A 57,671-nucleotide genomic window follows, 5' to 3' on the forward strand; every position below is an offset into this window, starting at 1 on the left:
CCTTAAAGTTACCCGACTGGTCAGTCGTATATTTAAAGATTTTGGTGTTAAGCTGGCGTTGAAGGAATTGTTTGCAAACGCGATACTGGAAGAACAGGCTACATTGGTTGATCATTCGCAGAAGGGTACCTATACGGCCATTGCTCCATTAACCGAACGGCCAAACTATGTTTTATCGTCCTCTCAGCGGCGCCTTTGGGTTTTAAGCCAGTTTGAGGAAAGTAATACGGCTTACAACATGCCTGGTGTATATGTCATTAAAGGAAGGTTGCAACCTGCATTGCTAGGAGCAGCATTTAATGCGGTAATAGTCCGGCACGAAATACTGCGCACCGTATTTAACAGTGATGAAGAGGGAGAAGTAAGGCAGTATGTACAGCTGGCGTCGGAGGATTTTAAAGTGTTGTTTAAAGATGTCCGGGGCCAGGTAGCCAGTTTACCTGCCATCATCGATAACTTTTGTAATGCCGGTTTTGAATTGGCAACGGGTCCGCTGATGCGTGTCGGTGTATTTGAGGTGTCGGACCAGGAGTGGGTACTGGCGTTTGTGATGCATCATATTATCAGCGATGGCTGGTCATTGGGTGTGTTGATACGCGAGCTATTGCAGGTATATAATCAGCCTGCTACTGCTGGTGATCTGCCACCATTAGCGATACAGTATAAAGATTATGCCGTATGGCAGCAGGAACAGTTATCCAGCGGTATACTGGCGCAGCAACGGGCTTACTGGTTATCGCAGTTAGCCGGGGAGCTGCCGGTACTGGCGCTTGCCGGTGACCGTCCGAGGCCAGCGGTAAAAACATATAAAGGCGCCCAGGTGCACCGGCAGCTGGATGCGGATCTGAGCCTACAGCTGGCATTGCTGGTGCAGGCGGCCAACAGCACACTGTTTATGGGTATTACTGCTGCGGTGAATGCGCTGTTATACCGGTATACAAAACAGGAAGATATCATTGTTGGTACGCCGGTAGCCGGACGTGAACACAGTGACCTGGAAAATCAGATTGGTTTTTATGTGAACACACTGACATTGCGTACGCGCTTATCAGGAGACAACAGTTACCGTGAGCTGCTGGATATAATACGTGATGTTACATTACAGGCTTATGAGCACCAGGCCTATCCTTTTGACGAATTGGTGGATGACCTGCAACTGCAGCGCGATATGAGCCGCAACCCGCTTTTTGACGTTATGGTGCAGCTACAGGATGGAGAGCTTACACCGAAACTGAACAATACGAGTATAAACGGTATCACGATACAGGGGTACAACGGCAAACGCACTACCATCAGTAAGTTTGATCTGAGTTTCATATTTGAGCCGACCAATGTCGGCATGAACATGGTAGTTGATTACTGCACAGATATTTTCAATGCAGCTACTATTGAGCGGCTTGCCTCGCATTTTGTACAGCTGTTGGCGGCTATGCTGGAGTCGCCAACTATGCCGGTAAAGAAGATCAATTATTTAACAAAACAGGAAGAGCAGGTATTACTGCGGCAATTTAACGACACCAGGGTTGATTATCCGGCAGACAAAACATTGCCTGCTTTGTTTGCAGAACAGGTAATCATTCAACCACAAAGAATTGCTTTGGTCTTTGGAGCTACTGCTTATAGTTATAAAGAGCTGGATGAACTGTCGAACCGCTTTGCCAATTTCTTACAGGAGCAGCACCAGGTACAACCTGGTGATCTTATCGGCATTAAGCAGGAGCGTAGTGAATGGCTCATCATCACTATATTAGGTATATTGAAGGCAGGTGGGGCTTATGTACCCATTGATCCGGTATATCCTGAAGACCGCATTGCTTTTATGTTGTCTGATACCAATTGCAGGGTGATGATCACTGCTGATGAGCTGACGCAGTTCCAGGCCACTATTGGTTGCTACAGTACTTTCAGTCCTGTGTGCATGCAGACACCTGACAGTCTTGCCTATATCATGTATACATCCGGTTCTACGGGAACACCCAAAGGTGTAATGGTGAGCCACCGCAATATTGTAAGGCTTGTCAGGTCCTGTGGGTATGTAGCGCTTACCGGGCAGGAAGCGCTTCTCTCCACCGGCGCTGTTTCTTTTGACGCTACTACTTTTGAATACTGGGGCATGCTGCTCAACGGTGGCAAGCTGGTATTGTGCAGTCAGGATTCCCTGCTGGATGAGCAACTGATGACACAGGTCATTGCAGGAAATAAGGTAGACATCATGTGGTTTACTGCCGGCTGGTTACATCAGTTAATTGACAAAGACATCAACATATTTGCAGGACTAAAAACTATCATTGCCGGGGGAGATAAGCTGTCGGCACTGCATATTAATCGCCTGCGCAGGCATTATCCCGGTATGCAGGTAATAAATGGTTACGGTCCTACGGAGAATACGACTTTCTCTCTTACGTATAACATACAATCTTCCATGTCAGATATTCCTCTGGGATATCCTATTAATAACAGTACCGTCTATATTATGGACGAGCTGTTGCAATTATGTCCAGTAGGCGTGACAGGTGAAATTATAGTAGGAGGTGATGGATTGGCGCTGGGATACCTGAACCGGACGGAGCTCACCGCCGAAAAATTTATAGATCATCCTTATGTTTCGGGTGAGCGTGTGTATCGCACCGGCGACCTTGGTCGCTGGTTGCCTGATGGTAGCATCGCGTTTATTGGCCGCCGGGATGACCAGGTGAAAATCAGGGGTTACCGCATTGAACCGGGAGAGATAGAACATGTATTGCAGGCATATCCTGGTATATCATCAGCGTTGTTAGTGGTGTTTAGTACGGCTTCCGGCGAAAAGGAACTGGCGGCATATTTTACCGGCGAACCTGGTCTGGATGCAATAGAAATCCGGGCTTACCTGGGTAAACACTTACCCGCTTATATGCTGCCGGATTATTATGTACAGCTGGACAGTTTCCCTTTAACACCTAATGGTAAGGTTGACAAAAAGAAATTGCCTTCACCCCAAAGTGGTGGCAGGGCCAGTGACCGTGAATACGTAGCTCCACGCAATGCTACGGAAGAGCAACTGTTAGTTATATGGAAAGAAATACTGGGTCGCAGTGATATCAGTGTAAAAGACAACTTCTTTGAAATGGGCGGACACAGTTTGCGGGCTACCCGTCTGGCAAGCCAGCTATACAAGGTGTTTGAAGTAAAGATACCGCTCAAAGAATTGTTTGGAGCGCCTGTATTAGAAGATCAGGCGGTGCTGATCACCAGCGCACGTAAAACAACCTATAGCAGCATTTTGCCGGCCATATTGCAAAGCAGTTATCCGTTGTCGTCATCACAACGCAGGTTGTGGTTACTAAGCCAGCTTGAAAATGGTAACGTTGCTTATAATATACCAGGTGTATATGTATTTATAGGTGAGCTGCACCTGGCTTCATTAAACTTTGCATTTAATGAGTTGATACAACGGCATGAAATATTACGCACTGTATTCCGGGAAAATGAGAAAGGCGAATTGCGCCAGTATATTGTGCCGGCAGCGCAGCAGCTGTTCAGTATTCAATATACAGATCTGCGCACTGCCAAAGACCAGGACCAACGGGTAGAAGCGCTGGTAAAAGCCGGAGCAACGCAACCATTTAACCTTGCTGAAGGACCCTTATTGAGGGCCGGTTTATACCAGGTGGGCGATAGCCGTTGGGTATTTGCTTACACTGTACACCATATCATCAGCGATGGCTGGTCAATGGAAATACTCATACGCGAGCTGTTGCTGATATATAATCATCATGTACAGGGCATACCACACAGTCTTTTACCACTTGCTATCCAGTATAAGGATTATGCATGCTGGCAACAGGCGCAGCTGGAGGATGGAATTCTGGCTGCTGACCAGGTTTACTGGCTGCTGCAACTTGAAGGAGAATTACCGGTTCTGGAGTTGCCTACCGATCATGTTCGTTCTGCTGTACGCACCTATAAGAGTGGTGTAGTTACCCATCAGTTCCCTGAACATGCAGTGGAGCAACTGCGTACATTGTGCCAACAGCAGGGTGCTACCATGTTTATGGGCTTGCAGGGTTTGGTAAATGTGCTGCTGCATCGTTATACGCAGCAGGAAGATATTATAACCGGTACACCGGTTGCGGGCAGGGGGCATGCTGACCTGCTGGACCAGATTGGTTTCTATGTAAACACGCTTGCCCTTAGGATCCGGTTCTCAGGAGGAGATTCTTATACAACATTGTTGGATCATGTGCGGGAAGTGACACTGGCTGCATTTGAGCACCAGGCCTATCCTTTTGATGAGCTGGTGGATCAATTGGATCTGCAGCGGGATGTAAGCCGCAATGTACTGTTTGATGTAATGGTCATGTTGCAGCATGATCAATCCTCTCTGCGTCACATTCCGTCAATGCATGGCCTGGATATACAGGGCTACGAAAGTAATAGCCTTGAGGTTAGTAAGTTCGATATAACCTTTGCATTTATTGAAAGCGGTGCCTCGCTTACTGTAAACATAAAATATAATACAGACCTGTTCGATCCATCCACGATTGAACGCATGGCCACTCACCTGGAACAATTGCTGCATACAGTAACCAGCCGCCCGGATAGTCCCATTAATATGCTGCCATATCTGACTGAAGCTGAAGAAGACAGGTTGCTCAATACATTTAGCAGCAGTCATGTATCCTTCGACCGGCGTGCGACAGTGGTATCCATGTTTGAGGCACAGATCCGGAAAATGCCTGATCAGATAGCGCTGGTGCATGAAGGACAAACCCTTACTTATGCAGCGCTGAACAAAAGGGCCAATCAACTGGCACATTATTTACAAGAGCATCACCAGGCAGGTGCCGGCATGCTTACCGGTATACTGGCAGACCGTTCTATTGATATGATGGTGGCTATACTTGGTATCCTGAAAGCCGGTAGTGCCTATGTGCCCATTGATCCTGAATTTCCAGAAGCACGTATTCAATACCTCTTGCAGGATAGTGGTGTGCAGGTGATTGTGACCCAAAGCAGGTACCGTACGATGGTTGATACTTTTAACGTGGCGGCGGTATACCTGGATGATAGTGCAGCAGTCATGGAAATGCCGGACGAAGATCCTGTAATGGCAGCAATGCCAGCAGACCTGGCTTATGTGATTTATACTTCAGGTTCTACCGGACAACCCAAGGGAGTAATGATTACCCACGGAGCATTGGCAGATTACGCTTACGGCATACTGGCACGCACCAACATCGCTGAATGCCGTACATTTGGCCTTGTCTCTACCATTGCGGCAGACCTGGGTAATACGGTTATTTATACATCATTGCTGATAGGAGGTACACTGTATATATATTCGACACAAACATTGATGAGTGGAGAAGAGTTGTTTGCAACACCGGTAGATTGTATTAAGATTGTACCGTCTCACTGGAAAGCACTACAACCTGCCGGCGGTCCCTTGTTTGCGCCACAGAAATGCCTTGTTTTCGGCGGCGAGCAGTTGACTGGGGATGTGCTAACCCTTTTATACAACAATCATGCAGGCTGCCAGGTATATAACCACTATGGTCCATCTGAAACTACTATTGGTAAGTTAATCAACCGGGTATCATTAACGGAAAATGATGGTGTGATTCCACTGGGGACTCCTTTCTGCAATTCATTTTTCTGCATCATAGACCCACAGTTCCAGTTAACCGGCATTGGTATTACCGGGGAAATATGTATTGGCGGCGACGGTCTTTCACCGGGCTACCTGCACCGTGAGGCATTGACTGCAGAGCGATTTGTAGCTAATCCTTTCTGTCCAGGCGAGCGGATGTACCGTACCGGTGATCTCGGTCGCTGGCTGCCGGATGGCAACATTGTATTTATGGGCCGCAGTGATGATCAGGTGAAGATACGAGGTTACCGCATTGAGCTTGGAGAAATAGCCAGTGTGATGCAAAGCCATGAAGATATTGATGCGGCAGTAGTGATAGCTCGGAGTAATGCTGTGGGAGAGAAGGAGCTGGTGAGCTACTTCACAGGTAACAGTGCGGTATCCAAAACTTCGTTACGTACCTTCCTGGCACAGCGGCTGCCTTCTTACTCGTTGCCCGCTCATTATGTACAGCTTGAAAGTCTGCCGTTAACTGCGAATGGTAAGATTGATCGCAGGCAATTGCCGGTGCCTGAAGGGTTAGGATTAACAGGAACAACGCAGTACATAACGGCCGGAACGCCAACTGAAAAATTGCTCACCTCAATATGGGAAGAATTGTTACACCGCACATCCATCGGTATTGATGATAACTTCTTTGAAATGGGCGGCCATAGTCTCATGGCAGTAAAGCTGGTCAATCGTATCAACAGGGAATTGTCTGCTTCCATTAAGGTGGCAGATGTGTTTCATCATACCAGCATCCGTGAATTGGCGCAGTTGATAGATAGCTGTCCTCAGCAGGCTGATGAAAGTGTGATACCGGTAGCACCGCTGGCAGCAGGTTATGTATTGTCAACTAACCAGCGTCGCCTTTGGCTTACCTGCCAGCAGGCGGATAATACTGTGGCCTACAATATTCCTGGTGCGTTGCTGTTGGAAGGCCCTCTGAATACAGCCTTGCTTAAAGATGCCTATCTGTTGCTCACCGCTCGTCATGAAAGTCTGAGAACAGTGCTGGTAAACGATGAGGTGCTGCCTGAGCAAAAGATACTGCCTGCAGGTTATCCTGATTTCGAAATACAGGAAGTAGCCTATATGCCTGCCCGCGAAGAGATTGATCAGCTGGTAAGGATTGAAAGCAGTATACCTTTTCCAATGGATGATCAGCTGTTGGTAAGGGTGAAGATTTTGGTATTCCCCGATAACCGGTACCTGTTGATGGTAGTTATGCATCATATTATCAGCGATGGCTGGTCAATGGAGATATTTATCAAAGAATGGATAGCATTGTATGCTGGTCTGCAGCAGGGAAAACTGCCAGCACTACCACCAATGGTTATACAATATAAAGATTATGCCGTATGGCAACAGCATTATATCAGCAGTCCGGCGTTTCAAAAAGAGATCAGTTACTGGCAACAACGGCTGGCGGGTGAACTGCCAGTATTAAACCTGCCTTTTGCGCAGGCACGTTCTGCCGCTATGGGTATAGATGGGGATGTGTTTAGCTTCATGGTAGACGACAGTTTATACACCGGTCTTCAGCAGCTGGCACTTAACCGTCAATGCACCTTGTATTCCCTGATGTTTACAGCTTTTAATGTTTTACTATATCATATCAGCCATCAGCAGGAGGTGATATTGGGTACTTCTGTTGCCGGTCGACGTCATGAAAGCCTGGAATCCATAATCGGCTTTTTTGTGAACACTCTGGCCATTAAAACCAGCATCAATACCGGTGAAACATTTGTACAGCTCTTACAAAGAACCAGTACGCAACTGCTCAGGGATTTTGAGCACCAGGATATGCCATTTGAAGAACTGGTGACACACCTGGATTATGAACGCATACCGGGAGTGAACCCTGTTTTCCAGGCAAGGTTTGTGCTGAACAGTGAGCGGGAGAATGACCTGGCGGGTTTAGAGGAACTGAATATTAAAGCTAGCCCGATTGGCATACGTGAGGTCAATGCTAAGTTCGACCTGAGTCTGATTATCCGTCCTGGCAGAAATTTGTCTGGTATGATCGAATACAGGTCACAACTGTTCAGGAAAGAAATTATAACGCTGATTGCAGAGGGATATTTACAGTTATTGGCAGCAGTAATAGCGGATCCTGAAGTGGCTGTCGCACAGTTGGATACTTTCAATAGCGGGTATAAGCATTACCTGAGTACATCTAAAAAAGCAGTCAAAGACAACTTGTTAAAGAAACTGCAAAGCCTTCAGAAAAAATAAAAAATTATTGTCCATGACGATTGCAAAGAACAGCCTGCAGGGGCTTTTAAATACTGTTCCGAAAACAGTTACTGCTAATTCAATGCAGAAAGTTGAAAAGAACCAGACAGGTAATGAGTTTACCCGTTTAACTATATTTCAATCGGCAGATCCTGACCTGGACCTGGGTAAATGGATCAGTGCGAATATAGATAAAGTGAACGCTGCTTATGAGGAAAACAGGAACCTGTTGTTCCGTGGGTTTAAGCCGCTGGATGGAAAGTCTGTTTTCCCGGAGATCGTGAAGCAGGTGTCGGGCAGCGAACTGCTGGATTACACAGAGCCTTCTACACCGAGAACCCAGGTGGGGCAAAAAGTATATACTTCTACAGAATTTCCTGAAGAAGAATATATAGTGCAGCATAATGAGCATTCCTACTCGAACCATTGGCCATTACGGATCTTTTTCTATTGCGATATACCGGCAGCGGAAGGTGGTCAGACACCTATCTGTGATAGCCGTGCTGTATACAAGCTGCTCAGTGAACGGACCCGCAGGGAATTTGAAGAGAAACGGGTGATGTATGTACGCAACTTCAGTAAAGAACTGGATATCAGCTGGGAGCATTTTTTCCAGACATCAGACAAAGAAAAGGTAGCGGCATATGCTAAACAGAAACAGATAGAACTGGAATGGAAAGAGGCTGGTGGCTTGAGAACAAAACAGCGTTCCCAGTCAGTTTTAAAACATCCTTCATCCGGCGAAATGGTTTGGTTCAACCAGGCCCATCTCTTTCATGTCAGTAACCTGCGACCAGAGATTACAGATTTTCTCCTGGAGAATTACGGAGAAGAGCACCTGCCACGTAATGCTTACTACGGTGATGGCAGCAGTATTCAGACAGAAACCCTGGCTGAAATTAAGGCGGCTTACAGCAGGGCCCAGTTATCATTTGAGTGGCAGGCCGGTGACCTTATAATGCTGGACAATGTGCTGTATTCCCACGGTCGTAATCCATATAAAGGCAAGCGCAGCATCCTGGTCGCGATGACAGATGAATATCCGTCCCGGCAGGACACTGCCACTATTGTGGACAAGAAACAGATTAGTAATTCAAGAAAACAAACTGCTGCCCATTACCTGAAAAAATTAGTGAGTGAAACTGATGAAGCAACCTTGAAATATAAGCTGGCCATTGCCAATCGGATGATGGCTGTTCTTAATCTTGAAGAAGGAGGCATCAGCGGGCATATCAGCCTGAAGGTACCGGGGCGTGAGAATGCATTTTGGGTAAACCCATTTGGTATGCTGGCAGAAGAAGTAACCCCTGACAATTTAATTATGGTTAATGAGGAAGGTGCTGTACTGGAAGGTGACCATCCGGTGAATGTGGCGGGTTTTTGTATTCATGCTACCATTCATAAAATGTATCCGCACATACACTGTATTGTGCATACCCATTCACCGTGGAACACTGTCTTCGCTGCACTTGATGCACCTATTCTGCCACTGGACCAGAATTGCTGTATGTTCTTCGATAACCATGCCCTGTACCGGGAATATAATGGTCCTGTAAATGAAGCCGAAGATGCACAAAAGCTGGCGCAGGCATTAGGTGGCAAAAGTGCTGTTATACTGGCGAACCATGGTGCGCTTACCTGCGGGCAGAATGTAGAAACAGCCATCATGTATATGGTCGCATTGGAACGTGCCTGCCGTCTGAACATTATTGCGCGGCAAACGGGTGATTACAAATTAATTGAAGATGAAGTAGCCCGTCTCACCAAAGAGTGGATTGCCAACCCGATCGGATTCGGGATCGAATTCGACGCCTTGCAGCGCAGGGTAGAACGTGTATACCCGGAGTTACGGAACTTTAAAAAAGAAGAATAATAGCTGTATTTATTTCCAATGTTACGATTAACCCGTCTGGCCGCTTTATGCTTTATATTATTACTGGCTGTCTGCTCCTGTTTTACCTGCCATAGTTTAATGCCGCCTGCTGTGGTGCCGGCCAGTGCTGGCTCACATGTATTTGGGCAATTCACTGCAGGTAAAACAAACTATTAACCTGTAAAACATAAACAGGGCACACAGCCCATGAATTCCAATAAGATGTTCAAGATTACAGCAAAGCAGGTATTTTTATTGTTGATCTTCTATATTCCGAATACTATTTTTTCGATGAGTATTCTGGTCATTATGAATGGCGTAGTGTCTGGCAGGCAGGTTGTTAATACTTCGGACCCGGGCCTTATTTTTTTTGCGATAGTAGTGGTGTCTTTTTTGATGAACGTGTATTTTCATAAGAAGATCATTCTATTTGCCAACCATCTTATTTATGAAAATGAGCTGCGGATAATGGAGCGATTTCAGTCCATCAGCCTGCAGCAGCTAGAGCAGATAGGTTCACCCCGGATTTATGGTGCTGTTGAGGATATGCGTATGCTGGTGTTCCTGCCGGGTCTTGTTACTACGGGTATTTCCATCTTTTTTACATTGCTTATATGCGTGGTGTATTTCTTTTGGGTGTCCATCCCTTCTATGATCTTCGTTGTATTGCTGATAGCAGTTATGATTTCAGTGTTTTTAATGGTAAACAGGAAAGTTGCCCGGAGTGCGCATCAATTGCGTAAAGAGAACGACGCGTATTTTAAGTTACTGGAAGATTTTATCAAAGGGTTTAAAGAGTTTAAACTGAGCCTGGTAAGACGCACTAATTTTAATGAGAAGTTTTTCTTTCCCAACCGTGCCTCGGTAAGAGATACAGAATCCTTTGTATCTGGGTATCTGACATTTATTAACCTGGTGAGCCAGTATGGTTTCTACCTGGTAATTGGCTGTGTGATATTTGTATTGCCTTACCTGAAAATGTTGAACCGGCAGGAAGTAAGTGCTTTTGTAATTATTCTGTTATTCCTGAGAGGGCCTATTAATTCCTTAATGAGCATGCAAACATTTTTTACCAAGGCTGTGACAGCCAACAAACGTATCAACAAATTTATGGAAGAGCTGGAGGCATTGTCAGCAACTGTGCCATCATTGGGAGCAATGGAAGGACATGGGCAGGTAAAATCGCTTTCATTCAAAAATATTAGTTACAAATATGATACTGTCGAAGGTGGCGACCGGTATGCATTGCAGCACCTCAACTTTTCTCTGGAAGGGGGAGAGGTGGTTTTTATTATAGGTGGCAATGGTAGTGGTAAAAGTACATTTATAAACATACTCACGGGTATTTACACACCTGCCAGCGGTAAAATATTTCTTAACGGGAGGGAGGTGCAGAATACTTCCCAATACTACAGAAATCATATATCCGCTATTTATTCAGATCATCATCTTTTTTCGGAGAATTATGAGAATTATTCCCTGGTTGGTAATGACATCTATAAGCAACTACTAGCTGTAATGGAGCTGGATAGTGTGGTCGATGATACGTTGGACGCTGCGGCCCGCCGCCGGTTCTCTAAGGGCCAGGCCAAGCGGATGGCGTTGATATTTGCCATGCTGGAAGACCGGCAGGTACTGGTCCTGGATGAATGGGCTGCAGACCAGGATCCGCATTTCAGAAAGTTTTTTTATGAGCAGCTGGTGCCAAGATTCAGAGAAAAAGGTAAAACAGTGATTGCCGTAACACATGATGATGCTTATTTCAAACACGCAGACAGGGTCATCAGGTTCGAGTATGGAAATATTGTAAATGAGGCTATCGTTTCATAGCTATGGCCGGAGGTCCGCTTTTGGGGTGGTTAAATAGTTCATTGCATAATATTTTGCTGAATTTAACAGCTCCCTGGTTATTTAAATGGTCGTTGTCTGAAAAGTCCTGCAGGTTAAAACGTTTGTCGTGGGTAAAGTTCCCATATTCCAGTGCATACTGTTGTTGTACTTCATGAATGAACTCCTCCTGTAGATTTACAAGCCGGGGATCCAGGTTACTGGCGTAAAAGTCAGTAACCGGCGTAGAGAACAATATTACCCGTATATGGCGGTTATGAAGCATGGCCAGGGTTTCCCTGAATATTTGCAGGTTTTGATCATAAAAGGCTTTTGAATAAAGTTTTGAGTGTGCTGCAGCTCTTTTTTTTCCGGTCCTCTCATTAATGTTTTTTGAAAAAGTGCGTTGTGAATATCCCCATGTATTCATTGGCATGATAAATTCCGTACGCTGGTGCATCATTTTAAGCAGGATGCCCTGCAGGGTATATTGTACCACGCCAGGTTCCAGCAGATGTAAAGATGCGCGCAGCTGGTTGTAAGAGGTTGTATAATCCAGGTTCATGAAGTAATTATAGTAATAGTCCCGCCATTTATTCTCCCGGTCTGTCATGCTATAGAAAGTGGTCAGGTAATCAATATCAAAAGCTACGGTATGCAGATTTTTCATATCGTTGAGGTATCTTTTCACTATACGGATATCAGTGCCAAGGTCCTGGCTGAGATTACCCATGTTAAAGGCGCCGGATGGCAGGTATTCAGGATTTACGCCATGTAGTACATGGGATGAACCCATTACCAGGCAATTGACCTGGCTGATGTGTTTTTCAAGGAGTTGCTCCTTTCGCAGGTAAATATTTCCCGAGCGGCTGATAAGCCAGAAGTAGAGTGGTACAAAGGCAAGACAGGGGAGTAAGAACCAGGTTGTCTTCTGTAATAATGACATTCTCATATGTGACGGAATATTAAAATTGGAAATAAATAAATTGGTATGCATTCCAATTACCCAGGAAATAAATGCCCAGCATCAACGTGTAATAGTAATATTTGCGCTGTTCCGGCAGTTTGGTATTGACGAAAGCCACGAAACCTGTATTTCGTATTTTGTATTCGAAGAGCAAAAAGCCTGTGACAAGTGCAATCCACCATGCATATGCCGGGGTAATTATAATGGCCGGCGAAAGGAGGTTGGTAAATGTAACTGCAGCTATGTGCAGATCCGGAGCGCGGAATAATACGAAGGTCAATGATATCAGTATAAACGTGGTAATGGTGGTAAGCCTGGTATGTCTGTTACGCAGATGCAGTTTGTCTTCAATAATAAGCAATAAGCCATGAATGCCTCCCCATAGAACAAATGTCCATTGTGCACCATGCCATAATCCTGATATACAGAACACAATGAAACGATTCAGGTTTTTCCGGAACCCGGATACTTCGCTGCCTCCCATTGGGATATATACATAGTCGCGGAACCAGGTGGTAAGAGAGATGTGCCAGTTCCGCCAGAACGATGACATGGAGCCAGCAAACAGGGGAAAGTTGAAGTTCTTCATTATGTCAATACCGAGGCATCTGGAAGAGCCGATGGCAATGTCGGAATATCCTGAGAAATCGCAGTAGATCTGGATAGTAAAAAGGAAAATAGCTATTGCTGAGTTGTAATGGTCAGTTGCTACGCCATAATACTCATCCACGATACGCGAAATATTATCTGCAATCACTACCTTTTTGAAAAGACCATACATTACCAGTTTTAGGCCATCAACGATATTTTGACGGTTGTAGGGGTGGTCGGTGCGTAGTTGCCCGATCAGATGTTGTGGTCTTTCAATAGGCCCTGCAACCATCTGGGGAAAGTACATGACATATAGTGCATAATAGCCCAGATGACGTTCAGGTTTGAAGTGACCACGATACACTTCAATCGTGTAACTCATGGCCTGAAAGGTGTGAAAGGAGAGGCCCAGGGGCAGCAGTATCTCCATGAAAGAGTAGGGCTTCCAGCCGGCTGTTTGGCGGACAAGATTTATATTTTCGATGATGAAGTTGAAGTATTTAAAATACATCAGTATTCCTATGTTGGAAAGAATACTGATTACCAGGTACAGCTTTCGCCTGTGCCCCGTGGACCGGTCTATCATGATAGCAGCGCGATAGTCAACCAGTATGATAAAGAAAATAATAAGGATGAACACTGGTTTATATACCATATAAAAATAGCAGGAGGCCCCCAACAGTAGTACCCAGCGGTAAGCGGCTGGCAACAGGTAATACATAACAATTACCAGTGGCAGAAACAGCAGGTACTCAAAGGAATTGAATAACATCGCATGAACGGTTAAAATGTAATAGACTAATTATGACAGGTCACTACCCGGTTTTTGGGATTTAACGAAGGGGAAAAAGAATTGGGAGGACCAGGATTCGTCATGATCTTCCAGGCCGTATTCCTGGGGGAATTTGCGGGTTATTTTGGCAGTGCCGAATATCACATCCCAGATGAGCAGCATATTGCCATAATTGCCGTTATAATGACCAATTCCATCGCGATCATGTGCAGCATGGTGAGCATGATGTGTGGCAGGCAGTGATATGGTGCGTTCAAGTACCCAAGTGAAAGGATGCAGTATACGATAGCGATACAGGGGCATATCCCAGCGAATGCTGGAATGCGCAAGATATGTGATAACACCGCGTATGGTGCCCACAATCAGCGAGGCGGGGCCCATGCCCAGGAAGGTAAGTGTAGCTGTGATATACAGGTTAGGAAATAGCAGGCTTTGCACCAGGTTATTGCGGTTAGCCATGGCCATGCCCATATAGGAGGCAGAGTGATGTGCACGATGAAACTTCCACAGCCAGGGGATTTCATGATGCAACCGGTGAAACCAGTACTGTGTAAAATCATCTGCAATGATGATGATCAGTACTGCCCAGCCGAGGGATACCCATGAAAAAGCGCTTTTATATTGGGGTATCACGAGCGGTAATAAAAATAGCAGGAAGAAATTGATTTTTAGAAATCTTAGCAGATAGCCAATTATAAAGGATGAAAGGTCCAGGTAGCGGTCGTTTTTTTTCCACCGTCCTGTATACAGGCCAAGTGCAAACTCGAGGATGCCAAGGCTCAGGTAAATTGCCATAAGTCCCCAGCTGGCAAGATTCCGGATGACAAGGTTGAATATGTCCATTGGTTTATTTTTAAGAATAGATCAAAGTGAGTGGTATTTACTCTTTTGATAAAATTGTTTGTGTTGTAGACAGAGGGGTGTTTTTTGTTACCCCCGGTAGAAAATATTTTATAGCAATGAGGATAGCCGAAAAAATAATTACCGGTACCAGGTAAAGAAACAGGGTCACTAAAAATTTCTTAAATATGAGGTTAAGATCTGAACATTTCATAAATAACGGACTGAGTTGATTAATGAGGGTGGCTGGGTAGATTAACTGCATTGCTGTACGCTCAAATGTACAATGAGTAAATAATTATTACTATTCTAATTGGACTAAATTATCTTAAACAGAATAGTGAAAAGTCTGTTATGTTTATTTATCTGCCGGATTATATGCTGAATGGATTAATTTATTCCATATGGAATTTTTCTGCTTAATAATCTTTATTAATTTGCCGCCATGCAATTAGTATGAATAGTCATAGTATACAAATGAAAATTCTTGTAACCACTAAGAGTTAACTCCTTATCCACTAAAGAAGTATTCAAACGGAAATATTATGGACGTCTTTTCTGGTTATCGCTTGTCTCCTCAGCAGCAGCAAGTATTTCAGTCACAGCAGTACCGGCCTTTACCTCATGCCCAGTTAGCTTTGCGTATAGCAGGCAGTTTCAACAGACAAAGGCTGAAAATGGCCGTACAAAAAGTTATTGAGCAGGATACTGTGTTCCGCACTGTTTATGTCAAATTGCCGGGCACGGAATGGCCTGTGCAGATTGTAAATGATACTGCCGGGTTTATTTATGAAGAGCATAATACAGATGGTACTCCTAACGCGCAGCAGTTATTGCTGACAACTGCATCGCAGCAGGTGTTTGATCTTGAACAGGGACCACTGATACGAATTGATGTTGCGGCGGCATCGCAGAATACTACTATTATTGCGGTAACCATCCCTGCAATTTGTGCAGACTATTGCAGCGTTTCAATATTAGCCGATCAACTAATTTTGGGTTACCTGACTGTCGGCCAGGAACATTTATCAGCTGATACAGATGTGCTTCCTTATCTTCAGTTCTCCGAATGGCAGCATCAGTTGCAGGACGCAGAAGAGAAAGTTGAAGGATTGGCCTATTGGAATAATAAAGCGGCGGAAAAGCAATTGCCGTTATTACCTTTTGACAGGGATCCACAGCAACAGGAGGGATATGTACAGGCTACATATCAAGTAACCATACCGCTTAGAACGCAGTTGGCAGCTTTTGACCAGGAGCGGCTGGAAGCTGCCATGGGACTTTGCTGGCACTGGATGTTGTGGCGCTTTAGCGGCTGCCAGGAAGCCGTAACAGGGCATATAAATACTGGTCGTGATTTTGCAGAGCTGAATCAAACGTTGGGGCTGCTTTCCAGGTGCCTGCCAGTGGCTATTTCATTAACACCTGTAACGCCTTTCCATGCATCGCTGAATGCTTATATCAGCATATTACAGGCAAACGATGAGCATAAGGTTTATTATATGCCGCATGGGAATCCTTCTCCACTACCATATATTTTTGAATACCAGGACATGCCGCTGCGTTTCAGGGGAATGAGTGTGGCTGATGCGGATACTATTGAAATACTTCAGCGCCAGGCATCACCGGAAGCCACAAAAATACAATTGCGTTGTGTGCGGGAAGCGGATGAATGGCGGCTGGTTTTCTGTTATAATCAGCGTGCATTCAGCGAAAAAAGTATACAGTTGCTGGCTAGTATGTATATCTGCATACTGGAACAGTGCCTCGGTAACCCGGCTGTTACACCTTCATCCATGCAGTTGCTGGGGGATGATGAATTGCAGCTGATCATGCAGCAGTTCAATGATGTCCAAACCATTTTTGAAGATGGAGACCTTACTATAGATGAACTTTTTGATAAACAGGCGGGTCTGTATGGGCAGGCTCCTGTTGTGACAGCTGGTAGTACAACTCTTACCTATGCCGATTTGCAGGCGAAGGTAAATGCATTGGCTGCCTATCTTGTAAATGAAAAGAAAATAATGCCTGGTAGCCTGGTGGCATTGATGTGTGAAGAGCGCGAACATATGGTTATTGGTATATTGGCTATTCTTAAAGCAGGAGCGGCCTATGTACCGCTAGATCCTGCCAATCCTGAAAAGCGCCTGCGGTTTGTGCTGGAAGACAGTAATGCCGCATTGCTGCTTACTCAGCGGTCGCTGGTGCATCATGCTGCTGGTTACACCGGTGATATGCTTTACCTGGAAGATGCTTCATGGCAACAATCCGGGCTTACTGTTTTAAATGGGAAGCGTACACCGGAATCTATAGCCTATGTGATATATACCTCTGGTACTACAGGTAAACCCAAAGGTGTGCAGATAACAGACCGTTCCCTGGTGAACTATGTGTGCTGGTTAAAAAGCACCTTCGGCCTGGAGGAACAAGATAGTGGCGTGTTGCTATCTTCATTTGCGTTTGACCTGGGCTATACCAGTATATGGGGCACGCTGCTGACCGGCGGTCATCTGCATCTGGTACCTGAAAGCATGGTAAAACAGCCGGATGCGCTGGTGCAGTACATAGCAGCACAAGGGATTACTTTTATCAAAACAACCCCTTCACTGTTTCATGTTATTACACATGCTTCCAATGCGCAGTTACTCGCCGGCAGTAAATTGAGGCTGGTATTGACAGGTGGTGAACCTATCCGGGTACGCGATCTGGAAGAAATTGTGCGGATTAAGCCCGATATAGCGCTGGCAAATCATTACGGTCCTACAGAAACTACCATAGGCACCGTTGCTACGTTAATAGATACCAGGCAGTTGCAGGCATATGCCGTTCAGCCGGTGATCGGTCGCCCTGTTGCAAATAGTTATATTTATATACTCGATGAGCAAGGTCACAGTGTGCCACCGGGTATTGCGGGTGAGTTGTGTGTGGCAGGTGTGGGCCTTGCAAAAGGATACCTGAACCGCGATGTGCTGACGGCTGAAAAGTTTGCCGTACATCCATCTACCGGCCAGCGCATATACCGTACAGGTGACCAGGCCTACTGGACGGCAGAAGGTAATATTCTTTTCACCGGTCGTATAGATGACCAGGTGAAAATTCGCGGTTACCGTGTAGAGCTGAATGAGGTGCAGTCTGCGCTGGCACTATACCCTGCAGTAAGACGGGTGGCGGTGATAGCAATAGACAATGAAGCATTTGGAAAAGAGCTGGCGGCATATTATGAAAGTAATGGATCACCAGCCGCGCAGGATCTGCGCAGTTTCCTGTCTGCTTCGTTACCAGAGGCTTTTATACCCAGTTATTTTATACAGGTGAAAGAGTTGCCGCTTACAGCCAATGGTAAGCTTAATAAGGCTGTTTTGCCGCCGGTGCAACTTATTGATGATAGCGCCTATGTAGCGCCCCGGAATGAGACAGAAGCTCAAATGGCTGTCCTTTGGCAAACATTGCTGGGGAATCCCAGGATAGGTGTGGATGATGACTTTTTTGATATGGGCGGACATAGTCTGAAAGCCATACAACTGGCTACGCATATCCACAAACAATTCAATGTTAAAATTGAGATAAGCAGGATATTTGCCCACCCTACTATCGCGCAGCTGGCAGTGTTGGTGCAAAATGCCATTACCCAGCAATTCCAGCATATTATACCGCTGGAAGCCAGGGGGCTATATGAGTTGTCCCACGCACAAAAGCGGCTATGGATAATGAGCCAGTTCGAAGATGGTGCTGCCGCTTATAATGTACCAAGTGCCACATTACTTGAAGGGCCGGTCGATACAGTTGCTTTTCGCTGTGCGCTGGAAACGCTGGTTGAAAGACATGAGAACCTGCGGACGGTATTCGTAACGAAAGACGGTCACCCTATGCAGCTTATATTGCCAGCTGATGCCAGTGGTTTTGTCATGCAGGAAAAAGATCTGCGGAGTATTAACAATGCGGCAGAACTGGTAAAAGAATGGATGGCAACAGATACGTGCACACCTTTTGACCTCGAAAAGGGCCCTTTGCTGAGGGCCATGCTTTTGCGCCTGGAGGAAGAGCAGTATCTGTTTATGTTCAATATACATCATATAGTAAGTGATGGATGGTCGAGAGGATTGCTGGCCCGCGAACTATTATATTTCTATCGTTTATATGAAGCCGGTGAAGGGCAGCCCCTGCCTCCTTTACGCCTGCAGTATAAAGATTACGCAGCCTGGCATAATGGGATATATGAAATGCATGCAGCATACTGGCAGCAGCTATATAAACATCATATACCGTCATTGGATTTTCCGGCGGATTTTGAGCGGCCTGCAGTTTTATCCTTCAGTGGTGCTTACATACAGCGTACGCTTTCTGCAGATAGCACCATGCACCTGAAAAAGATGGCACAGGCACATAATACGACGCTCAACAACCTGCTGTTTGCATTATATGGTATGTTGCTGGCACATTATACAGGCAAGGAGGAAGTGGTACTGGGATCGCTTGTATCAGGCCGCAGCCATGTAGATCTGGAAAATATGTTGGGTGTGTTCATCAATTTCCTGCCTATTCGTCTGAAAACTGATATGGGAACCCGTCTGGAAGATTATGTGCGCGAGACACATGCAGTACTCATGCAGGCTTACCAGCACCAGGATTATCCGTTTGACCTGATGGTAGAACATTGTATACACGAGCGTGATATGTCGCATAACCCGTTTTTCGATACAATGGTGAACTTTCATTCAGAGAGTGGAATGTCGGGGCAGGGCGTTACTGCTGGCGGCACACTTGATGGTACGCAGGTTCGCATCCGTCCATATTTGCCAGGCAGACAGGATGAAGTACATGCCGTGCTGGATTTTAAGCTGGATATACATCCTGTTGCAGATACCCTGGAGTTATATTTTTCCTACAATAGTAAATTGTTTACACCGGCCCGCATGGAAACTTTCCTGGACCGCTACGTGGTGCTGCTGGAAAGTGTGCTTGCCGACCCTGCAAAACTGCTGGCAGATTATTTCTCTTGGAATGTTTCAACTGCTGTGGCGCCTGTTAATATCTGTTCAACATTTGTGGCAGAACCGCTGGAGGAGTATATGCAATACTGGAGCCAGGAGCTTGAAATGGGATTGCAGATCAATTTTGCACCCTATAACCAGGTTTTTCAGCAGCTATATAATACAGACAGTTTGCTTTATAATGCCGATGGCATCAATGTGCTGCTTTTGCGTGTGGAAGACTGGATCCGGGATGTGCGTGATTGGTCAGCGGAAGAGCAGGTTACCCTGTTGGAACAGGCAGCTGAAGAATTAAAGAAAGCGTTTAATTATAGCCGGGAGCATATGTTTGTGACCTGCCTGGTAGGACTGGCACCCCTATCACCTGCAGCAGGATATGCGCCGGAAGTAGCGGCAGCACTGGAGTTGGCGAACAACACGTTATTAACCTTTTTCGCAAATAAAACCGGTTGTTACCTGGTTGATATGGAGGAAGCGGCCAGCCTGTATGCCGTAGAGGAAGTGTTTGATACCAGGTCGGACGAAGTTGGACACATACCTTTCTCTACAGAATACTATGCTGCATTGGGTACCCTACTGGCCAGGAAGGTACGAGCCTGCAAGGCTACGCCATACAAGGTGATAGTATTTGACTGTGATAATACTTTATGGAAAGGTATATGCGGAGAGACTGACGCACGCGGGGTAGAGATAGATGAAAATTTTAAAGAATTGCAGCGGTTCTTGCTGAAAAAATATGAAGAGGGTTTCCTGCTTGCCATTGCAAGCAAAAATAATGAGGCGGATGTATGGGAGGTTTTTGATACCCATCCTGATATGGTATTGAACCGCTCACATATAGCTGCACACCGCATCAACTGGGAGCATAAAGCCTTGAATATCGGCAGCCTTGCCAGGGAGCTTAACCTGTCAGCAGACAGTTTTATTTTCCTGGATGACAGCATGTTTGAGATAGAACAGGTATCAGCTGCATATCCCGATCTGTTGGCGCTGCCATTGCCCGGAGATGCTGCTGGAATACCGGGTTTCCTGTATCATAACTGGGCTTTTGACCGCCTGCATATAACTGCTGAAGACCGTGAGCGTAATAATATGTACAAGGCAGAAAAAGAGCGGAAATCAGCGCAGGAAGAAAGCAGGTCTATAGCAGCGTTCATGCAGTCGATGAACATACGCGTATATATGGATCCCCTTGCAGAAGTAGATGTAGAACGTGCTGTACAACTCACGCTGCGCACCAATCAGTTCAACCTGAATGGTAAGCAGCTTAGCAGCGCCGGCGTACTGGAATATATGAAAGATAACAATGGTATACAGCGTATTATAAAGGTTGAAGACCGCTTTGGCAACTATGGGACTGTAGGCTTATTACTGGCCGGGGCCCACAATGGCCGTTTACTTATAGATACGTGGTTGTTAAGTTGCCGTGTACTGGGCAGGGGAGTGGAGGATATCGTGCTGGAGCACCTGCAGGCATATGCTGCAGCCAACGGTTTGTATACATTGGAAGCTGACTTTATACCTACCGCAAAAAATAAACCTTTCAGCCAGTTCCTGGAGCGCACTGGTTGGGAACCAATACCCGGCAGTCACACTCTGTCATTACCAGTAGATGCAAAACAAACTGTTTGTTAAAAAGATTGGATATGGCAAAGACCTTCGATAATTACCCTATTATTTTTACACATGTACCGCGCAGTGGCGGCACTACGTTGGTGTCGGTAATGAGCAGCCGTTATTCCAGGAACGATCAGTTCTTTTTTTATGTAAGGGAGCGGTCGGGCAATACAGATGAAGCACTGAAGGAGTTCGGCACTATCCCTGCGCAGCAGCGCAATAAAATGAAACTACTGCAGGGGCATACAAGCTTTGGGATACATGAAGGGTATGAAAACTACACTTATGTTACACTGCTGCGCGACCCAGTAGAAAGGATTATTTCCTACTATTACTACATCCTGAAGTTGAAGGACCACTATCTGCATAACATACTCATGGCTAACAAAATGAAGTTGGAAGATTTCGTGAATAGTGGCCTGAGTGCGGAGCTGGATAATATTCAGACACGTCAGATTTCAGGCATACGCACCAAAGGTGGTGAAAAATGTAACCGCCAAATGCTAGAAACTGCCAAATATAACCTGCTGCACCATTACAGAATATTTGGTATCACAGAACGGTTTGACGAAACCCTGTTGTTAATGAAGCAGTATTTTGGATGGAACTATCCATTTTACACAAAACTGAATACGATCCGTAATAAACCGGCGAAACACCAGATTTCAAAGCGCGCACTTGAACTGATACAAGCCACGAATGCATATGACCTGGAATTATATGATTTTGCAGTAAAGGAATTTGATAAGATTATTGCAGATGAGGGTACCCGCTTTCGGTATCACCTTGAAAAATTTCAACGTTATAATTCATTGCTGGATAGGATAAGCCGGCCTTATAATGGCTATATGGGGTATTCGCTCTGGAATTGTTATGTAAAACTTACCCGTTAAACCGTTAATCAAACTTTAGTAAACTTTTATTATGTTATACCTGAACAGGAAGGCGCTGGAATACCTTGGTATTAACTGGCATGAACAGCTTTCCGTTATCCGCAACACCCTGCATATTTTAAAAGAGAAGAATGTGGCGCAGCCTATCAAGCCATACCTGCGTTACCGTGATATGGCGAACCGCATAATAGCTATGCCCGCCTATGTAGGTGGTGATATTTCTATGGCAGGCATTAAATGGATTGCCAGCTTTCCGGGTAACATTGAAAAAGGTCTGATGAGAGCGCATGCGGTTACAATTCTTAATGAGGCAGATACCGGTCTTCCATTATGTGTTTGTAATACAGCACTGATAAGTGGTATACGTACGGCTGCGGTATCAGGTGTATTGTTGGATGCTTACCTGCAACAGCGTTCGTCACAGCAGGCGTTTCGTGTTGGAATAACCGGGTTTGGTCCCATTGGGCAGTTGCACCTTCAAATGCTGGCTGCCGTGGCTGGTGACAGACAGCTGAATATCCGCATCTTTGATCTGAAAGGAGTAGATGAGCGCAGGATTCCTGATGCCCTGCAGGGGCAGGTAACTGTTGTTGACAGCTGGGAAAAAGCTTATGAAGATGCAGACATTTTCATGACCTGTACAGTATCCAAAAAGCCATATGTAAACCTGCCACCTAAACCCGGGTCGTTGCAATTAAATGTATCATTACGCGATTATACTGCGGCTTACAGGAAGTGGGTGCAGCTGATGATAGTAGATGATTGGGAAGAGGTGTGCCGCGAGAATACAGATATTGAAAATATGCACAGGGAAGCAGGACTGGAAGAAAAGGATACAGTCACACTTACATCCGTCATCTGTGACAATCTGTTGCAACACATAATGCCGTCGGATGTAATCATGTTTAATCCTATGGGTATGGCAATATTTGATATTGCAGTAGGAAGTTATTATTATCACCTGGGGATGAAAAAACAGGCGGGGGTACTATTGGAAGATTAATGATTAAATTTTGTGGGGCTCACTAACAATATTTATGCAAACAATTAAATTATGGTTGGTAGTGTCGGATTTAAAAAAAATGTTTAATTTGAGTCTTAAGGAAGTCAAAATAACCAAATCGTGATGTAATTTATTAATACAACAGAATATCTGTTACCATTATGAGAGCAAGTTATTGTTTCATTTTTTTTGCTTAATAGTGTTACAACTGTTAGAAAACCCAATTAGTAAATTATGTTAATCCATGTGTGAGAGATACTATTAACCATTTATGTCTGCATACCCGATTGTTAGCCGGATGTAGATTCATTTTTTAACACAATTTGTTTTTAATTATTGAGTCCTATGTTTTTTAAAAGCCCTCCGGCTACATTTTCACTGAGAATGAGAAACTCATATTACTGGTTTTCAAAGTTATACAGCACACAATCAGGATTGCTTACAGTCAGGCAATTGCTGTTAATGTTATTGCTTTGTACACCATTATTTTTGAAAGCTCAATCCGGGATTTCAGGCACTATGTCAGATAGCGTTTCAGGTAGTCCTATTTCATTTGGTACAGTACGTTTGTTGAAAGCAGCTGGCGCAGGTTTTGTCAGCGCTACCCGCACTGATTCTATTGGCCATTTTATATTACAGGATATTAAACCGGGGAATTACTACCTTGAAATTACTTACCTGGGTTACAAACCTTATCGCAGCAAGCCAATGCAGTTGCAGGATAAAAGTGAGGTGCTGGTCCTGGGAACGATTTATATGCAGGGTGATAAGAAGAACCTGAATACTGTCACGGTATTGGGCAAGCAGCAGTTTATAGAGAAAGGTAATAATAAACTCATCTTGAATGTAAGTAACAGTGTGCTGGGTGCCAGTAGTACTGCCAATGAGCTTTTGCAACAGGTACCTGGCCTGTCTGCTACGGATAATGGGCAGATGCGGCTGAATGGAAAGGCCGGTGTGACAGTAATGGTTGATGGCAAGATAAGTCCTCTGCCTGCCGGTGAGCTGGCAGCATTCCTGCAAAATATGCCAGGAGGAAGTATATCGAGAATAGAAGTCGTCTCGAACCCTACCGCAGGCTACGACGCTGCGGGACGCGGAGGTATTATAAACATCATTACAAAAAAGAATACAAAGGCCGGTATTAATGGTTCTGCTACTGCAGGTTACAACCAGGGTATTTATCCTAATCTGACCGGCTCTTTCCTGGCCAATGCCAGAATGGGCCGTTTTAACTTCTTTGGCTCATATAGTTACAACCGGATGCGTAAGGCGGTAGACTTTAAACTTGATCGTAACGTACAGGCTGATGGTCCACTAAACTTTCACCAGGAAATGTATTTCCGGCCGCTGTTCAATAATCATGTAGCTAAAGCCGGGCTTGATTTTGAGTTGGATCATACCAGTTCTATAGGTTTTACTTTTGACATCAATGCCTTTCGCCGTGACCGTACCATTGATGATATTACGCACATAAGTGGCCCGAGTTCCAAAACGGACTCTATTTATGAAACGAAAACGAGGAACATCAAACATCTTACTAATACAGCCTACAATTTTTATTATACAAAGCGGTTTGACAGTCTGGGGCATAAGTTAGAGATCAATTACACGTATTCCCGTTTCAATAACCTCGATGACCGCTTTAGTTATAATTATTATAGCCGGTCTGATGGGAGTGAGTTAAAACCTTCCAATGCGCTTCGTAATAACGTACCTTTTGTTGTAGCCAACAATGTTTTACGTGCTGATTACACGCTGCCGTTTAACACTTCAACTACACTGGAAGCGGGGGTAAAGGGCGGCTGGATAAAACAAAAGAATGACCTCATATATGATTCTCTTAGTGGTGGTCAGTTTGTAAATATCCCGGATTTTAATACTCATTTTACCTACGATGAAAGTATTCTGGCCGCATATGGGAATCTTTCAAAGCGTTTGGGCAAATATGATTTGTCTGCCGGTGTACGCCTGGAAAGGACTTCATCCAGTGCTGACTTTGTGACGTCTAAACTGAAAGTAGCGTATAATTACCTGGATTATTTTCCCGGTCTGAGCGCTGCCCGCAAGTTCGGTGAGCATAGTCTGAAGTTAGCTATGAATAAACGGATAGGCAGGCCTTCCTACCAGGACCTGGATCCCACACTCATTTATTTCAACCAGTATTATTACCTGCAGGGAAACCCTTCCCTTACACCTGAATATACGCACACCTATTCTTTTTCCGATATCTGGAAAGGAGATTATGCTATTACTCTGAGTTATGCGAGAACTACCAATCCACTCGTCAGCATTCAGGAAATAGAAGAGGGAACCAATGTCAATATACTCTCAGTAACCAATCTGGACGTGCTGAATAACCTGTCGTTATCAGTGGATATCCCGGTGACTATTACCAAATGGTGGAGTTCCTATAATAACGCATACTGTTATATCGATCAGACAAAAGCGGATAACTATCTGGGGGTACCTTATGATCGTCATCTTTCAGGTTATGGTTTCAGTACCAGTCATACTTTTACAGCACCTGCCAACTTAAAGTTTGAAATGCAGTTTAAATATGATTCGCCCCAATTGTTTGGTTTTAATAAAATGGATGCCATCTATAATCTTACGGTAGGGGCCCAGAAAGGCATACTCAAAAAAAAGGCGAATATTAAGTTAAGCGTATATGACCTGTTAAACTCAATGAAGTTTGTTTACCGGTATGATTATGCTAATGTTAAAGCCACTGAAGCACGTTATGTTGATTATCGCCAGTTGCGTGTTTCATTCACATATAATTTTGGAAGTAAACCAGCAAGGAACCGGAAGAGTAGCGAAATGGATAACGGGAATGAACGTTTGAAAATTCAATAGGAGAAAGCAAGCACAAGGAATTATTTACACCATAATAAAGCAGTTATGTAACCTGTAATCTTAAATTATACCCAAAACAGGTATTATATCTATACCTGGTTACCCATTTAATTCCTACAGGAAGTACAATTTTATGTATCCGGAGGCTAAAGCACTCTGTAAGGTAATTTTTTCCCTGACAGTACATGTCCATCATATGTAAAATGACGGAGCAGGTGATGTCATGCCATGATTATGCAAAAAAATTCTGATGAAGAAGGAAAATTTTATAAAGACACTGGCAGGAGTTACTGCTAAAGATTTGGTGAAACTGCCCCGCACCAATGAAAAAGTACCTGTTGCCAACACGACTTATTTAGCACCCGGGAATGCAGTGGAAGAGGATTTGCTGGTGATCTGGAATAACCTGCTGAACCAGGATGGGTTGGGTATACACCACGATTTTTTCCGTTCGGGGGGTAATAGTATTAAAGCTACACAGCTGGTATCACGTATAACTAAACATTTTCAGGTAGATATCAGGCTCACTGATATTTTCAGGAACACCACTATAGAAAAACAGGCCCTTTTGATTCAGCTGCAGGAAAAAGTGATGCAGCAAACGATACGTCGCCTGCCACAGCAGGAGGACTATGCTGTATCACATGCACAACGAAGGTTATGGTTTATCAACCAGTTTTCGGAAGGGGTTGCTACCTATCATATACCGGTGGCTGGTACTATAAAAGGAAACCTGGATAAAACCGCATTTTATAAGGCTTTTGAATTGTTGCTGGCAAGACATGAGAGCCTACGCACTGTGTTCAGTGAGATAGATGGAGAACCCCGGCAGCGTATACTGCATCCTCCGCGGATTAGTGATTTTTTGCAGGAATATGATGCGACATGTGGTCATATTAACGGTCAGACAACTGAACAGCTGTTAGCCGCCTTTATAGCTGCTCCATTTGACCTGGAAAGCAGTTTGCCTGTCAGGGTGGCCCTGATCACTATCGCTGCTGATGAACATGTGTTTGCATGTGTTATGCATCATATTGTGAGTGATGGCAGCTCTATGGAAATACTGATGAAGGAGCTGGCGGCGGTTTACAATGCATTGTGCCAGGGAAAGGAAAATCCTTTATCACCACTGGAGGTGCACTACCGGGATTTTGCGGCCTGGCAGCAGGAACTGTTATCTGGCCAGGACAGCAATGTACACCATCAATACTGGTTGCAACAGTTCAGTGGCGAAGTACCTGTATTGGAGTTACCTACTGATTTTTCAAGACCTGTTGTAAAATCCTATAAGGGTAATGTGTACACACTGCAGGTTGACAGTAGTGTGCATAAGACGTTAATTGATACCGCCAATCGTTCAGGAGCCAGTTTGTTCATGGTATTGCAGGCTACGTTGTATGCCTTGTTCTACCGTTATACGGGCCAGGAGGATATCGTGCTTGGTACTGTTACTGCCGGGCGGGATTACAGTGACCTTGAAGAGCAGGTAGGGCTCTATGCCAATACGCTTGCTTTGCGTACACGTTTTTCAGGAGAAGATAATTTTGACATGCTGCTCGCAGCTGTAAAGAATACTACGCTACAGTCTTTTGAGCACCAGCAGTACCCGTTTGATCAATTGGTCGGAGAGCTGAAGCTGGCAAGAAATTTAAGCCGTTCAGCATTGTTTGATGTGATGATCGTACTGCATAACAACCGTACTGCGCTGGCCAGCGACTTCTCCTTTAATGGGGCTGTGCTTGAAAGTTATGCGTTGCCTGCTACTTCCAGTAAGTTTGATCTTACCTTCAATTTCCGTGAGTTGAATGGTATACTGATGCTAAGCATTGAATATGATACTGCGCTATTCACCCCCGGATATATCCACCGGATGGCAGACCATTGGCAAACCCTGATCAAAAGCGTGGAGATGGGTGTCGGGGAGCCGCTGTCCAGGCTTGATTATATGACGGAACAGGAGCGGAACCTGTTATTATATACCTTGAATGACACGATGGTTCCACCAGTTCCTCAGACCACGGTACATGCATTGATTGAAGCGCAGGTAATTCGCACCCCAACAGCCATTGCACTCATCACGGGGGATGGCGTGTTTAACTACCATGAGCTGAATATAGCAGCGAACCGCTTCGCTCATTATTTGCATAAGAGCGTGGGCTTGCAGCCCAACGATCGTATTGGAATACTGGTAGATCGCTCTGCGCACATGCTGATTGCTATGCTGGCGGTAATGAAGGCTGGCGCGGCATATGTGCCGCTGGATGCTGGTTACCCGGTGGACCGGGTTGCCTACATTGCAGAGAATAGCCGTATTACCAGTCTGTTGACGGAAAGAAACAAGCAGGAATTGTATGAGCAGCTGCCTGTTAAGTCGATTTGTTTAGAAGATATCTGGCAGGAGCTGGAACAATATCCTATTAATAATTTAGAACAGCAGCAGTCCAGAGAAGACAGTATGTATGTACTGTATACCTCCGGTTCGACCGGGTTGCCTAAAGGCGTGGACATTCCACACCGTGCTGCGCTGAACCTCTTAACAAGTATGCAAAAGGAGCCTGGTATTGATGCCAGCGATGTACTGCTGGCCGTTACTACCTGTGCATTTGATATTTCGGTACTGGAGCTTTTCCTGCCATTAATCAGTGGTGCTGCAGTGAGACTGGCGTCTGCCTCAGAAAGCAAAGATCCTGCACTGCTCAACGCTATACTGGATACAGGTACATGTACTATTATGCAGGCTACTCCCAGCACCTGGCGTATGCTGATAGAACAGGGCTGGCAGGGCACAACCGGATTAAAAATCCTGTGCGGGGGAGAAAGGTTATCACCTGAGCTGGCGCAGAGCCTGTTACAACGGTGCGGATCATTGTATAACGTATATGGGCCCACTGAGACTACAGTCTGGTCGGCTGTTAATGAAATAACTACGGCAGGAGTCCGCATTACCATTGGTAAACCTATTGCCAATACACAGTTGTATGTGCTGGACCAGCATCGTGCGCCAGCGGCCACCCTGGTAGCCGGTGAGCTATATATAGGGGGCACAGGTTTGGCAAAAGGTTATTTATTCCGCACTGAGCTTACAACAGAACGTTTTGTAGATAATCCATTTATAACCGGTACCAGGATGTACCGTACAGGTGATATTGCCCGCTGGCTGCCAGAAGGCCAAATAGAGATCATGGGCCGTGTGGACGAGCAGGTGAAGGTGCGTGGTTTCCGTATTGAGCCGGCTGAAATTGAAACGGCGATATTAAAATATACCAGTGCCGGCGAAGCTGTGGTAGTAGCAGATACTACTACGGGCGAGCCGGTTTTAGTGGCATATGTGGCAGGCAGCATTACTGAAGATATATCAGATATGCGAAATAACCTGCGCAAAGTATTGCCTGAATATATGTTGCCAGCCTATATAGTTCCGCTGCCGGAACTGCCACTTACGCCTAATGGGAAGGTGAATAAAAAGGCATTGCCTGGTGTGAAGGAGATGCAGACACAATTACAAACAACATATACTGCACCCCGTAATCCCCAGGAACAATCAATGGTAAATATATGGTCTGAAATACTGGGTCTTTCACGTATTGGTGTAGATGATAATTTCTTTCAACTGGGTGGACATTCATTGAAGGCTACCCAGGTAGTGTCGCGTGTGCACCAGCAGATGGGCATACGTCTGCACCTACAGGATATCTTTATACATCCCACTATCTCCGGCCTGTGTAGCATTTTACAAGAGCGGAATAGTATGACTGCATGGGCTATTGAACCTGCCATTCCGCAGGATAGTTACCCCCTTTCAGATGCGCAGCGCCGTTTATGGATACTTCAACAGTGGGAACAAACAGCCAGCGCTTATCATATGTCCAATGCCTTTTACCTGGAGGGACAGCTGAATATTGATGCATTGCGTTTAGCTTTTAAGACATTGATAGTGCGTCATGAAAGTCTGCGAACAAGATTCGAAGTATTGAACGGTGAGCCCAGGCAGGTGATTGTAGGCCCGGGAGATATCACCTTTGAACTGGAATACGAGGATCTGCGCAACAGCGTGGTATCATCCCAGGATATTCAGGCCAGGGTAACTGCAAATGCCCACGAACTATTCAATCTGCAGCAGGGGGCACTAATCCGTGCCCTGTTGCTGCAGACAAAAGATACCGGTTATGTTTTTGCGCTTACCATGCACCATATTATCAGCGATGGATGGTCTATGGGTGTTATGGTACGGGAAGTATTGGCTATGTATGAAGCATTCCGTACCGGTATGTCATTACCTTTTCCTCCACTGGATATTCATTATAAGGATTATACCATGTGGCAGCAGCATCGCCTGCAGGAAGAGGAGATACAGGAAACCCGTAACTACTGGCTGCAACGTTTCGGGGATGATATTCCTGTGCTGGAGTTACCGCTGAATCATGAGCGTCCTGCTGTTAAAAGCTACCGTGGAGAAGCTGTGAAATTTGTAATAGAAGAATCGCTGGTTAAAGCATTGGAGGATGTGGCACAGCAGCAGGAAGCCACCTTGTTTATGGCTTTGCTGGCAGCTACCAATGCCTTGCTGTACCGCTATACCGGTCAGGAAGATATTGTGATTGGCTCGCCGGTAGCCGGCAGAGCGCATGCCTCCCTGGAAAGCCAGATTGGTTTTTATGTAAATACGCTTGCATTGCGCACGCGTTTCAGTGGCAACAGCACTTTTTATGACCTACTGCATAATTCCCGGACCACCTCGCTGGAAGCCTATGAGCATCAGTTATACCCATTTGATCAGTTGGTGGATGAGCTGAACCTGGAGCGTGTCATGAACCGCAATCCTTTATTTGATGTGATGGTGGTATTACAGAATACCAATCTTGACAATCGTCCACTACCTGCTTTACAGGAGTTGGAGATCAGCAGTTATACGATGGAGCACCGTGTAAGCAAATTCGATTGGTGGCTGAGTTTTAGTCGTCGTGAGAATGGACTCTCTGCCATGCTGGAATATGATAGCGCACTGTTTACCAGGGAGAGTATGCTACTGGTTACCGAACACTTCAGGAACCTGCTGGCATTGTTAGTAAAACATCCCGGGAAGGCTGTCAGCAGTCATGCTTATCTCACACCAACTGAAATAACCAACCTGCTGCAGGTATTCAACAATACAGTGTATCCTTTTATGGTACAGGAAACGCTGGTATCGCTGTTTGAAAAAACAGTCACTCATCACTCCGGTAACATTGCCCTCGTGGCCGGCAACACTACTTACACCTACAATTCGCTGAATGAAACTGCCAACCGACTGGCACATTACCTGCGTGATGGTCTGCATGTGCAGCCGGATGAGCCGATAGGTTTACTTCTCGATCGTTCTCCTGCTATGGTAATTGGCATGCTGGGTATTTTAAAAGCAGGCGGCGCTTATGTGCCTATTGATCCTGAATATCCGGAAAACCGGATCCGCTATATTGTGGAAGATAGTGGGTTGCGTATTCTCATTACGCATCCTCAGCAGCGCATTGTCAGTGAATTGCCCTGCGAAAAGATATTGCTTACAGACGATCTGCAGGTGCTTGCATCCTGGCCGGGTCATAACCCCGAACCAGTTATTACGCCGCACAACCTGGCTTACATTATTTATACATCTGGTTCTACCGGACAGCCCAAAGGGTGTGAACTCGAGCATCGTAGTATTGTGAACAGGATACAGTGGATGCAGGAACACTACCGTTTTACTGCGGATGACCGTATACTTCAGAAAACAGCTTATGTATTCGATGTTTCGGTTTGGGAATTTTTCATGACGCTTTGTTTTGGGGCCAGATTGGTGCTGTGCAGCCGCGATATGGTTTATTCGCCGCAGGCGCTGATAAATATAATCAACCGTGAAGGTATTACCACCCTTCATTTTGTACCTAGTATGTTTAATACTTTCCTATCCGTACTGGCACAGGAGAGTAACTGTAACATGGCTTCGCTGCGTCATATATTTACGAGCGGGGAGGCATTGCAGCTGGAAAGTGTTCAGCAGCATCACCGACTGTTACCGGCAGTGAAACTTCATAACTTGTATGGGCCTACGGAAGCAGCCGTGGATGTTACGTATTTTGAAACTGATTCAGGGACAGAGAAAGTATTGATAGGTCAACCCATTTGGAATACTGGCGTGTATATATTGGACAGGCATGGAAACCTGGTTCCGCCAGGTATATATGGGGAAATTCACCTGGGCGGTATTGGGCTTGCCCGTGGTTACCGTAATAAGGGTGCCCTCACAACAGAAAAATTTATACCCCATCCATTTGCGGAGGGAGAGCGCTTATACAAGACTGGTGACGTAGGCCGCTTTTTACCAAATGGTTTAATTGAATATGCCGGCCGGAACGACGACCAGGTAAAGATCCGCGGGTACCGAATAGAACTGGGTGAGGTGGCAGCTGCTATTCTTAAACACCCGGCTATTGACCAGGCTGTGGCATTGACAATTGGTAGCTCGCAGGAAGAAAAAAGCCTGGCAGCCTACCTGGTATGTAGCTCTGATGCCCTGCATGTATTGGAGGATACAGAAAACATGCATGCAGAAAGGGTTGCTGAATGGCAATCAATATTTGAACATACTTACCGTGAGGAGGAAGATAAAAGTATAGACCCACTGTTTAACATTAAAGGCTGGAATAGCAGTTACACAGGATTGCCTATTCCGGCAGAAGAAATGTTGGTGTGGGTAAATGATATTGTAAACACTGTATTACATTACCAGCCTGGAAATGTACTTGAAATAGGTTGTGGTACGGGCTTGCTGTTATTCCGGATAGCACCGTATACACAGCGGTATGTGGGTACGGAAATTTCTGCTGTAGCCATAGAGTATCTGACGGAATGTATTCGTACCATTCCCGGAAGTTGGGATCATGTAACCTTGCTGCAGCGGCCTGCGCACCTGTTAAGTCACCTGGAGACGGCAAGTTTTGATACGGTCCTCATTAACTCTGTTATCCAGTATTTTCCTAATGCCAGCTATCTTACAGATACCATAGCTACTGCTATCCGTTTATTGCGTCCCGGAGGTCAGCTGATAATAGGTGATGTGCGCAGCCTGCCGCTGGCGACCCAATTCCATGGTAGTGTGGCTTACAGCAAAGCCGCAGCTTCGACCACGGTAACCGCACTTCAACAGCAGATACTTACAGTACTTGATCATGAGAAGGAATTGCTGGTAGATCCTGCTTATTTTATTTCCCTGCAGGAGCAGTTGCCAGGTATTGGTTGGGTTGAAATAGTGCCTAAAAAAGGAGATTACGAAAATGAATTGAGCCGTTTCCGGTATCAGGTTATAATACATGTTTCGCAAATGCCTGCAGCAATTCCTGCATTCACCTGGCTGAACGATGTAACGCTGACTGATTTAAAGTTACATCTTGACACTGCTCAGCCCCGTCAACTCGGCATTGCTGCAGTACATAACAGCCGTTTACAGGAGAGTAACCTGCTGATGAAGGAGCTGGCGGCTGCGCATGCAACAGATGCTATTTCCACACTTCATGAGAGGATGGCGCAAACTGTTGTACCGTTAATGGATGAAAGGGCTGTGTTGGAGCTGGCTGCTGCTGCTAATTATAATGTTTATCTGGGTTGGGGCAGGCAGCAAGATGGCGGATGCTATGATATTATTCTTACCGCTGATTCTAATAAAGGAGCCATCTTACCTTCCATGTTATATTACGAGCTACTACGGCAGGATTTAAAAGCAGCCCGGGGAGGAGCATATACAAACAACCCGATTTCCCAACAACTGAAAGATAAACTTGTACCGGCCCTAAGAAGTTTCCTTAAGATGAAGGTGCCGGAATACATGATACCAACATATTTTACCTTGCTGGATAAATTTCCGTTAACCATTAATGGAAAACTTGATCGCAAAGCACTGCCATCGCCTGTAGCCGCACGTGCAGTTGCGGGTGCAGTTTATGTAGCACCCCGCACTGAGCTGGAAGTACAGCTGGCGGTTATCTGGAAGGAGGTGTTAAAGCTGGATACGGTGGGTATTTACGATAACTTCTTTGACCTGGGTGGTCATTCTTTGAAAGCGACACAGGTAGTGTCCCGAATGCATCAGCAATCAGGTATAAGACTTGACCTGCGCACCCTGTTTAGTTTCCCGACTATTGCCGGACTGGCAGTAGCGTTGGAAGGACACACAAAAGAGGTGTTTGAAACCATACCGGTAGCCACCGCACAATCTTCCTACCCACTGTCAAACGCACAGCGCAGGCTTTGGATGCTGAATGAATGGGAAGAAGCTGCGCTGGCCTATAATATGAGCAGTGCATATGCGCTGGAAGGGCCACTGGATTTAGCGGCTTTGCAACAGGCGTTTACCTGGCTGGTGAAACGGCATGAAAGTATGCGCACACGTTTTGTAAAAGTAGCCGCTATGCCACGGCAGGTAATCATCCCCGTAGCTGATGCAGGTGTCCAGTTAAAGTATGTTACAGCGGAAGTACAGGATGTGAAAGCAATGGTTCGTGCACATGCTTCACAACGTTTTGACCTGGAACAAGGGCCGCTCATCAGTATTTTACTGATACATGTGACTGATACACAGCATGTGTTGGCGCTTAACATGCATCATATTGTCAGCGATGGATGGTCAATGGATGTGTTAATGAAAGAGTTGATCACGCATTACGTAACAGGTCAACCACTGCCATCCCTGCGTATCCAATATAAGGACTATACCTTGTGGCAGAATAGCCATCTGACCGGCGCCAGCAATCAGTATCACAGAACTTACTGGTTACAGCGTTTCAATACGGCAGTACCGGTTCTGGAATTATCACTTGATTTTACCAGGCCACCGGTTAAAACCTATCATGGAAATAACATGCGGTTTAACCTGGATGCCGCCACTACAAATGCCTTGCGACAGTTGGCAAATGCTTCCGGCGCCAGCACTTTCATGGCATTATTGGCAGTGGTAAATACACTGTTGTACCGTTATACCGGACAGGAGGATATTGTGATTGGTTCACCGATTGCAGGACGTCATCATCCAGACCTTGAAGATCAGGTAGGCTTTTATGTAAATACGCTGGCACTGCGTACCACGTTTAGTGGCAGCGCCACCTTCACCGAATTGCTGGATAGAGTCAGAAAGGATACATTGGATGCTTATGAACATCAGATCTATCCTTTCGATAGTCTGGTAGAAGAACTACAGCTTTCCCGTGATACCAGCCGCTCTCCATTGTTCGATGTGATGGTTGTATTGCAGAATACTGGTGATAATACGAGCCAGCTTCCTGCTGTCAAAGGTCTTTCAATATCACCTTACAGTGCAGGTAGTGCCGGTATCAGCAAGGTAGATCTGAGCTTTTATTTTCATGAAACAACAGACGGGATGTCGGTAAATATTGAGTACAACACTGATCTGTTTATGCCAGGGCGTATAGAACGTATGTTCAGTCATTTTGAAGGTCTGTGTCGCGCGGTGACTGCCAATAAAAACGTTCCCCTGCAGCAGCTTGACTATTTACCTGCGGCGGAAAAGGAGAAGCTGTTGTTTGCATTTAGTGGTCAGCCACTCGCATATCCTGCGCATAAAACGATGCAACAGCTGTTGGAAGAACAGGCATTGCTTACACCTCATCATACTGCTTTAGTAACTGATACGGATGTATTCACTTATGAAGTATTGAATAGAAGAGCCAACCAGCTGGCGCATTATATACTGGCCCACCCACATTTTACTCCTGGTGCATTGGTTGGGCTGATGACAGCACGCAACGACTGGATGGTTGTGAGTATGCTGGCCGTATTAAAGGCTGGTGCTGCCTATGTGCCTATAGATATAAATTATCCGCCAAACCGCATTCATTACATTTTACAGGATGCAACAGTACAGCTGATATTGACCAGTAACAAGGAGATGACCGCATCTTATGTACAGGAAGGTGTGGCGTTGCTGGAATTAAATGAGGCATTGCAAACTATCCTGCAAGCTTATCCTGTTACAAACCCGGTGACGGAGACCGATTCAGCGGCTGTAGCTTACTGCATTTATACCTCTGGATCTACAGGCCAGCCTAAAGGAATTCAGTTAACTCATCGCAATGTAGTTGCCTTTCTTTACTGGGCTATTCAGGAGTTTGCGACAGACGATTTTAATACGGTATTTGCCACAACCTCTTATTGTTTCGATCTGTCAGTCTTTGAGATATTCTATACACTTTGTACGGGAAAATACATCCGGTTACTGCAATCTGGAGCTGATATTATCCATTTCCTGGATAAGGATGAAAAAATACTGCTCAACACAGTACCGTCTGTGATAGATAATTTACTGGCCGCCGATGTGGACTTCAGCAGGGTGAACGTGATCAATGTGGCCGGAGAGCCGGTACCATTACACTTCCGCCAGCAACTTGACTATGAAAGGATTGCTGTCCGCAATCTGTATGGTCCTTCCGAAGATACTACGTACAGCAGCTGCTACCGCTTTGCTGCAGGCCACAACAATATACCTATTGGTAAGCCGATAGCCAATACTCAGTTTTATATCCTGGATGCACAGCAGCAATTATTATCTGAAGGAATTACAGGGGAAATTTGCATAGCAGGTGACTGTTTAAGTATGGGATATTTAAACCAGCCGGAGTTGAATGCACGGCAGTTTATACAACATCCGACCTTACCGGGTAAACGCATTTATCGCACCGGTGATCTTGGCAGATGGCTGCCAGATGGGAATATGGAATACGTTGGCCGTCTCGATTTCCAGGTCAAGGTACACGGCTTCCGTATTGAATTGGGCGAAATAGAAACTGCATTGTCGAGGTATCCCGGCATCCGCCATAACGTAGTTGCTGCTATAAAAGACAGTAACGGTAAGCAGCAGCTGGTAGCCTGGTTGCAGGCGGAGAAGGACAATGTACCTGAAATATTGTCCCTGCAGTTTTACCTGCGCAATTGTCTTCCGCAATTTATGATTCCTTCAGCGTTTGTTGTGCTGGAGGAATTTCCATTAAACCAAAACGGGAAAATTGACCGTAAGCGCCTGCCTCTGCCAGATGAGAACATAACAGAAGATAGTGGTTACACCGCACCGCGTAATGAAATAGAAATGCTGCTGGCAACGGCATGGCAAAAGGTATTGGGCAAACAGCGTATAAGTATTCATGATAATTACTTTAACCTGGGAGGAGATTCTATTCGTGCTATACAGATAATCGCTCACCTGCATGGTAAAAAGCTTCTGCTGAAGATGAGCGATTTTTTCCAATATCCTACCATTTCTATGCTGGCGCCGAAAGTAATGATAGTAAGCGTTATGGCCAGCCAGGAACCTGTTACCGGTGAGATACCGTTTACGCCTATACAGCTTGATTTCCTGGCGAACAGTACACCCGGATACCTGCATCATTATAATCAGGCTGTAATGCTATATGCGCCGGAGGGATTTGATAAAAGCGCTATAAAGGCTGTGTTTTCCAAAATTACTGCGCATCACGATGCATTGCGGATAGTATTACAACCCAAGGCAGATGGTGAATGGCGACAGCAAAACCTGGCCGTTATGCCGCTGCACCTGGAAGAGCACACCATTACTAAAAGTGAATTGACAGCTCTTGCCGATGCATTGCAGGCAGGTATTAACCTGGAAGGAGGCCCTTTAATGAAACTGGCGTTGTTTCACTTACCTGATGGCGACCGTCTGCTGATAGCAGCACATCATATGGTCATAGATGGTGTATCCTGGCGCATACTGTTTGAAGATATACAACGATTGTATGGTCAGTATATGCGGCAGGAGGCATTGGAGCTCCCTTATAAAACGGAGGCATACAAGGTGTGGGCTGAACAGCTGAAATTATATGCGGGTACTGTAGCTGCCATGGAAGAGCAACACTATTGGCAGCAGATAACCTCAGCGACAGTGCCGGCCATTCCATGTAAAGGATCAGCTGAGGACAACCTCGTGAAGTATAAGGAGAAAAAAGGATTCCGCCTTGACCAGCAAGAAACGGCTCAGCTACTTACGGAAGTGAATGCAGCTTTCAATTCACAGATCGATGATATACTGCTGGTAGCACTGCTAAGGGCTATTTATAAAATGTATGGTTATACGGCTACAGCCATTGCACTGGAAGGTCATGGCCGGGAGGAGATCTTACCCGGGATTGACGTAAGCCGTACTGTCGGCTGGTTCACAGCCATATACCCGGTAATATTTAACTGGGATGAGCAGCTAGAATTGTCTCGCCACATTAAGGTAGTAAAGGAGCACCTGCGCAAAATTCCTAACAGGGGGATTGGATATGGTATCTTAAAATACCTTGGTGCGGCCACCAACAAGGAATTGTTTAACCTTCAACCGCAGATAAGCTTTAACTACCTGGGGCAGTTTGACGCTGACCTGCAGCATCACCTCTTTACTATTGCACCGGAAACAGCCGGCGCACTACAGGCGCCTGAAGCCCGCCGGCCGCATGATTGGGAGGTAACCGGTATGATTGCCGGGAATTGCCTTACCATGTCAGTTTCCTTCAGCAGCAAACAATACGATATGAATCATATGGAAGCATTTATGCAGTATTATAAGGAAGCCCTGCAGGATGTGATCGCACATTGTTTAAGCAGGGAAACGACAGAGTTAACACCCAGCGATTTTACCTATAAACATTTATCCATTGATGCAATAGATAATTTATTTGATTAACAGGAAATGTATGCTCACAAAAGAAAACATTAAAGATATTTATGCGCTTTCATCCATGCAGGAGGGGATCCTTTTTCATGCACTTATGGATGATGGAACCGGCGCATACTTCCAGCAGTCGGCTTTCCGTATTACCGGGGACTTACAGATAGCAGCTGTAGAAGCAGCTTTGCAGCAACTAGTTAACCGTCATGATGCACTGCGCACTGTATTTAAATATGGAAAGGTGGAAGTGCCTTTGCAGATCGTATTAAAACAGTGGGTTGCGCCATTTACATATAAAGATCTGCGTAACGTAACAACCCCGACAGAAAAGGAGATTATTGTTAAAGCCTTCAAGGTAGATGAAAAGCAGCGGAACTTTGACCTTTCAAAAGATGCACTGATACGGGTTGCTGTGCTACAGACGGAAGATAACAGCTGCGAGCTGATATGGAGCTATCATCATATTATGATGGATGGATGGTCACTGCGTATACTGATGAGCGAGCTGGTACAATTATACACAGCTATTGTTAAGGGTATACCGATAGCATTGCCGCCTGCCCAGCCTTTCAGTAATTACATCAAATGGTTAGGAAGTATTAATAAAGAGGAAGCACGGACGTACTGGCAACAATACCTGAAGGACTATGATGAAACCCTGACATTCCCCGGTCGTAAACCAGCTGCCCAGCAACAACCGGGTTATTTACGCCGGCAGGAAAGGATTGCCCTGCAGCCGGAATTCGTAAATGGTCTGCGGGCTATGGCTGTAAAACATCATACTACCCTGTTTACCCTTTTGCAGGTCATCTGGGGTACGCTGCTCAGTAAGCTTACGGGGCAGCGTAAAGTGGTTTTTGGGGTGGTAGTAGCCGGCCGGCCGGCCGTGTTGGAGCGCGTAGAGCAAATGGTGGGACTGTTCATTAACACTATACCGGTATGTCTCGAAGCAGATCCTTCAAAAACCTTTGAGGACTTGCTGGATACTGCCAATGCACAGCTGTTGCAGAACCGGAATTACGATTACTATCCTTTTGGTGAGATTGTGTCGCTTTCTCCGCTTAAAAAGCACCTTTTAGATCATATACTGGTCATGATTGAGTTTCCTGAAATCCCTCTTGAAACAACAGAGAGGGGCCATGGATTGGAGATTGCCTTGCGGGACACATTTGAGCAAACGAACTATGACCTTTGCGTGGATATACTGGCTGGCAAAACCTTATCTGTAGAGTTCACCTATAACGAGCATGCATTTGAAGGTACATTTATGAAACGTGTAGCTGCCATGTTCAAACAATTGCTTGAACAGGTTCTTCACCAGCCAGCGACACAAATAGCCGGCCTGTCTGTTTTTACTCCCGCAGACCAGGCTATGGTAAATATTTTCAATAATTCGGATGTACCATTATTATCCAATGCTTCCATCATCCGCATTATTGAGCAGCATGCAGCGTCGACGCCAGACCGGATAGCAATTTCGAATGGAACCAGGCATATGACATATGCCCGTCTCAATGCTGCTGTTAACCAGCTGGCGCAGCAAATTCAACAAACCGTCAAACTTGAAAAAGACGACCGGGTAGGTATCCTGATGGAACGATCGGAAAACATGCTGATAAGTATACTGGCCGTATGGAAATGCAACGCTGCCTATATTCCATTGGATGTTACATATCCTGAAGAACGTATCCTTGTGATGCTGGACGATGCAAAAGCCCGGATGGTGCTCACGGCTAACAGCCTTGATAACCCCGGTATGCGACAGGCATTGCAGGTATCATACAACGTTATTGACCTGGATGCGACTGCGGCTGCACGCGCGGTTTACAATGATATAAATCCTGCTACAGAAATAATGCCCGGCGACCTGGCTTATGTCATTTACACATCTGGTTCTACAGGTAAACCTAAAGGCGCTATGGTAGAACATGCAGGTATGATGAACCATTTGTATGCCAAAGTGCATGACCTGGAGTTAACAGCAGACAGCCGCATTGTGCAAAATGCATCACACTGTTTTGATATATCGGTATGGCAGTTTCTGGCAGCGCTGGTTCCGGGTGGAATGACACTGGTGTATGACCGCAACCTGGTATTGAACCCTGCCGCCCTGCTGCAACAGGTAGCAGCAGAGAAAGTAACTATTCTCGAACTGGTCCCCTCTTACCTTTCGATATTACTGAATCTGATTGAGGAAGGAGCGCACACTATCCAGCTGCCTGATCTTCGATATTTGATCATGACAGGCGAAACTCTGAAACCTGCACTGGTAAACCGATGGTTTATGCTATATCCTGGCATTCCTATGGTTAACGCTTACGGTCCTACGGAAGCGGCAGACGATATTACACACTACAAGATTAGCGGACCGTTGGAGGTAGATAATATCCCTGTTGGTTACCCTGTACAGAACATGAAGATTTATATAGTGAATGAGCAGCTGCAGCAATGCCCGATAGGAATAAAAGGGGAGATTATGGTATCGGGTGTAGGTGTAGGCCGCGGATATATAAATGATAAAGTGAAAACAACGGGAGCTTTCATGAATGATCCTTTCCGTAATGATACTTCCGTTCGTCTTTACAAAACCGGAGATGTAGGCCGTTACCTCGAAAGCGGGGCAATTGAATTCTTTGGCCGCAAGGATTACCAGGTAAAAGTGAGGGGTTTTCGTATTGAGCTTGAAGAAATAGAAAAGACGATTACTTTTTCACCTTTTGTACAGGATGCAGTGGTGATTGATAAACAGGCGCCTAATGGCGATACTTACCTGAGTGCTTATGTGGTAGCAAAAGATGGTTATGATGTGGAAACGCTACGGAATTATATGTCAGCCCGCCTGCCTGATTATATGATCCCTGCTTATTTTACAGTGATCCCGGCACTTCCGGTGACTGCCAATGGGAAAACAGATCGTGCGGTAATTCGTGCAATACCAGAATCAATTCCCGAAGTTAAACAGGGCGAATACCTGGCGCCACGTACCGAAACAGAAGAAAAGCTGGCAGCTATCTGGCAAGATGTACTAAAGATGGACCGCATTGGTATCAGGGATAATTTCTTTGATTTAGGAGGAGATTCTTTTAAAGCTATTCGCATAGTTTCCAGGTTTGGCAAGGCATTCCTGGTACCAGATCTGTATAAGCATCCTACTATTGAGCAGCTGGCTGTATGTATTGAGCAAAATAGTCATGGCAGCCTGCAATTGTTATATGAACTTACGCCAGCTGATCAGAAAAATACACTCACTATTATTGGCATACCTAACTCCGCCGGTGATCCGCTTATTTATGATGAAACCACCAAAGCACTGTTACAATTCACCAATGAAATTGGGGTTTATGGTGTAAGTCTGCCGCGACCTGAACCCGGCCCCGGTGAAACTGTACAGTCATTGCTTGTGCAGTTAGCCAGCGATATTATGGCAGAAATTAAAAAGAGAATCACCACCCCGGTGATTATCTACGGTCAGTGCAACGGTATTGGATTGGCACTGGAACTGGGCCGGCAGCTGCAGGATGAGGGGGTCCCAATCCAGGCAATCTGCACAGGTGGTGCGCTACCCCGTACCCGGCCGGTATCAGAAAATGATTCCAGGACAGACGATGAATTAGTGGATTTCCTCGAAGGCATAGATGCCACATTTCCGCAGGAACTGGAAGACCAGCTTATTTTCTTCCGCAACCTCAAGTATGATGGGGTGCTGGCCAAAGCTTCGTTCAATTATCAGCTGGGCCTGATGAAAGAGAATAAATACCGCCTGCTGAAGGCGCCTTTTTATGTAGTCGTAGGCGACCGCGATCCTATTACCAAAGGGTATGAAAACCGTTACCTCGAATGGAAAATGTATGCAGAAAAGGTGGTGCTGGTGGAAATGGCAGACGTAGGTCATTTCATGTGGCGGGATAAGCCGGAAGAACTGGCCGCCATCCTGTATGAAATTGCCGAAGGCCGATATGTAGAAAAGCCTGTGAAAAAGAAGAAATGGTCGTTGTTCAATTAATGTAATATCATCATTGTATCATCATTAAACCTAAAAGAAATTGTTAAAAAAATTAAAAGCTGTTCAGCAGTTCATTGGTAACACTCCGGTGCGGAAGCTACCTGTTGAAGGTCTGCATGCCGATATATATGCTAAACTGGAATGTTTCAATTTTGCCGGGAGTATAAAAAGCCGACCTGCCTTTAATATCCTGTATAAGGCTATTGAAAGTGGTAGGGTAAACGAGAATAGTACCATCGTGGAATCAAGCTCCGGCAATTTTGCAATTGCACTGGCCATGTTATGTAAGCTGGCAGGCATAGATTTTATACCGGTTATAGATCCCAATATAAACCCCGGTTACGAAAAGCTGTTGCGCTACTTGTGTAAAGAAGTAATGAAGGTAACCACTGTAGATGAAACGGGTGGTTATCTGCTTACCAGGCTAGCCGAAGTACATAGGATGTGCAGCGAGCGTGAAAATGTGTTCTGGCCCAATCAATATGGGAATAAGCTGAATGCGCAGGCTTATCATCAATTTATGGCTAAAGAGATTGCAGATAATTTTGAAACGCTGGATTATGCATTCATTGGCGTTAGTTCCTGTGGTACTATTGCTGGTTTGTCAATAGGTCTTAAGAAAGCCTTCCCCGGTATCCGTATTGTTGCCATTGACGTGGAAGGATCTGTCATTTTTTCGCAGGAGCCGTGTAAGCGTTTTATATCCGGGATTGGTTCCAGTATCGTACCTCCGCTATTGGGCGAAGCGGATATTGATGAAGTGATACATGTGCCACAGGTTGATATTATTGATGGCTGCCACGCCCTGGTGGATGAACACATGTTGTTTGCCGGGGCCTCTTCCGGTGCTTCTTATAGTTGTATAAAGAAGTATTTTGGCGACCGCCCTGCAATGGATAAGAAACCACAGGTTTTATTTATCTGTCCAGACAGCGGAGAAGCATACCTGGATACGGTGTACAATTCCCAATGGCGCAAGATGGTGGAGGAGTCGCAGCAAAAAGTATTTGCCAAACCGGCTATTTTATAGGCAACATTCAACCCATGTTATGAAAACAGAAGGATTTACTATCTGGCTGACCGGTCTGAGTGGTGCGGGCAAATCGACGATTGCAGAAATGTTGCACAGGGAATTCCTGGAGCGGCAGCTACCTTGTGAAACGCTGGATGGAGATGTAGTGAGGGAACATCTCTCAAAAGGACTTTCATTTTCACGGGAGGACCGTGATATAAATGTCATGCGTATAGGTTTTGTAGCCAACTTGCTTGCGCGCCATGGGGTAGTGGTAATCGTATCAGCGATATCTCCGTATAATGATGCCCGTAATCTGGTACGGCAGCGCATCGACAACTTTATAGAAGTGTACGTTAAATGTCCCATTGAAGAATGTGAGCGCAGGGATGTGAAAGGGTTATATAAAAAGGCCCGTACAGGGGTAATAAAGTCTTTTACGGGCATTGATGATCCGTATGAAGAACCTCTGCAACCGGAGGTGATTTGCTATACAGACCATGAAACCGTAGAGCACTCCGTTGAAAAAATTTTACATTATCTCGAACGCGCTGAATATATATCTGCGGCCATAAAAATCTCAGAATAATTCCCATGAAAAAAAGAAACTATGTAGGGATCGCATCTACCTGTCATGATCCCGCCATTGCTATAATTAACTCAGCCGGAGACCTGGTATTTGCAGAGGCAACAGAGCGTTATCTGCAGAATAAACGCGCATGGAACTGTGTTCCTGATGATCTGATCCGCTCCAAACAACTGGTAAGGGAATATTGCGAACCGGATGCTGAGCTGGTGATTGCTACTTCCTGGGATCGTAAGTACATCAAACGTATCAGTAATCCCTTATGGCAGTGGATGATGAACCGCCGGCTGAAGGGGAATGAAGGCCAGGTGATTAAAACCATGCGCCATGGTATGATTGCCAACGGTGACCTGGCTGGTAAAAACATGGGTATCAATTTTTTTAGGCAGTTTAGCAATCCCAACATCATTGAAAAGACCTACAGTCATCATCTTACACATGCGGCATTTGCCTGTTACAGCAGCCCTTTTGAAGAGGCTGTATGTGCTGTGGCAGATGGGTTTGGAGAGTCAGGATCAACCGCTTTCTACCATTATAGGAACGGAATACTGACGCCCATTCCTGGCATACCATCATCAGCCGGTAGCCTGGGCATGCTGTATGGTTTTGTTTGTAATGCCTGCGGGTTTAATCACCTGGAAGGGGAGGAGTGGAAAGTGATGGGCCTTGCACCTTATGGAAAATTTAATCAGGCAGTATATGACTTGTTGCGCACTTTTCTAGCAGTAAAGGATTGTAGGCTGATTCCATTGCGCAGGGCATTTGAAGTGACACCGGCATTGAAGGTGTTGGCGAAAGACTGGCCAGGTGACGATTCGCTGAAGTACGCAGACATGGCATTTACCGGGCAATTCTTTTTTTCTGAGATATTATCTGAACTACTGGAGAATCTTTATAAGCTGGGCATTTCAGAAAACCTCGTATTAACCGGTGGTTGCGCGCTCAACTCTGCCTATAATGGCAAAGTGCAGGAGCTTACCAGCTTTAAAAACCTTCATGTACCCTGTGCACCTGCGGATGATGGTAATGCTGTTGGTGCAGCGCTCCTGGCTTTCTATGAAGATCATTCCGGTAAGGAAGTGGCAGGTGTAAGATCCCCATACCTTGGATCACGCATGTCGTCGGATGCAATAGAACGATTGCGTCGTTTCAATAAATTTAATGGTGCTACCGTTTCGGAGGACATTTGTGTGACTACCGCCAAACTAATTGCCAGTGGGAAAATAATTGGGTGGGTACAGGGCCGGGCAGAATATGGACCGCGCTCACTGGGCAACCGTTCTATACTGGCCGATCCACGTAATGAGAATATAAAAGATATTATAAACAGCCGTGTAAAGTTCAGGGAAGAGTTCAGGCCATTTGCACCTTCGATATTGCATGAACACGGACACGAATATTTTGAAAACTATTCGGAATCGTTGTACATGGAGAAAGCGTTACGCTTTAAACAGGAAAATGTACACAAGGTTCCCGGGGTCGTGCATGTGGATGGTACCGGAAGGCTGCAGACCGTCAGAAAGGAATACAATGAAAGGTTCTATAATCTTATATCGGCATTTAATGACATTACAGGTGTTCCAATCATACTAAATACAAGTTTCAACATCATGGGGAAGCCTATTGTACATTCAGTGGAAGATGCAGTGGCGATGTTCTGCACCACTGGTATAGATGCGCTTGTGATCAATGATGATCTGATCATGCTGTAATAATGAAATAAAGGAATACAATGAAAAATATTGTAATCATTGGTGGAGGCATGAGTGGGCACCTGCTGTTAATTAATCTGTTGCGCTCTTACCGGGAGGGAACGATTAGGGTGACACTGTTGGAGAAAGAGGCAGTAGACCGCCTGGGCGTACCTTATTCCACGGAGGATAAAGATCATCTTCTGAATGTGCCGGCGGTCAATATGAGCGCCCTGGCTGACGAAAAGAATCACTTTGTGGAATGGTTGTATAACGCTGGTTTACCCTATTCTGCAGGTTCGTTTGTGCCCAGGAATATTTACCGGCAATACATACTCCATCTGCTCGATGTACTGCTTCAAAATAAGCCGTTATCCATACAGATCAACCGCATCAGGGCCGAAGTAACAGATGTGGATATGGAGGCCCGCATGGTTATAACAGCAGACGGCACCAGCTATTCTTTTGATAAGCTGGTGCTCGCCACCGGCACCTTTGCTGCTGAGCACCTGCCCCTTTCGGATAATACCTACCTTCAAATGCCCGGCTATAAGCACTCAGCCTGGGACACTGCCTGGGTGCCTCATCTAAATGGAAATGAAACCGTTTTTATTATAGGAACCGGTTTAACTATGACGGATACACTGATCAGCCTCTGGAAGTCCGGTCATCATGGTAATATAATAGCCCTTTCAAAGCACGGACTTTTACCGGCTGTACATAAGAAATGTCCGCCTTATCCTGATTTCTGGGAAGAAATCCATCAGCAAACAACTGTGTTGGATATGTTTCGGATAGTACGAAAACATCTTCACAATGCTGAAACAACCGGCATTGATTGGCGCCCAGTGATAGATGCATTGCGCCCTTATACTGTACGTCTGTGGAAACAGTTGTCCGATGCGGAAAAGAGGGTTTTTTTAGTGCATCTGCGTCATCGATGGGATGTAGCCAGGCACCGTTTGCCAGAAGCTTGTGCAGGTATTGTATCAGCATGCTTACAGTCAGAGAAGGTAAAGATCATAGCTGGCCGCATCCAGCGTATCCAGGTTGATGAAGGTGGCCATTTTACTGTTGGCATACAAGAGCCTCGTACACATCGGCAAATACAGCTGAATGCTGATGTGATAGTCAATTGTATGGGGCCGGCAACAAATTATAATCGTATACCCCAGGCACTTATCTGTAATCTTTTGGAGAGAGGGTTGATAAGTACTGACGCCTTTTGCCTGGGTGTTGTTTGTAATGACAAAGGAGCACTGATTAAGGATAATGGGCAGGTCTCAGATTGTTTTTATACACTGGGAGCTCCTGCAAAAGGAATGTTTTGGGAAACAACGGCCGTACCTGAGATTAGAGTGCAGGCCCGGCAAATTGCGCACACAATATTGAATGCAATTAAAGAGGTGTCATCCCCGATTGTCTGATATATAAAATTAAAACTCATGGAACTTGGTACAGCCATCAGAAGGATACGGATAAATCTTGGCATTAAGCAGGAGGAACTTGCAGCTGCTCTGGATGTGTCGCAGTCTTATTTGTCAAAAGTAGAAAGCAACAAATCAAAGTTGTATGTGGACGATCTGGTGCGTATTGCTGAATATACGAATACGCCACTGATTAATTTTTTTACAGAAGAGATGAAGGAGGAGCCATCGGGACATGATTCGATTCAACGTAATGAGATATTAAACCTGTTAAAAGAACAAAATAGATATCTGCAATTGCTGGTGGATAAGAAGATGTAAAAATTATAAAAAAAAGGCATCGACGTAAGTCGATGCCTTTTGAAAATTTTGAAGCGCCAGCTTCATCTGTACCCGGGATGGGAGTTGAACCCACACTCCCATTGCTGGGAACGGGATTTTAAGTCCCGCGTGTCTACCGATTCCACCACCCGGGTGGCCCTAAACAAAAAATCCAAATTGCACTGCAATTTGGAAGTTTGTCAGTGAGCGGAAGACCGGGCTCGAACCGGCCACCCCGACCTTGGCAAGGTCGTGCTCTACCAAATGAGCTACTTCCGCTTGTATTAAGAACTTATTTCCCTCAGAAATAACCCGTTGTTTTTTCGTTGGGATTGCAAAGATAGGATTTGTTTTATAAAAACAAAAAAATCTTATCCTTATTTTTTAAAATTTGTAACCCACTACCCGAAAACCAAGCCCAGCCCAGCTTTAAAGTAAATAAAAAAGACTGCGATACCACAGCCTTTTCTAAAAATCTTTAAAATTTATATCTGTACCTGACCACACCTACCTGCACTTTCTGCCTGCCATATACATCCTGTGATTCTAACAGATCCATCTCATTGTACGTATTTCTGTATATGATATAATCGCCGGACGTAACATTCACAGTTGTAGTCGCCCCAATCCTGTTTTTCGCATCGTAGTCAAATACATAATCCGGTAACATCTTCTGTTTGGAAGGGTAGTAGCGGTAAATATCTGTCAGTAAACCCTGGTCATTGTACTTGTAATAGATCTTGCCTTTGTTCGTTTCCTGCTCTTCTACTATGTGTCCTGCACTATCCAGTACAAATTTAACCGTCGTTGAGTCTTCCAGCTTTTCCCCACGGAAATGGATCATTCTGGTAGGTCTGTTCAGAGAATCGTACACATACCGTCTTGTTTCTGATACTGTGTACTTATTCTTAGGATCCTCGGTTTTGACGTAAATTTCCTTGATATTATGGGAAGAGTCGTATTTGTCGTACGTATAAATGGTTGTAGTAATCACATTACGGGTACTATCCACAATCTTTGTCAGCTGACCATGGGTATTAAAGTACGTCCGCATAATGGAACGGCCTGTAGCGATGGAGGCGGTCACTGTCATCAGCTGGCGGTAGTCGTCCAGAAAATCCCGCTCACTCTTAAAGTCGTAATCGGTCTTCCGTCCCTCGGCATCGAGACTTACTACTACCTGAGATTGTACTTTGGCCTTTTTGAAATTAGCCTGGTTGGCCTCCGTCTGTTTGGTATTGAGGATATCCAGGTAATAATACTGGGCCCTGGCTCCTGTGTAAAGTCCCAGAAATATGGCTATTGTAAATAAAGTTTTCCTCGTGTACATATTAAATGCAAAAATAATGATTTAGGGGATGTTATGGATGAAGGATTTGTAAATTATTGAAATCCAGTCCCAACCCAATTTTGTATTCCCCTAAAACGTAAAACAGATTAAAAAAATTATATTTATAGGACTAACACTTTAGCCATTTGAAAACACAACCTATCAGGGCAGAAAAAAACTGTCTTAATTGTGGCACCGAAGTTCCGGAGCGCTACTGTACTCATTGTGGTCAGGAAAATACCGTTCCTCACGAAACTTTCGGCCACCTGTTCAACCACTTCTTCGCCGATGTAATCCATTATGATTCAAAGACATTAATCACACTCAAGTACCTGCTGTTCCGGCCAGGGTTCCTCACCCAGGAATATACCGCCGGCAAAAGGGTCCGGTACGTGAATCCGATTAAGTTCTACATCTTTACGTCCTTCGTTTTTTTCTTCAGTTATTTCGCCTTTACGCATAAGGAAGAAAAAGGTGACACCCCAGGAGTGGTGGTCACCGAAAGCTACAACCTGAATGACTATGACAAAACGGATAGCGTCGCCAAAGCCTGGGCCGAAAAAATGGACAAGTACAAGGATGAAAAAGGCTATTTGGCCGCCCAAAAAGCCCTCCCTGAAAGTCAGCGGGATGGGATTATTACAAAACAGGCTGTCCGCCAGTATTTTAAACAGAAAGAACGGAAGGAAAAAGGAGAGGAGAGCATGGACGAACGATTCCAGCATAACTATCCTAAAATGATGTTCGTCTTACTCCCGCTATTTGCCCTTTACCTCAAATGGTTTTACCGCCGCAGCAAGCAATGGTTCTATGCCGACCATGCAATTTTCTCCCTACACTTCCATACGTTCTTTTTTATCTTCTACCTTTTCACCACCATATTAGATTGGCTCTTTAATGTAGATTTTATATCTGTTTTTGGACTTATCGTCGTCTTTATTTACCTCATGCTGTCATTAAAGAGAATCTATGGCGGCAAGTCATTCTGGAAAGCATTATTACTGGTGTTGTTATATAGTTTCACCCTCTTACTGGTCTTCACCGGGTTTTCATTATTGCTTACAATTTTGACGTAAATTAGGGGATGCAACCAGAATTTATAATCATACACCAGCAGGTAGCGCCATATGTTGCGCACATCCAATTGAACCGCCCTAAAGAACTGAATGCCCTCAATCTGCAATTAATGACAGAGCTGAAGGACGCATTAAAATCACTGGACGCAGACGAGAGTGTACGCGTAATCGTGATCAGCGGAAATGAAAAAGCTTTTGCGGCAGGCGCTGATATCAAACAGATGGCAGGGAAAACTGCCATGGATATGTATAATATAGATCAATTCAGTACCTGGGATACAATAAAGAAAACAAAAAAGCCGTTGATTGCAGCAGTAAGCGGTTTTGCATTAGGCGGTGGCTGTGAACTCGTTATGCTTTGCGATATGATCATAGCCAGTGAAACCGCCCGATTTGGACAACCTGAAATCAAGATCGGCGTGATGCCCGGAGCAGGAGGGACCCAACGCCTGACAAGGGCCGTGGGCAAAGCTCTTGCTATGGAAATGGTACTGACGGGAAAATTTATTACCGCAATTGAAGCATTAAATGCAGGACTAATTAACCGTATCGTTCCGGTTGAATTATATTTGCAGGAAGCAATCCAGTTAGCGACCGAAATTGCAGCACTGAGTCCACTCGCTGTACGCATGGCGAAAGAGTCTGTACTGAAAGCTTTCGATAGCTCGCTGGAAGAAGGCTTACATTTTGAAAGGAAGAACTTCTACCTGCTGTTTGCCTCCGATGATCAGAAAGAAGGCATGCAGGCTTTTGTAGAAAAACGAGTACCTGTATTTAAAGGAAAATGATAGCGGCTATAGAAAGGCCGTGAACAATGAAATCATGACATTTACCAAACAAGTGACAGCCATCACCGTGATGGCTACATGCATCTTCGGGTGCAAAGAACCCTCAATGAATAATGCAAGGGAGAAGAAAGACAACATTGAAGCGCCGGAGACAGATACAATGATAACCATTAACGACGCGGTTGAACTCGTGAAAGTGACCTCCTGGAAGCATTTTGAACAGTACGACGGCAAGTATATTACGGAAACGGATATACTGCAACGTGAACCGCTCAAATCGCGGCTTAAGACTTTGTTGGGAAATGATAACAATACCCTGCGCGAGCGTTTTGACGTCGCACCTCCTATTGAAGTAGAAAATGATGTACTGTATAACCAGGGCTGTCGTAAACACTATTGCGGGGCTGATGAAGCCGCGATTGCAATTGATATGAAATCTGATATCGTATATGCAGGTGTGGCGGCAAATGGGATTGTAAAGCTGTATAGTGAGCAGCGAGATCCGAGGTTTCCGGAAAAACTACTAAAGTGGAAAGAGAAATTCGGTAATTAAGTCAAATAAAAACATTCCTGAAAGAGGGAATTCACTAATGGAATGAGGTTATTTTTAGAAAAAGAAACATTCATAAAAGAGATAATTCACTAATGAGAATGAGTCCCTTTTCAGAAAAAGAAACATTCCTGAAACCGCGAATTCACTCATTAGCATAAAACCATTTTCAGCAAAAAGAGGCCCATTCCGGTAAGGAATGGGCCTCTTTATAATTATAAAACAAAGAATTAATTAAACTTCTTCTTCAACTCCGCCAGCTTAGCCTGGAAATCATTCAAAGGTGCTGGTGCAGCCTTTTTACTATTGTTGTTATTATTATCCGGTTTACGCTGCTGCTCCCTGTTTCTGGGTTGCTGCTGCTGCGCAGGCTCATTCGTTTTCATTGACAATGATATACGTTTACGGGATGGATCTACCTCCAACACTGTCACCGTCACCTTCTGGTTCAACTTCACCGCCTCATTAGGATTGCTGATATATTTATTGCTCAAATGAGAAATATGCACCAGACCATCCTGTTTCACCCCTACATCCACAAACGCACCGAAGTTCGTAATATTCGTTACCACACCTGGCAATGTCATACCTACTCTCAGATCTTCCATACTCTTGATCCCTTCCGCATATTCAAAGATCGCTATCTCATCGCGTGGGTCACGGCTTGGCTTATCCAACTCCTTCAGGATGTCTTCCAAAGTAAGCAGACCTACTTCTTCACTTACATACTCCTTAGGGTTGATCTGCTTACGCAGATCTTCTTTCGCTATCAGATCCTGCACAGTACAATGCTGTTTGGAAGCCATGCTTTCAATCAGTTTATAACGCTCAGGGTGTACTGCTGAATTATCCAGTGGGTTATCGCCATTCTCAATACGAAGGAACCCCGCACACTGTTCGAACGCCTTTTCACCCAAACGGGTTACTTTCTTCAGCTGTGAACGATTGCTGAATGCACCATTCTCCTTACGGTATTTTACAATATTCTCCGCCAGACTTGGCCCTAAACCAGATACATACGCCAGCAGGTGCTTGGATGCCGTATTCAGGTTCACTCCTACATTGTTCACACAACTTACCACTACTCTGTCCAGGCTCTGTTTCAACTGAGACTGATTCACATCGTGCTGGTACTGACCCACACCAATCGCTTTCGGATCAATCTTCACCAGCTCAGCCAGCGGATCGATCAGTCTGCGGCCAATAGATATGGCGCCACGCACAGTTACATCAAATTCAGGGAATTCCTCACGCGCTACTTCAGATGCAGAATACACAGAAGCACCACTTTCATTCACCATGAATACGTTGATCTTTTTACCAAAATCAATCTTCTTCACAAATTCTTCTGTCTCTCTACCAGCAGTACCATTACCAACTGCGATAGCAGAAGTGTCATAACGATCAGCCCATTTTTTCAGCAGGGCTTCTGCGTCATCACGTTTATAGTTCTTTTCCAGTGGGTAAATTACATCGTTGTCCAGCATATTACCCTGGTTGTCCAGTGCTACCACTTTACAACCGGTTCTATAACCCGGGTCAATGGCAATTACAGCTTTAGGCCCCAGTGGTGCAGCGAGCAACAGCTGACGCAGGTTCTCTGCGAACACCTCGATTGCTTCCTGATCCGCCCTGTCCTTTGCCAGTGCACGGAATTCATTTTCCAGTGAAGGACGCAGCAGACGTTTGTAAGAATCTGTGATCGCTTTTCCTATCTGCTCTGCAGCAGCATTGCGGGTGGTAATGAATTGTTTATCCATGATCTCAATCGCATCTTCCTCATTAGGCGCGATGGTGCCATAGAGGAATCCTTCCGCCTCTCCACGCAGAATAGCCAGTACACGGTGAGAAGGTATTTTGCTGAAATCTTCGTTGAAATCGAAGTAATCTTTGTATTTATTGCCTTCCTCTTCTTTGCCTTCAATCACTTTGGATGTTAAAACAGAAGTATGGTTGAAGAGCTTACGCATTTTGTCACGCAGCTCAGCATTTTCGTTAATCCACTCAGCCATGATATCGCGGGCACCTTTCAGGGCTTCGTCCGTAGAGGCTACCTGCTCGTTAAGGAACTGTTCTGCAAGGGATTGTGGTACACCTTCCTGTTGTTCAAACAGCATTTTAGCCAGTGGTTCCAGGCCTTTTTCAATTGCCACAGTAGCCCTGGTCTTACGTTTGGGTTTATATGGCAGATAAATATCTTCCAGTTCTGTCAGTACCCAGGTAGTTTCCAGTTTGTCCTGCAGCTCAGGGGTCATTTTCTCCTGGTCTGTAATGGTTTTGATAATGAACGCACGACGTTCATCAATCTCCTTGTAACGTTTCTGGAGGTCTTCAATACGGCCTATCTGCACCTCATCAAGGCTGCCTGTCACTTCCTTACGGTAGCGACTGATAAAAGGTACCGTAGACCCTTCTGCCAGCAAATTCATGGTATTCTCAGCTGAACGGGCTGGAATGCCCAATTCAGACGAAATAAGTGCAATGTGTTTGGTATTCATGAAACGAAAATTAGTCTTTTTACGGTGATTAAACCGGCCGACAAATGTAAAGAAAATGCCTTTGTCATCAACAAAAAGAAATTAACATATGATGGCCGGCCGGATATCCTCAAATTTCGGCCCGAAATTAGCAGCGGACACATATTCCTTATATTTGACAAATGGAAAATAACGCAGCCTTCGAACGGCTACTCAGTATTATGGATGATCTCAGGGAAAAATGCCCCTGGGATAGAAAACAAACCATCCACACCCTGCGTCAGCAATCTATTGAAGAATTATATGAACTGGCAGACGCTATCACCACTTCCGACTGGAAATCCATTAAGGAAGAACTGGGCGACCTGCTGCTGCATATCGTTTTTTATGCCAAAATAGGCGCCGAACAAGGGCAGTTTACCATGACAGATGTGATCAACGGCATCTGTGAAAAGCTCATTTTCCGCCATCCGCACATCTATGGCGATGTCAAAGCCGAAGATGAGGATGCCGTTAAACAAAACTGGGAAAAACTGAAACTGAAAGAAGGCAAGACCTCTGTACTCAGTGGTGTACCTGTATCCCTGCCTGCATTGGTAAAGGCCATGCGCCTGCAATCCAAGGCAAAAACTGTCGGTTTTGAGTGGGATACCACGGAACAGGTATGGGATAAAGTGAAAGAGGAAGTACAGGAACTGGAAGAAGTAGTGGCTACCGGCAATCCCGACGAAATTGAAGGGGAATTCGGGGATGTACTCTTTTCTCTGGTCAACTATTCACGTTTTCTGAAGATTGATGCAGAAAATGCACTGGAACGTACTAATAAAAAATTCATCAGCCGCTTCCAGTATATTGAAAAGAAAGCGGCCGAAAAAGGCAAATCTTTGGATGAAATGACGCTGGGTGAAATGGATGAACTCTGGAACGAAGCGAAAAAATGTTAGACATTAAAGAAATACGGCTTTTCTTTATCCGACACGGATATCTACTGATCGTAGCAGCCTGGCTGTTTACCTTTTCCTTCCTGTTTAGTAACTACTGGTCTTACTATTCCTCCCCCATGGGAGTGAAGCGCAGCCTGGAAAAAAGCATCTCCCAGCGGGAAGCGTCCTTTGAAAAAATAATCAAAGATCAGTTGCTGCTCAACCATCTTTTTTCACGCAATTACAATGAGAAGGAAATAAAAAGTCTGGATACAAAGGACTTTTATGTTTTTGCCTACGATAGCAGTGTGGCCGGCCGATGGCTGGTATTCTGGAGCACCAATATGGTGACGCCGGAAGAATGGCAGGTGCCGCTGGTGGATGGAAACCGCTTCGTAAAATTAAAAAACGGATATTATGAAGTGCTGTGCCGCCGGGTATTTAGTCCGGAGGCCGGTCATGAACGCTTTATGGTCGGTGTAATTCCGGTCATGATGGAGTATAGTATTACGAACAATTACCTGGTCGATCACTTTTATGATAAACCTGCGCTGGGGCGGGAATACAATATTAATCTCAAAGCTCCGGGTATACCCGTACTCAATGGCAAAGGGCTGATCCTTTTTTACCTGCACTACGACAGAACGCTGGATACCAAGCCACCTAACCTGCTGAGTGTCATACTCAGAGTAATGGGTTGTATCTGTGTATTGATCTTCATCAACCTCTTTGCCGCTACTCTGGCAAGACAGAAGAGCGCCCTGAATGGATTTCTGTTCCTGGCGGCAGTCATTGTCGTATTCAGGTTACTGAGCTATGTGTACCCGTTTCCTTTCAACCTGCGAACACTCAATATCTTCACGCCTTTGATCTATGCAAAGGATGAGATCTTCCGATCGCTGGGTGACCTGTTGCTGAATGTATCGCTGACGTTTTGGTTGTTACTGTTTTTCAGGCAGCATGTAAAATCGATCAAAGCGCCGCCGGTGAAGAATGTATGGCAGCTAAGAGGTGTGATCATTCTGAGTAGTTACATCATGTATGTGGTCGGACAGTTTTTGTCTGAGCTCATTCAGAGTCTGGTGATCGACTCCCGCATTTCTTTTGATGTGGCGAATCCATTCAGTCTGAATGAATACAGCATCATCGGTGCGATCATATTAGGGTTCATCGCGTTTAGCTTCCTCTTCTTTTCGCAGATTGTGAATTCACTGCTCAATGAGTTGACCAGTTTCAGGCATCGTACCAAGTATGTATTCCTGGCGATAGTCGGTGTAGTGTGGCTGGTGTTCAGGATCCATAATCCGGAGATACATTATTCCATTGCTTTGGTGATATGGCTGATCATCTATGTGATCCTGCTGGATGCACTGGCGTTTAAATTTGAGAATAGTCTGGCGACAGTGCCGTTTTTGTTCTGGTTGTTTTTGCTGACGATCACGACCTCTGCGGTGCTGGTGTATTATAACGACCAGAAGGAGCTGAGTCTGCGTGAGAGGATGGCGATAGAATTGTCAAAACAAAAGGACCCTTATCTTGAAATGCTGCTCACAGATGTAACAAAGCAGATGGAGCGGGATGAACTGTTACAATACTTTTTTCAGCAGGCGAATGGGGGGAATATGCCCAGGAGTACGCTGGAGAATGAGTTGAAGCAAAAATATTTTAAAGGATACCTGGGTCGATTTAAGGTAGACATCTATGCTTTTGATGAGAACGGGATGCCGATCTATGGTGGTGACACCAGTTCTTTCTATTCACTGAGCAGGAAGATGCTGGTGGAATCAGAACTGATCGGGAATGATCTCTATTATAATGAAAGAGGATTCAATGATTATAGTTATATAGGTCAGAAAGATTTTTATCGCAATGGGGATAAGGCAGGCTACCTGGTATATGAGCTGACGCCTGCGGTGGTCAATTCACAACGATTGTATCCTGAATTGCTGGTGGATGGAGAGATCTATGACCCTGAAAAAGAGTCTAATGCTACTTATTCTTATGCGATTTATGACAAGGGGCAACTGGTAAATAATAACAATGATTACTCGTTTCCGGTCAAGTTGTACGATTCAGATATGCCTACAGATGAAGTGACGGTGAAGACAGTGAATGGGTATTCGCTGATGTACTACAAAGCTTCGAAAGACAAGGTCGTGATTGTGGCGAAAGAGATCAGGAGCTTTATAGAATTTATCACGCTCTTTGCGTACATGTTCTGCCTGTTCCTGTTGATCATTGCCATTTACAGGGTGCTGGATCTGTTGGTGAAAGCAAGAATGCGGATTGGTAACCTGAAATCACTGGTCAATATTAATATCAGAAGAAAGGTAACCGGGACTATCATTTTCATTGTGGTATTTGCATTTGTGATCTTAGGTCTGACCACGGTATTGTTCTTCATTGATCGTTCTGAAAGGGAGAATAAAGAGCGTCTGAGCCATACGATCAATGAGGTGACGCATGAAGTGGAGAAGGTATTTGCGAATCAACGCATGTTTGATGACCTGGAGGATCTGTATGACCCGATATTCCAGGCCAGTTTGTCAGAATCCATTGGAGAGATTGCGGATGAGCGGGCGTTGGATATAAACATTTATGACAGGGATGGAAATTTGCAGGTAACAACGCAGCCACTGATTACAGAGAAAGGGTTGTTGTCCAGAAAAATAAATCCGGATGCGTATATGCAACTG

Annotated in this window: 24 protein-coding genes and 2 tRNA genes (1 of these 26 running past the window's edge); 19 read left to right on the forward strand and 7 right to left on the reverse strand. The window is 45.2% G+C overall.

Annotation, left to right across the window (positions count from 1 at the left end; all coding sequences use genetic code 11):
- Positions 1–58: 58 nt before the first annotated feature.
- The 3 genes from BW716_RS20555 to BW716_RS20565 all read left to right on the forward strand — a co-directional run bounded on the left by BW716_RS20555 (position 59) and on the right by BW716_RS20565 (position 11,552).
- Positions 59–7,849, forward strand: a complete 7,791-nt coding sequence (locus BW716_RS20555; RefSeq protein ID WP_220388801.1) for a non-ribosomal peptide synthetase — start codon at positions 59–61, stop codon at positions 7,847–7,849.
- 13 nt (positions 7,850–7,862) lie between these two features.
- Complete coding sequence (locus tag BW716_RS20560) at positions 7,863–9,722, forward strand: class II aldolase/adducin family protein (protein ID WP_083725467.1); 1,860 nt, start codon at positions 7,863–7,865, stop codon at positions 9,720–9,722.
- Positions 9,723–9,944: 222 nt separating this feature from the next.
- On the forward strand, positions 9,945–11,552 hold the full coding sequence (locus BW716_RS20565; protein WP_179091202.1) for a cyclic peptide export ABC transporter: 1,608 nt from the start codon (positions 9,945–9,947) through the stop codon (positions 11,550–11,552).
- Here the strand turns inward: BW716_RS20565 and BW716_RS20570 are convergent.
- The 3 genes from BW716_RS20570 to BW716_RS20580 are packed head-to-tail and all read right to left on the reverse strand — an operon-like array spanning position 11,539 to position 14,743.
- Positions 11,539–12,501: a hypothetical protein gene (locus tag BW716_RS20570; protein WP_143708939.1), complete on the reverse strand. Its 963-nt coding sequence runs from the start codon at positions 12,499–12,501 to the stop codon at positions 11,539–11,541. The genes BW716_RS20565 and BW716_RS20570 overlap by 14 nt on opposite strands.
- Positions 12,502–12,514: 13 nt before the next feature.
- The gene (locus BW716_RS20575) at positions 12,515–13,879 is read right to left on the reverse strand and encodes an MBOAT family protein (protein ID WP_083725473.1); all 1,365 of its coding nucleotides are present in this window, start codon (positions 13,877–13,879) and stop codon (positions 12,515–12,517) included.
- A gap of 30 nt (positions 13,880–13,909) precedes the next feature.
- A complete protein-coding gene (locus BW716_RS20580) occupies positions 13,910–14,743 on the reverse strand; it encodes a sterol desaturase family protein (RefSeq protein WP_083725475.1) in 834 nt (277 codons plus the stop codon).
- A gap of 542 nt (positions 14,744–15,285) precedes the next feature.
- Here BW716_RS20580 and BW716_RS20590 point away from each other — a divergent pair.
- The 11 genes from BW716_RS20590 to BW716_RS20640 all read left to right on the forward strand — a co-directional run bounded on the left by BW716_RS20590 (position 15,286) and on the right by BW716_RS20640 (position 47,831).
- The gene (locus BW716_RS20590; RefSeq protein ID WP_083725479.1) at positions 15,286–21,366 is read left to right on the forward strand and encodes a non-ribosomal peptide synthetase; all 6,081 of its coding nucleotides are present in this window, start codon (positions 15,286–15,288) and stop codon (positions 21,364–21,366) included.
- Between the two features lie 11 nt (positions 21,367–21,377).
- On the forward strand, positions 21,378–22,241 hold the full coding sequence (locus BW716_RS20595; RefSeq protein ID WP_143708940.1) for a sulfotransferase family 2 domain-containing protein: 864 nt from the start codon (positions 21,378–21,380) through the stop codon (positions 22,239–22,241).
- Positions 22,242–22,272: 31 nt separating this feature from the next.
- Positions 22,273–23,244, forward strand: a complete 972-nt coding sequence (locus tag BW716_RS20600) for a 2,3-diaminopropionate biosynthesis protein SbnB (protein ID WP_083725483.1) — start codon at positions 22,273–22,275, stop codon at positions 23,242–23,244.
- A gap of 519 nt (positions 23,245–23,763) precedes the next feature.
- Entirely contained in the window at positions 23,764–26,103 is a 2,340-nt protein-coding gene (locus BW716_RS20605; RefSeq protein WP_179091203.1) for an outer membrane beta-barrel protein, read from the forward strand.
- A 250-nt stretch (positions 26,104–26,353) separates the two neighbouring features.
- Positions 26,354–38,806, forward strand: coding sequence for a non-ribosomal peptide synthetase (locus BW716_RS20610; RefSeq protein WP_083725487.1), 12,453 nt, complete (start codon positions 26,354–26,356; stop codon positions 38,804–38,806).
- A 10-nt stretch (positions 38,807–38,816) separates the two neighbouring features.
- A complete protein-coding gene (locus BW716_RS20615) occupies positions 38,817–42,794 on the forward strand; it encodes a non-ribosomal peptide synthetase (protein WP_083725489.1) in 3,978 nt (1,325 codons plus the stop codon).
- Positions 42,795–42,834: 40 nt separating this feature from the next.
- Positions 42,835–43,824 carry a 2,3-diaminopropionate biosynthesis protein SbnA gene (sbnA, locus tag BW716_RS20620; protein WP_083725491.1) on the forward strand — a complete coding sequence of 330 codons (990 nt, stop codon included), beginning with the start codon at positions 42,835–42,837 and terminating at the stop codon, positions 43,822–43,824.
- A complete protein-coding gene (cysC, locus tag BW716_RS20625) occupies positions 43,802–44,395 on the forward strand; it encodes an adenylyl-sulfate kinase (protein ID WP_255373885.1) in 594 nt (197 codons plus the stop codon). The genes sbnA and cysC overlap by 23 nt, the downstream gene beginning before the upstream one ends.
- A 5-nt stretch (positions 44,396–44,400) precedes the next feature.
- Entirely contained in the window at positions 44,401–46,104 is a 1,704-nt protein-coding gene (locus BW716_RS20630) for a carbamoyltransferase C-terminal domain-containing protein (RefSeq protein WP_083725495.1), read from the forward strand.
- Positions 46,105–46,124: 20 nt separating this feature from the next.
- Positions 46,125–47,510 (forward strand): FAD/NAD(P)-binding protein, encoded by a 1,386-nt coding sequence (locus BW716_RS20635; RefSeq protein ID WP_083725497.1) that lies wholly within the window; start codon positions 46,125–46,127, stop codon positions 47,508–47,510.
- Between the two features lie 18 nt (positions 47,511–47,528).
- A complete protein-coding gene (locus tag BW716_RS20640; protein ID WP_083725498.1) occupies positions 47,529–47,831 on the forward strand; it encodes a helix-turn-helix domain-containing protein in 303 nt (100 codons plus the stop codon).
- 69 nt (positions 47,832–47,900) lie between these two features.
- Here BW716_RS20640 and BW716_RS20645 read toward each other — a convergent pair.
- The 3 genes from BW716_RS20645 to BW716_RS20655 all read right to left on the reverse strand — a co-directional run bounded on the left by BW716_RS20645 (position 47,901) and on the right by BW716_RS20655 (position 49,161).
- Positions 47,901–47,986 (reverse strand) — tRNA-Leu (locus BW716_RS20645).
- Between the two features lie 51 nt (positions 47,987–48,037).
- Positions 48,038–48,110, reverse strand: a tRNA-Gly gene (locus tag BW716_RS20650).
- Positions 48,111–48,309: 199 nt separating this feature from the next.
- On the reverse strand, positions 48,310–49,161 hold the full coding sequence (locus BW716_RS20655; protein ID WP_083725500.1) for a hypothetical protein: 852 nt from the start codon (positions 49,159–49,161) through the stop codon (positions 48,310–48,312).
- Positions 49,162–49,307: 146 nt separating this feature from the next.
- On the opposite strand from BW716_RS20655, the gene BW716_RS20660 reads away from it, so the two are divergent.
- From BW716_RS20660 to BW716_RS20670, 3 genes are read left to right on the forward strand one after another with little or no spacing between them, the layout of a single operon-like run.
- Positions 49,308–50,237, forward strand: a complete 930-nt coding sequence (locus tag BW716_RS20660; RefSeq protein ID WP_083725502.1) for a DUF3667 domain-containing protein — start codon at positions 49,308–49,310, stop codon at positions 50,235–50,237.
- Positions 50,238–50,245: 8 nt separating this feature from the next.
- Entirely contained in the window at positions 50,246–51,025 is a 780-nt protein-coding gene (locus BW716_RS20665; RefSeq protein ID WP_083725504.1) for an enoyl-CoA hydratase-related protein, read from the forward strand.
- 34 nt (positions 51,026–51,059) lie between these two features.
- A complete protein-coding gene (locus BW716_RS20670) occupies positions 51,060–51,578 on the forward strand; it encodes a hypothetical protein (protein ID WP_143708941.1) in 519 nt (172 codons plus the stop codon).
- A 227-nt stretch (positions 51,579–51,805) separates the two neighbouring features.
- Here the strand turns inward: BW716_RS20670 and BW716_RS20675 are convergent, their stop codons facing one another.
- Positions 51,806–54,073, reverse strand: a complete 2,268-nt coding sequence (locus tag BW716_RS20675) for a Tex family protein (protein ID WP_083725508.1) — start codon at positions 54,071–54,073, stop codon at positions 51,806–51,808.
- Positions 54,074–54,234: 161 nt separating this feature from the next.
- On the opposite strand from BW716_RS20675, the gene mazG reads away from it, so the two are divergent.
- Together mazG and BW716_RS20685 are read left to right on the forward strand one after the other, a co-directional pair.
- Complete coding sequence (gene mazG / locus BW716_RS20680; protein ID WP_083725510.1) at positions 54,235–54,996, forward strand: nucleoside triphosphate pyrophosphohydrolase; 762 nt, start codon at positions 54,235–54,237, stop codon at positions 54,994–54,996.
- A protein-coding gene (locus BW716_RS20685; protein WP_083725512.1) for a HAMP domain-containing sensor histidine kinase crosses the window boundary here: on the forward strand, positions 54,990–57,671 show its 5' portion. 1,089 nt of this gene lie beyond the right edge of the window; the window shows 2,682 of its 3,771 coding nt (coding positions 1–2,682); it begins with the start codon at positions 54,990–54,992; its stop codon lies beyond the right edge, outside the window. Before mazG ends, BW716_RS20685 begins: the two co-directional genes overlap by 7 nt.

Origin of the sequence: [Flexibacter] sp. ATCC 35208 (assembly GCF_001975825.1) — a bacterium.
GTDB lineage: Bacteria > Bacteroidota > Bacteroidia > Chitinophagales > Chitinophagaceae > Chitinophaga.

Excerpts from the sequence above, each read along its gene's own strand:
- BW716_RS20675 (WP_083725508.1), bottom strand. The coding sequence starts at position 54,073 with ATGAATACCAAACACATTGCACTTATTTCGTCTGAATTGGGCATTCCA.
- mazG (WP_083725510.1), top strand. The coding sequence starts at position 54,235 with ATGGAAAATAACGCAGCCTTCGAACGGCTACTCAGTATTATGGATGAT.
- BW716_RS20570 (WP_143708939.1), bottom strand. The coding sequence starts at position 12,501 with ATGAGAATGTCATTATTACAGAAGACAACCTGGTTCTTACTCCCCTGT.
- BW716_RS20615 (WP_083725489.1), top strand. The coding sequence starts at position 38,817 with ATGCTCACAAAAGAAAACATTAAAGATATTTATGCGCTTTCATCCATG.
- BW716_RS20665 (WP_083725504.1), top strand. The coding sequence starts at position 50,246 with ATGCAACCAGAATTTATAATCATACACCAGCAGGTAGCGCCATATGTT.
- BW716_RS20565 (WP_179091202.1), top strand. The coding sequence starts at position 9,945 with ATGTTCAAGATTACAGCAAAGCAGGTATTTTTATTGTTGATCTTCTAT.
- BW716_RS20670 (WP_143708941.1), top strand. The coding sequence starts at position 51,060 with ATGACATTTACCAAACAAGTGACAGCCATCACCGTGATGGCTACATGC.
- BW716_RS20640 (WP_083725498.1), top strand. The coding sequence starts at position 47,529 with ATGGAACTTGGTACAGCCATCAGAAGGATACGGATAAATCTTGGCATT.
- BW716_RS20575 (WP_083725473.1), bottom strand. The coding sequence starts at position 13,879 with ATGTTATTCAATTCCTTTGAGTACCTGCTGTTTCTGCCACTGGTAATT.
- BW716_RS20635 (WP_083725497.1), top strand. The coding sequence starts at position 46,125 with ATGAAAAATATTGTAATCATTGGTGGAGGCATGAGTGGGCACCTGCTG.
- BW716_RS20560 (WP_083725467.1), top strand. The coding sequence starts at position 7,863 with ATGACGATTGCAAAGAACAGCCTGCAGGGGCTTTTAAATACTGTTCCG.
- BW716_RS20595 (WP_143708940.1), top strand. The coding sequence starts at position 21,378 with ATGGCAAAGACCTTCGATAATTACCCTATTATTTTTACACATGTACCG.
- BW716_RS20630 (WP_083725495.1), top strand. The coding sequence starts at position 44,401 with ATGAAAAAAAGAAACTATGTAGGGATCGCATCTACCTGTCATGATCCC.
- BW716_RS20655 (WP_083725500.1), bottom strand. The coding sequence starts at position 49,161 with ATGTACACGAGGAAAACTTTATTTACAATAGCCATATTTCTGGGACTT.
- BW716_RS20580 (WP_083725475.1), bottom strand. The coding sequence starts at position 14,743 with ATGGACATATTCAACCTTGTCATCCGGAATCTTGCCAGCTGGGGACTT.
- BW716_RS20605 (WP_179091203.1), top strand. The coding sequence starts at position 23,764 with ATGTCAGATAGCGTTTCAGGTAGTCCTATTTCATTTGGTACAGTACGT.
- BW716_RS20610 (WP_083725487.1), top strand. The coding sequence starts at position 26,354 with ATGAAGAAGGAAAATTTTATAAAGACACTGGCAGGAGTTACTGCTAAA.
- BW716_RS20590 (WP_083725479.1), top strand. The coding sequence starts at position 15,286 with ATGGACGTCTTTTCTGGTTATCGCTTGTCTCCTCAGCAGCAGCAAGTA.
- BW716_RS20600 (WP_083725483.1), top strand. The coding sequence starts at position 22,273 with ATGTTATACCTGAACAGGAAGGCGCTGGAATACCTTGGTATTAACTGG.